Consider the following 57,671-nt stretch of genomic DNA (forward strand, 5'->3'; position numbering starts at 1 on the left):
CTGTACGACCGTCACGGCGGCCGGCGCGCGCGGGCTGCTCTACGGCTTGTTCCACGTCGTACGGCTCGGGGAGGCCGCGTTCCTCGAAGAGGCCGAACCCGAGCACCACGGGCCCGAGTTGGCGCTGCGGATGCTCGACCACTGGGACAATGTGGCCGTGCACCCGGTCATGGGGCAGGTGGAGCGCGGGTACGCCGGAGGGTCGCTGTTCTGGGCGGACGGACGGGCTCGCGGGGACCTGGAGCGGGTGCGGCGGTACGGCAGACTGCTGGCGGCCTGCGGGATCAACGCGGTGGCGGTGAACAACGTCAACGTGCACGCGGCGGAGGCCCGGCTGCTGACCGACCGGATCGGTGAAGTGGCGGACTTCGCGGACGCGTTGCGGCCGTACGGCATCCGCACGCATCTGTCGGTGACCTTCGCCGCGCCGGTCGTGCTCGGCGGGCTGGGGACGGCCGATCCACTCGACGCCGGGGTGCGCGCGTGGTGGGCCTCAGCGGCCGCGCGGGTCCACGGGCTCATCCCCGACTTCGGCGGGTTCGTCGTGAAGGCGGACTCGGAGGGGCAGCCGGGGCCGTTCGCGTACGGGCGCAGTCACGCGGACGGCGCGAACATGCTCGCCGCCGCCCTCGCCCCGCACGGCGGCACGGTCCACTGGCGGGCCTTCGTGTACGACCACCGCCAGGACTGGCGGGACCGCACGACGGACCGGGCGCGGGCGGCGTACGACCATTTCGTGCCGCTGGACGGGGAGTTCGCGGACAACGCCGTCCTCCAGGTCAAGCACGGGCCGATGGACTTCCAGGTGCGGGAGCCGGTCTCACCGCTGATCGGGGCGATGCCGGGGACACGGCTCGCGGTGGAGTTCCAGGCCACGCAGGAGTACACCGGGCAGCAGCGGCATGTGTGCTGGCTCGGGCCCATGTGGAGCGAGGTGCTGCGGTTCCGGATCGCCGAGGGGTCCTCGGTGGGGGCCTTGGCGCGGGGTGGGCTCGTCGCCGTGTCCAACGTCGGGGACGACCCGTTCTGGACGGGTCATCCGCTGGCCCAGGCGAACCTGTACACCTTCGGCCGGCTGGCCTGGGAGCCGGGTGCCGATCCGCATCGCGTCCTCGACGAATGGATCCGGCTCAGCTTCGGGCCGGGCCCCGCGGCGGGCCTGCGCGCGATCCTGGACGGTTCGTGGCGGACGTACGAGAAGTACACCGCTCCCCTCGGGGTGGGCTTCATGGTGCAGCCGGGGCACCACTACGGGCCGAGCGTCGACGGCTATGAGTACAGCCCGTGGGGGACCTACCACTTCGCCGACCGTGACGGCGTCGGCGTGGACCGGAGCGTGGCGAGCGGGACCGGGTACGCCGGGCAGTACGCCAAGCCGTGGGCCGAGGTGTACGAGTCGCCGGAGACCTGCCCGGACGAGCTGCTGCTGTTCTTCCACCACGTGTCCTACGACCACATGCTGAAGAGTGGGAGGACGGTGATCCAGCACATCTACGACACGCACTTCGAGGGCGTGGCGGAGGTGGAGACGGCCCGGGAGGTGTGGGCCTCGCTGGCGGAGCTGGTGGACCCGGCGCGCCACGCGCGGGTGAGGGAGCGGTTCGAGGAGCAGCTCCGCAGTGCCCGTGAGTGGCGCGATCAGGTCAACAGCTACTTCTTCCGGAAGTCGGGGGTGCCGGACGGGCGGGGGCGGAGGATCTACTGAAGCCGCAGGACCGCCACGCCGAGCGGGTCGAGGATCAAGGGCTCAGCTGCTCCGACCCGCTTGCCGGTGAGCAGGTCGGTGGCGTCGGCGTGGGCCGTCAACTGGACTGGTTCGGCAGTGTGGTTGAGGAGGAAGAGGAGCCGGGTGCCGTCGGGAGCGACCCGGTTCGCCGTCTCCACGCCCTGGTGCCCGGCGTAGGGGCCGATGAGGTCGTGCCGGGCCAGGACGCGGCGGACGACCTGGTCCACGCCGGGCTGGTCGAGGGCGGTGGCGACGTACCAGCCCTCGCCGTCGCCGTGGGCGTTGCGGGTCACGGCGGGGGTTCCCGCGTAGAAGTCGGAGCCGTACGTGGCGACCGCTTCGGCTCCCCTGAGCTGCACGATCTCGAAGACCAGCCGTCCCGCCGACCCGATCTCGGGGATCGGCTGGGTGAACTCCGCCCGACGGGCGTCCCATTCGTCGATCCGGATGCCCATGAGGGGGGCGAGCGGGCCGGGGACGTCGGTGAGGAAGGCGCGGTCGTGTGCGTCGACGCGGCCGGAGAGGAAGGTGGCCAGGACCGTGCCGCCGCGGTCCGCCACCGCCTCCAGACGGGCGGCGAGGTCGCCCTTGACCATGTGCAGGGCGGGGGCGAGGACCACGTCGTAGGGGGTGAGGTCGGCGGTGTGCGGGACGACGTCCAGGTCGGCGCCCGCCTCCCGGGCGGCCCGGTAGTAGGCGTGCACCACGTCCTGGTACTTGACCAGGCGGGAGGGGCCGTCGGAGATCTCCAGGGCCCACCAGCTGTCCCAGTCGAAGACGAGCGCGGTGCGGGCGGGGGTGCGGGCGCCGAGGGACGCGTCGCCGAGCAGTGCCAACTCCTCGCCCAGCGCGGCCACTTCCCGGAAGACCCGGGTGTCGTCACGGCCCGCGTGGCCGATGACCGCCCCGTGGTACTTCTCGCAGGCTCCTCGGGACGCGCGCAGCTGGAAGTAGAGCGCCGCGTCGGCTCCGTGGGCGATGGCCTGGTAGGTCGCCAGGCGCAACTCCCCCGGTCTGCGCAGGGGGTTGACGTCCCGGCAGGCCGTCGTGGAGGGGGTCTGCTCCATCAGCCAGAAGGGGGCGCCGTCCTTGAGGCCCCGCATCAGGTCGTGGGCCAGGGCGGGCCAGGTGGGCGGGGCGTCGAGGGGCGGGTAGCTGTCCCAGGACGCGAAGTCGAGGTGGGGCGCCCAGCGGTGGTAGTCGAGGGGGCGAAACATGCCCATGAAGTTGGTCGTGACGGGGGTGACCGGGTCGTGGGCGCGGATCACCTCCTTCTCGGCCAGGAAGCAGCCGAGCAGCGCGTCGGTGGTGAAGCGGAAGTAGTCGAGCGTGCTGCCCTGGAAGGCGGTGTGGTCGGGGCCCCGCCAGTGCTCGGTGAGGGCGCTGGGCGGTTCGATCTCGGCGAAGTCGGTGTAGCGGTGCGACCAGAACGTCGTCCACCAGGCGTCGTTGAGGGCGGCCGGTGTCACGTACTTGTCGCGCAGCCAGTCCCGGAACGCGTCGGCGCACAGCTCGCAGTAACAGACCCCGCCGTACTCGTTGTTGATGTGCCAGGCGAGCAACGCCGGGTGGTCCGCGTAGCGTTCGGCGAGCCGTCGCGCCATCGCCGTGGCGAGTCTGCGGTACACCGGTGAGCTGGGGCAGAAGTTGTGGCGCTGGCCGTAGCGGTGGCGGCGGCCCTCGAAGTCGGTGCGGTTCACCTCGGGGTACTTCTTCGCGAGCCAGGGCGGCAGGGCGGCGGTGCCGGTGGCCAGGCACACCTGTCGGCCCTCGGCCGCCGCCCGGTCCAGGACGCGGTCCAGGACCGTGAAGTCGTAGGTGTCCTCCGCCGGTTGGGTGAGGGACCAGGAGAAGACGCCGACGGTGAGGGTGTCGATGCCGGCCTTGCCGAACAGCCAGTGGTCGGCGTCCCAGACCTCCCGCGGCCACTGCTCGGGGTTGTAGTCGCCGCCGTAGGGGATCCTGGAGCTCGACGGGCTCATGCAGTGAAGTCCTCCTGGGTCTGGGCGATCACCGGGCGGCTGCTGTGCAGCAGGGACAGCAGCAGCGGAGCGGCGAGCAGCGCGGGCAGGGCCTCGGTCAGTACGGCGGTCCCGGCGGCGGTCAGGACGAGCAGCGAGCCGGCGCCGAGGGTGGCCCGGCCGTGCCGGACCAGGAAGTAGGCGGCGAGGCGGGCGGTGTCCCGGGCCCGGAAGGCGAACAGTGCGGTGAGGACGAGCGCGTGCGCGCCCCACAGGAGGGAGCCGACACCGACCGCCGCGAGCAGCACCGCCCACCAGCCGGGCAGGCCGGTGGCCGGGAAGTGGGTGAGCGTGAACGCGATGACCGTGAGCCAGGCCAGCAGCGGGGCCCACAGCTTCAGGGCGGGCACGGCGTTGAGCCGCCAGCCGCGCCAGTAGGCCCGCGCCGGATGCAGGTCGGTGAGGTCGCGGTCGCGGTGGTGGAGGGCGTACAGCGCGGCGGCCGTGGCGGGGCCGAGGGGCAGCAGGCATACGGCGGCGAGGGGCAGGTTCGCGGGATCGGGTGCGACGAGCACCAGCGCGGCCAGGCCCGGCGAGGCGGCGACGAGCAGCAGGACCTCGACGGTGACGAGGGTGTGGACGAGAGCGGCAGCCCGGGAGAGGGAACCCTGCCCGAAGACGGCGGGGGTGCTCAACGGGGTCCCCTTCCCGGCAGGCGGTGCTCGTCGGGGCGTCGGCCGGGCGGCTCGGTGAAGACGCCGGGGGTCACGCGTTCTCCTTCTCGAAGCGTTCGTGCGCCTTGTTGTGCAGGTCGACGAGTTGCTGCATGTTCTTCGCCTTCAGCTCGGCGAGGTGCGCGTCCCAGTCGGACATCGGGCGTTTGCCGAGCACGAACTGGAGGGTGTTCTGGATGGCGGTGTCCTTGAGCGGGGTGTCCCAGAGGGTGGCCTGCTCCTGCTCGAAGGACTGGAGCGGGTGGGCCGGGTCGACGGGGAGTTCCCTGCGCCGGGACATGACGTCCTGGAACTTCTTCTCGTCCGGGCTGAAGTTGGAGGACACCAGCTCCCAGCTGCCGCCGTAGGTGAACACGCCGTTGAAGAAGCCGAAGTCCTTCTGGAGGTCCTTCGGGGCGTCCGGGTCGGAGCCCATGAGGGAGATGCCGGGCTTCAGGGTGTACCTGCCGCCGGACTCGGTGTAAGTGATGCCCTCGACACCCCACTTGGAGAACTTCTGGCCCTCGTCGGAGTACCAGAGCCAGTCCACGAACTGCATCATCGCGACGAAGGTGTCGCTCTTGAGGGCCTTGCTGGAGATCATGATGCCGTTCTCCAGCCGGATCCCGCTCAGCAGGATCGGTCCCGCCGGGCCGAGCGGCACCGGGACCATCTCGATGGTCGAGCCCTTGACCTGTTTGCCCAGGTTGTAGCGGTAGTTCTGCACCAGCTCCTGCGGATTGGCGCTGATCGCATAGGACTTCTCGGCCAGCAGCTTCTGGACGGCCTGGTCGTCCTGCTGGGTGAAGCTCTCCGGGTCGAGGAGCTTCTCGGCGACGAGCTTTCTGAGGTACTCGACCATCTGCCGGTAGGCGTCCTGGGCCGCGGTGAAGACGAACTTCCGGGCCTTGGTGTCGAAGCTGATGTTGTCGTAGTTCCAGCCCGCCTTGACGCCGTACGCCTGGCCGAGATAGCCGAACAACGCCCCGCAGGGGAAGGGGGTGTTGGTGCTCCAGCGGTCGGTCCACGGGTACTTATCCGGGTACTCCGCCTTGAGCGCCTTCAGGACCTCGTACACCTCGTCCCAGGTCGTGGGCAGGGCGAGGCCGTGCCGGTCGAGGACGTCCGTGCGCAGGGAGAGCGAGTAGCCGGACTTGGGCCTCTCGTGCAGGCCGGGCAGCAGGTAGTACTTGCCGTCGGACTGGCGGATGGAGTCGAGTTCGGGTTCAAGCTTCCACTTCCTCACCTTGTCCCGGAAGTTGGGCATCAGGTGGACGTACTCGCTGACCGGCAGGATCGCGCCCGAGGACACGAAGGCGACCTCACCGGGGTGGTACGTCTTCGGGATGATGAAGGGGGCGTCGCCCGCGCCGATCAGGACGCTGCGCTTCTTCTCGTAGTCGGCGAGCGGCACGTCGAGGGGCTTGATGGTGACCCCGGTGCGCCGGGTGACCTCCTTCCAGAACAGCCAGCTGTTCTTGAGGGGGTAGACCGGGTTGTCGTTGTGCAGCATCGAGAAGGACAGCGCCCTGGCCGCCCTGAACTGCTGTCCGGCGCGGTAGTCCTTCATCGCGCCGTTCTGCTTCTTCGACAGGTCCTTGGAGTCGCCTCCGTCGTCACCGCCGCCGCAGCCGGTGAGAGTGGCGAGGCCGGCGAAGCCGGCCGCGGCCAGGATCTGACGCCGTGACAGCTCTCCTGCGTTTTGCACGGGAACTCCCTTGTTCCGTAGGTGAGTTGCTGGGATCAGCCCTTGACCGCGCCGAGCATCACGCCCGAGACGAAGTAGCGCTGGACGAAGGGGTACACACAGATGATCGGCAGTGCGGTGAGCACGATCGTGACGGCCTGGATGCTCGCGCCGACCTGGCTGAGCTCGGCCGTGCCGGCACCCGCGTTGCCGCCTCCGGTGGCGCCCGCGATGAGGTTGCGCAGATAGACGGTGACCGGCATCAGGTCGGAGCGGTCCATGTAGAGGAACGCGCCGAACCAGGAGTTCCAGAAGGACACCGTGTAGAAGAGCACCATGGTCGCGACGACCGCCTTGGACAGCGGCAGCACGATCCTGAGCAGGATGCCGTAGGTGCTCAGGCCGTCGATCTGCGCGGCCTCCTCCAGCTCGGTCGGCAGGCTCTCGAAGAAGGCCTTCATCACCAGCAGGTTGAAGACGCTGATCGCGTTGGGCAGCGCGATGGCCCAGACGCTGTTCTTCAGTCCGAGCTCGGTGACCAGGATGTAGTTCGGGATGAGACCGCCGGTGAAGAACATCGTGAACACCGCGATGCCGACGAGCACCCCGCGTCCCCTCAGGTTCTTCTTGGACAGCACGTAGGCGTAACAGGTCGTCAGGACCATGGCCACGGCGGTCGACACGAGCGTGTAGAAGACGGTGTTGCCGTAGTTCCGCCAGAACATCGAGTCCTGGAACACAATCTTGTACGTGGTGAGGTTGAACCCCTTGGGCCACAGGGTGACTTCACCGGCCCGGATCTGGCGTTCCCCGCTGAAGGACCGGGCGACGATGTTGACGAAGGGGTACAGGGTGACGATCACGACGAGGGTGAGGATCACCCCGTTGACGCCCTGGAAGACCCGGTAGGAGCGGCTCGGCTTCACCACAGGCTGGTCCCCACTGTGCGGCGCGAGAGCGTGTTGGCGGACGTGATCAGGACCAGGCCGATGACCGCCTCGAACAGCCCGATGGCGGCCGCGTAGCTGAAGCTGTTGGACTCGACTCCCGTGCGGTACACGTACGTCGGGATCACGTCGGCGGTTGGATAGGTCAGCGGGTTGTACAGCAGCAGGACCTTCTCGAAGCCGACCGCCATGAAGGTGCCGACGTTGAGGATCAGCAGCGTGATCATGGTGGGGCGGATGCCGGGCAGGGTGACGTGCCAGATCTGCTGCCAGCGGTTGGCCCCGTCGATGCGGGCGGCCTCGTACAGGTCCTCGTCGATGGTGGTGAGCGCGGCGAGGTAGAGGATCGTGCCCCAGCCGGCGGTCTGCCAGATCTCGGAGCCGACGTAGATCGTGCGGAACCACCCGGGTTCCTGGATGAAGCGGATCTCGTCGTGGCCGAGCCAGGCCAGCGCGTGGTTGACCGGGCCGTCGGTGGCGAGCATCTGGAGGGTGAGTCCCGCGACGATCACGATCGACAGGAAGTGCGGGAGGTACGACACCGACTGGACGAACCGCTTCAGCGAGCGCCGGCGGACCTCGTTCAGCAGCAGGGCGAGGACGATCGGGATCGGGAAGCAGAAGACGAGGGTGAGTCCGCCGAGCCACAGGGTGTTGCGGAACACCTGCCAAAACGTCGGGTCGCCGAGGAACATGCGCACATAGCGCAGGCCCACCCAGTCCTCGCCGAACATCGAGCCGCCGGGCTCGAAGCGCCGGAAGGCGATCACATTGCCGATCATCGGCAGATAGCGGAAGACCAGGAAGAACAGCAGCGGCAGCACGGCCAGCGAGTACAGCTGCCAGTCCCGGCGCAGGGCCCGACGCAAGCGGCCGCGCGGTGCCGGTGGGGGGATCGCGGCCGGCGGGTCCTCGACACCGGTGGGTGGAGAGGCCGACTTCATGGAGGTGCTCACGCTCGGTCCTCTCAGGCGGGGGACGGAACCGAAACTTTCGAGCTCTTACCGGTAACTTCGCGGCAACTTAGAGCCACCTAGAAAGCGCTGTCAATGGGTCAGACAGGAGATACCTGGGACAGGAGTGGGGTAGGAACGGGAGGCCGCATCCCGGCCCCCTCCGCAAGTTTCACTGTTTTGACCGACTCATGCGAGGTGTCCTGTGCCTGCGTTCGACCTGCCGACGAACGAGCTGGAGCACTACCGCCCCGATGTCCAGGAACCCCCGGATTTCGACGAGTTCTGGCGTGACACCCTGAAGGAGGCCGCGGACACGGACGTGTTGGGGTCGGTGCGCCCGGTCGAGAGCGGGCTGCGGCTCACGGACACCTGGGACGTGACGTTCCGCGGCTTCGCCGGCGATCCGGTCCGCGCCTGGTACAGCAGGCCGGCGGGAGTGCGCGCGGCACTGCCCGCGGTCGTCGAGTACGCCGGGTACGGCCGCGGTCGCGGCCTCCCGCACGAGCGGCTGACCTGGGTGAACGCCGGGTACGCGCACCTGCTGATGGACAACCGCGGCCAGGGCGACCAGTACGGCAACGGCGGCGCGACCCCCGACCCGCACGCCTCGGCACCGGGCGGACCGGGCCCGGCCGCACGGGGTCTGCTCGACCCGCGCGCCTACCACTACCGACGGCTGATCACGGACGCGGTGCGCGCGGTGACGGCGGTACGGGCACTCCCGGGCGTGGACGGGGGACGGGTCGCGGCCGTCGGCAACAGCCAGGGCGGCGGGCTGGCGCTGGCCGTCGCGGGACTGCTGCCGGACCTGGCGGCGGTCCTGGTCACCGCGCCTTTCCTGTGCGGCATCCGGCGCGCCCTGGACCTCACCGACGCGAGTCCGTACGGCGAGATCAGCGCCTATCTGTCCGTGCACCGGGGCGCGGAGGAGGCCGCGTACCGCACCCTCTCGTACGTGGAGGGCGTCTCCTTCGCCCGCCGCGCCACCGCCCCGGCCCACTTCGGGGTGGGCCTGCGCGACACGGTGTGCCCGCCGAGCGGGGCGTACGCGGCCTTCAACCACTACGGCGAACGAACCGGCGCGGACCCCCGCAAGGAGATCCACGCCTATCCGTACAACGGTCACGAGGGCGGCGACGCGGTACAGGTGCGCCGCCAACTCGACTGGCTGGCCGGGGTGTTGGACGTCAGCCGGTAGCCAGGGTGAACACGTGCAGGTCCGTGTTCCTCGGCAGTTTCACGCTCGCGATCCGCTTGCCGTCCGGTGCGCTGAACGGTTTGGTGGCGAAGACGTACGTCGCCACCGGGTCCCGGTCCGCGCCCGCCACGTTGCGGTAGGCGGCGCGGGCGACGACCTCGTTGCCGTACTGGACGGTGCCGCCGCCTCCCCCGACGGTCCAGTCGGTGAAGGCGAGTTCGACCGTGCCGGTGCTGCCGTCGGTGTAGGTGACGGTGGCCTCGGTCCGCTGGTTGCCGTTCACGGCACTGCCGACGAAGGACAACTGGTCCGCGGGGTCCGGTAGTTGGACGGTCTGGCCGGACCCCGTGGCGTTGTCGGGCCGTCCGGCCGGTGAGTTCGGCCAGGTGAAGGTCAGGCCGGCGACCGTGCCCTGTCCGCCCGGGGTGAGGCCGGCCGCCTCCAGGGCCTGGCGGGAGTAGCTCCAGCCGCCGCCGTCGTAGTCGGCCTCGTCGTGGTCGCCGGAGTCGTCCGAGATCCCGGTGTTGTCGTAGGCGGCGAGGAGGGTGCCGGGTGCGGCGACCGTGAGGGACACCGGCTGTTCGTACGCGGTGCCGTCCGAGGTGACGGCGACCGTGACGTCGTAGAAGCCGGGCGCGGTGCTCTCGCCGGCGCTGAGGGTGATCTCCTGGGAGCCGCCCGCGACCGTGCCCTGTGCGGGAGTCGCCGCGACGCCCTCGGGTGCCGTGACGCGGAAGCGGACCTCGGGGCCCGTGCCGTCGCCGCTCAGGGAGAGCGCGCGGACACCGACCTTCGTGCTGCCGCCCGGCGCGATCGTCGCCGCGGTCGGACCGACGCCGATCTGGTACGGCTGCTCGCCCTCCCGGAAGGACGGCGGGGCCGAGGAGGCGCCCCAGGCCGGGTCCGGTGTGCCGGAGAGCGTGTAGTCGAGTCGGCCGCCGTCCCGGACGAAGGAGGCCGGGAGCCAAGAGGCCTGGCTGGTACGGCCGTTGACCTTGAGGGAGTGGATGTACGGGGCGTCGGCGGCGGCTCCCTCCGCGCGGACGGAGATGTCGTTGCCGGTGGGCCGGGTGATCTCGATGCGCGGGAACAGCGGTGACGCGAGGACCAGTTCGGACCTCGACGGCACCTGCGGGTACATGCCCAGCGCGGAGAAGACGTACCAGGCGGACATCGCGCCGAGGTCGTCGTTGCCGGGGATGCCGCCCGGCTGGGTCGACCAGAGCTGCCGCATGGCGGCCCGGACGGTCTCCTGGGTCTTGGAGGGGGCGCCCGCGTAGGCGTACAGGTAGGGGACGTTGATCGACGGTTCGTTGTCCAGCTCGGACTTCTCACCGCCGTTGCCGGTGAAGGCCCAGTCGCCCTGGTCGTCGTGGAAGAAGGCGTCCAGCCGGGCCAGGGCCTTGTCGCGGCCGCCCATCGCGGCGAACAGACCCGCCGGGTCGTGCTGGACCATCCAGGTGTACTGGGCCGCCGTGCCCTCGACGAAGCCGTTGCCGGTGCCCGGGGTGAAGCCGGTGACCCAGCTGCCGTCCGCCTTGCGGTTCGCGATGTAGCCGCCGCTCGGATCGGCGGCGATGTTGAAGGTGTTCTGCCAGTACTGGGACCTCTTCGAGAAGGCCGCCGCCGTGTCCTTCTCCCCCGCCGCGCGGGCCAGCCGGGAGAGCGCGAAGTCGGCGCCGGACATCTCCAGGGTCTCGGCGGCGCCGCCCCAGGCGTTGGAGACGGAGGGCATGTAGTGCAGCTTCAAGTACTTGTCCAGGGAGGGGCGTTGACCGACGGAGAGCACGGGCTTGCCCGCGGCCGACAAGTCCTGCTCGGTGGGGACCGTCGCGGCCCTCACCAGGGAGTCCAGTGCGCCGCGCAGGTCGAAGTCGGTGCCGCCGAAGGCGTGGATGCCGGCCAGGGCGATGGGTGAGGGGTCGCCGTTCATGACGTGGGTGCCGCTCGCGCCGTGCAGCCAGCGGTCCCAGACACCGCCGTTCTGCCGGGCCAGTTCGTACAGGGACTGCGCCACGTCCGAGCCGGTGCGCGCGTCGAGCAGCGTCAGCAGCTGCACCTGGCCCCGGTAGACGTCCCAGCCGGAGAAGGTGCCGTACTGGGCCCGGTGGCCGCGGGCGACGCGGTGCACCTCGTCGTCGCTCCCCCGGTATCTGCCGTCCGCGTCGCTGATGACGTTGGGGTGGAGGAGGGCGTGGTAGAGCGCGGTGTAGAAGGTGGTGCGTTCGTCGTCGGTGCCGCCGCCGACCCGGATCGCCCGCAACCGGTCGCGCCAGGCGCGGGCGGCCGCGTCGCGCACCGAGTCGAAGGAGCGCCGGGGCGGGTTCTCGGCGGCGAGGTTGGCCTCGGCGCCCGCGCGGCTGACGTACGAGATCCCGATCCTGACGCCGACCTGCTCGGTGCCGGGCGCGAACTGCACGTATCCGCCCGCCCCCTTGCCCGCGACGGGCCGCCCGCCCTGGGAGAAGCCGCCGGTGCCGCCGGAGGCCTTGCGGGACCCGGGGGTGAGCTTGTCGTCCTGCCAGGTGCCGGTGGCCGCGAAGGGGCGGTCGAAGTGGGCCGTGAAGTGCAGGGTGTAGTAGGCGCGTTGCCCTTCCGGGTCGAGGTAGCCGCAGAAGTTGCCGGAGGTGACCGAGCCGGAGACCGTACGGGTGTCCGGGTCGATCTCGACCGTCGAATCCGTCGAGCCCACCTCGGAGTTGGCGGTGCGGAACAGCAGCGAGGCGGGCTTGTCGGCCGGGTAGGTGAAGCGGGCCGAGCCGGTGCGGGCGGTGGCGGTCAGGTCGGCGGAGACGCCGGACGCGAGGCCGACCTTGTAGTGGCCGGGCTCGGCCGTCTCGTCGGCGTGGCTGAAGTCGGCCGCGTACACCGCGTCCTTGGTGTCGCTCGCCGGGGACGAGGTGACCTCCCCGGCGAACGGGAGGAGCGGGATGTCGCCGCTGCCGCCCGCGCAGCCCGTGCCGGACATATGGGTGAGGCTGAAGCCGCGGACGCGGGTGGCGTCGTAGAGGTAACCCCCGGGCGCGGCGGTTCTGGTGGCGTCGCCGCGGGTGTTCTCGGGGCTGAAGGAGAACATGCCGAACGGGGTGACGGCGCCCGGGAAGACATTGCCGCCGTTCTTCGTGCCGATGAGCGGGTCGACGTAGGCGGTCGGGTCGTCGACGAGATCCGGGGGTGCGGCGGACGAGGCCGCGAGGGCGGGGGTGGCTCCGGTGACCGCGAGCACGGCCGCCAGCAGCAGGGACGTAGGACGGAAACGCATGACGCGGCCCCTCCTCCTTCGGACGGGTCGCGCACCACAGGTCGCACAAGCCGCAGGGACAGTAGCGTGCGCCACGCGTATCACGGAAGGGTGCGTGCGCCGGTGGGGACGCGCGACGGGCTCACCCGGGCGGTCCAGCCATTTCCCCCAACTGATTTGACATCGTTGTCCGTTGAGGCGGTAGAGTCATGTACAGACCACTCGACAACGTTGTCGCGCGCCACGTCGTCACAAGCCATGCACCATCCGCGTCGGCCACCCACCCCCCTCGTGCCGACCCGGCTCGCGGACCCGGTGGCGCACAGCCCCACCGGGTCCGCCCTGAGCACGGTTTCTGATGGAAACTCAACCGACGCGGCAGGGAAGGGTCGTGGCCGTATCACCACCGGAGCCCGTCACGACGTAGCCGAACGTCGTGCTCTGCCCCGGGCTCAACGAGCCGTTCCAGTTGGCGTTGTGGACCATCACGCCCTGGCCGCTGTAGGTGGCGTTGCCGTTCCAGAGGCTGTCGACCTTCTGGCCGCTCGGCAGGGTCCAGTCGACCATCCAGCCCAGCATCGGTACGTCACCGGAGTTGGTGACGGTGACCTCGGACTGGTAGCCGCCGCTCCAGCTGCCCGTGGTCCTGCGGGTGGCGGTGCAGGTGCCGGGCACGGGTTCGGAAGGATTGCCCGGCTCGTGGATGCCGGTGACCTCGCCGTTGCCGCCGTCGAAGACGACGTCGGAGCAGGAGTAGAAGGTCTCCGCGCTGTCCGAGCGCTGCCAGACCATGTAGATGATGTGGCGGCCGGACTTGTTCGCCGGAAGCTGCCCCGTCCAGGAGTAGTTGGCCTCGACCGTGCCCGGACTGCCGTGCAGCTGCGGGTGGTCGACGCTGAGGAAGGGCTGGGCCTCCATGTCGTCCCAGGTGAGGGTCTTCTTGGGGTCGAAGCCGTCCTTGGTGACGTAGACGTAGAACCAACCCGGGTGCGCCGCCCAGGCGTTGTAGGAGAAGTCGACGGTCCTGCCGGAGGTGAGGTGGGTGAGCGGCCAGTCGTCGCGGGGGGCGTTGAAGCCGGTGAAGTTGGTGTTGCCGCCGCTGCACAGCTGGCCGTCCGGGACGAAGCCGCGGGTGCGGCCGGCGCCGTCGGAGCGGAGCACGGAGAACCAGTTGTAGAACGGCGTGGTGCCGCTGACCTGTTGGGCGTTCTTGCAGGCCGGGTTGACCGGTTTGATCTCACCGGTGTCGGTCAAGGCGTCCTGCCAGCACAGGAAGGTGCGGCTGGCGGGTTTCATGGGGGTGCCGTGGGCCTCGGCGGGGCCGCCCGCGGTGAGGACCAGGGTCAGGGCGGGGAGGGTGGCGAGCAGGGAGACGAGGACCAGGAAGAGAGCTCTGGGGCGGGTCACCCTCGGTAACGGCACCCTTGAGGTTATTGTCAGGATCATGACATTCCAGTCCGTTCCTTGGGGGTACGGGCCGTGCGGGTGGGGGGTTTCGGGTGTGGGGGGTTGCGGTGGGGTGGGGGCGCGTATGCGGGCGGGTTCCGGTCCGTCCGCATGGGAGCGCTCCCACCCCACCTTCTGGGGAAGGTAGCGGGATGGGGCGCAGTTGTAAACGCCTGCCGCTTGGGTCGGTGGGGTGGCGTGGTGTCGCCGGTTCGGGTGGCGGGGGCCTGATCTGTGCGAGGCGGGTGGGGGCGGTGTCCAGACTGGCGAAAGCGTGAGTGGCGGGCGCAGGACAAGGTGTGGCCCAACTACGTGCGCGGCAGGGTGCGAGACGCACTGGAGGCCGCGGTGATCGAGCCGTACGAAGTCGTGTGCGGGCAATGTGTCGTGGTCGACGAGCGCAACAGACCGAAGCCCGACCTGATCGTCTTCGACCACCGGGGCTTGGACTTCTTCGGGACCGAGTGCGTGCCCGTCGGACAGGTCGCGCTCGTCGTGGAGGTCGTCTCTCCCTGTTCCCGCCAGGACGACCGCGTGCGCAAACCGGCGCTCTTCGCCGCGTGCAAGGTGCCGTACTACTGGCGCGTGGAACTGGAGCGGGACCAGAAGCTCGCGGTGCATGAGTACTGGCTGGACAACGACAAGGTGGTCACGGAGCTGCCGTTCCCTGTCGGAATCGATCTGGACGTACTCCTCGGACGGTCACACCGGGTAGGACGCCTGGAAGGCCAGTCGCTCCTCCGCGCCCTCCCCCACGGCCGTCAGCGTGTCGTCGAGTTCCAGGAACTCCTCCCAGACCGTGCGTCCGCTCTCCTCGGCCAGCCTCCTGACCACCAGGTCCTCCAGCTCCGGGACCCGCTTGTTCTTCCAGATCTTGTCGGCGAGGCTGACCAGCAAGTCTTCGAGGCGGATGTCCGGCTGGGTCCAGGTCGCGTGGGTGGCGGCGAAGCGGGCGAGCTCGGGGGCGACGCCCTGCGCCAGGAGGAGCTGACGGCCCGCCTCCTCGTGTGCGGAGCCGGGGCCGCGGAGTTCGGCGATGTGCGCTGTCTTGCCGAGATCGTGGGTCGCGGCACCGAACAGCACGGCCTCGCGGTCGACTTGGAGCAAGGGGTGGTGCCGCGCGAGCCAGTCGAGGAGCTCGTGGGCCACGTCGTGCACGAGGCGCAGATGGGCGGCGAGGCGGGGCGGGGCGTCGAGGGAACGGAGGAGGCGGACCACCTCGTCGGGGAGAGGGCGGGGGCCGGGGTCGTGGAGGGCTCGGTGCAGGGGGGTGGGGGCGGGGGTGGTCACGGGGCAAGGGTAGGGCGGGGTACGGGAGTTGGGGGGCGTTACGGGGGCTGGGCTGCGTTACGGGGGCTGGGCTGCGTTACGGGGGGCTGCTTCGCCACCTGACGCCGGGTTCCCTGGAGAAGGGCCCCGGCGCGGACACTCGCGTCGCCGTCCTCGCACCGGGCGTCACACCGCGGTCCGTTCGCCCGCGACCGTCTGCTGCTTCACCCCGGGCTCCGTCGTCGCCGGGAGTTCGATCCTGAACTCCGTTCGGCCGGGGGCGCTTTCCACGCTGATGCGACCTCCGTGCGCTGCCGTGATCGCCGCCGCTATCGCCAGCCCCAGCCCGGAGCCACCCGACCTCGCGTCGGGCCGGGAGCGGGAGGTGTCCGCCCGGGTGAAGCGTTCGAAGACGGTGGGGAGGAGGGTCGGGGGGATGCCGGGGCCGTCGTCGCGGACCCGGATCACGCAGTGGTCGTTTGCCGGCTCCACCGAGGCCACCACCCTCGTCCCGGCCGGTGTGTGCATCCTCGCGTTGGACAGGAGGCCCGCCACCACCTGGTGCAGTCGGACCGCGTCGCCGATCACCAACGCCGGTGTTTCCAGGCTCAGTTCGAGCTGCCAGTCGTGGCCGCTGTCCGCCGCCCGCGCCTCCCACACCGCCTCCGCGACCAGTGCCGCGAGATCCACCTCCGAGGTGTGGAGCGGGCGGCCCTCGTCGAGGCGGGCGAGCAGGAGCAGGTCCTCCACCAGGCCCGTCATACGGGCCGACTCCGCCGAGACCCGGCGCCAGGCCAGCACCGGCTCGACGAACCCGGTGCCGCGGTTCATGAGTTCGGCGTATCCGGCGATCGAGGCGAGCGGCGTACGGAGTTCATGGCTGGCGTCGGCCAGGAAGCGCCGCATGCGTTCCTCGCTGCGCCGCGCCTGCTCCTCACTGCGCCGCACGCGTTCCTCACTGCGCATCGCGCGCTCCTCGCTGTGCCGCACCCGCTCCTCGTCGCGCCGCCGTTCGGCGAGGGTGGACTCCATCTGGTCGAGGAGATGGTTGAGCGCGGCGCCGACCTGGCCGGTCTCGCTGTCGGGGTCGGTGTCGCGTGCGGGCACCCGGGTGAGGGCGTCGCCGTGTGCGAGCCGGGTGCGGGACACCTCGGCCGCGGTGGCGGCCACCCGGCCCAGGGGCCGCAGTTGCCGTCGTACGACCACCGCGCAGACACAGCCCGCGACGGCGAGCCCGGCGGCCCCGACCGCCGTCTCGACCAGCACCAGTTCGCTGATCATGCGCTGCGCGTCGCCCAACGGCAGCCCGGCCAGGACCCGTACGCCGTCGCTGTGCAGGACGGTGACCCGGTAGGCACCGAGCCCCGGGACGGTCCGGGTGTGCTGCGAACCGTCGGCGCGCAGGCCCGTCAGGGCGGCACGCTGGGCGCCGCTGAGATCCCGTGGCGGCGCGTCCTGGATCACGACCGCCGCGGAGAGGAGGTCACCGTCGCCGTCCAGTCGGGCGGCGAGCATCCCGGCCGGGTGTCCGTTGCCCCGGAGGAAGCCCAGATAGGCGCTCGACTCCGGGTGGAGCGCGGCGCCCCCGAGGCTGGCTTCGGCGGCGTCCACGACCCTGTCGTCGAGTTCGCCCATGACGTAGGCACGCTGGAAGAGGGCGGTGGCCAGGGCCGTCGCCGCACACACGACGACCAGGGTGGCGCCGACGAGAAGTAGCAGCCGGGTGCGGATCGCGCGCGTGCGCAACAGTGGCCGAGTGGTGCCATTCATGTACCGATCGTGTCCCCGTCCGCTGAGGGAACCCTGTGTTCCACCTGAGGGTGGGTGATGTCCTGGGGCGTTTCCGCCCAGGAACGACGAGAGGGCCGTACCCCCGCCAACCGGGAGTACGGCCCTCTCGCTCAGGACTACATGCGAAGGACTACTTGCGGATCAGCGACCGCAGCACGTACTGCATGATGCCGCCGTTGCGGTAGTAGTCGGCCTCACCGGGGGTGTCGATGCGGACGACCGCGTCGAACTCGACGCCCGTGTCGGTGGTGACCTTGACCGTGCGCGGCGTGGTGCCGTTGTTCAGCTCCTCGACACCGGTGAAGGAGAAGGTCTCCTCGCCGGTCAGACCGAGCGTCGCGGCGGACTGGCCCTCGGGGAACTGGAGCGGCAGGACGCCCATGCCGATGAGGTTCGAGCGGTGGATGCGCTCGTACGACTCGGCGATGACGGCCTTGACGCCGAGCAGCGCGGTGCCCTTGGCGGCCCAGTCGCGGGACGAGCCGGAGCCGTACTCCTTGCCCGCGAGGACGACCAGCGGGATGCCCTGTTCGATGTAGTTGCGGGAGGCGTCGTAGATGAAGGAGACCGGGCCGCCGTCCTGGGTGAAGTCGCGGGTGTAGCCGCCCTCGGTGCCCGGCGCGATCTGGTTGCGCAGGCGGATGTTGGCGAACGTGCCGCGGATCATGACCTCGTGGTTGCCTCGGCGGGAGCCGTAGGAGTTGAAGTCACGACGCTCCACACCGTGCTCGGTGAGGTACTTGCCGGCCGGGGTGTCGGCCTTGATGGCACCGGCGGGCGAGATGTGGTCGGTGGTCACCGAGTCGCCGAGCTTGGCGAGGACCCGGGCGCCGGTGATGTCGCTGACCGGCGTGGTCTCCATCGTCATGCCCTCGAAGTACGGGGGCTTGCGGACGTACGTCGACTCCGCGTCCCACTCGAAGGTGTTGCCGGTCGGGATCGGCAGCGCCTGCCACTGGGCGTCGCCCGCGAAGACGTCGGAGTAGGACTTGTTGAACATGTCCTCGCCGATGGCGTTGGCCACGACGTCGTTGACCTCGGCCTCGGACGGCCAGATGTCCTTCAGGTAGACGGCGTTGCCGTCCTGGTCGACACCCAGCGCGTCCTTGGTGATGTCCACCTTCATGGAGCCAGCGAGGGCGTACGCGACGACCAGCGGCGGGGAGGCCAGGTAGTTCATCTTGACGTCGGGGTTGATACGGCCCTCGAAGTTCCGGTTGCCGGAGAGGACCGAGGTCACCGCGAGGTCGTGGTCGTTGACGGCCTTGGAGACCTCCTCCGGCAGCGGGCCGGAGTTGCCGATGCAGGTGGTGCAGCCGTAGCCGACGAGGTTGAAGCCGACCTTGTCGAGGTACGGGGTCAGGCCCGCCTTGTCGAAGTAGTCGGTGACGACCTTCGAACCCGGGGCGAGGGTGGTCTTGACCCACGGCTTGCGGGTCAGGCCCTTCTCGACCGCCTTCTTGGCCACCAGCGCGGCGGCGACCATGACGTACGGGTTCGAGGTGTTGGTGCAGGAGGTGATCGCGGCGACCGTGACGGCACCGTGGTCGATCTCGTACGTCGAACCGTCGGGGGCGGTCACCGTGACCGGGTTGGACGGGGCGCCGTTCGGGGCGACGGCCGGGGCGTCGGAGGCGGGGAAGGACTCCTTGCCGGCCTCGTCGACGTCGTCGACGTAGTTGCGGACGTCCGTCTTGAACTGCTCGGCGGCGTTCGCGAGGACGATGCGGTCCTGCGGGCGCTTCGGGCCGGCGATCGAGGGGACGACCGTGGAGAGGTCCAGCTCCAGCTTCTCGGAGAAGTCGGGCTCGGCCTTCGGGTCCAGCCAGAGGCCCTGCTCCTTGGCGTACGCCTCGACGAGCGCGAGCTGCTGCTCGGAACGGCCGGTGAGCTTGAGGTACTTGATCGTCTCGTCGTCGATCGGGAAGATCGCGGCGGTCGAGCCGAACTCCGGCGACATGTTGCCGATGGTGGCGCGGTTCGCGAGCGAGGTGGCGGCCACGCCCTCGCCGTAGAACTCGACGAACTTGCCGACCACGCCGTGCTTGCGGAGCATCTCGGTGATGGTCAGCACGAGGTCGGTGGCGGTGGTGCCGGGCTTGAGCTCACCGGTCAGCTTGAAGCCGACGACACGCGGGATGAGCATGGAGACCGGCTGGCCGAGCATCGCGGCCTCGGCCTCGATGCCGCCGACGCCCCAGCCCAGCACACCGAGGCCGTTGACCATGGTGGTGTGCGAGTCGGTGCCGACGAGGGTGTCGGGGTAGGCCTGGCCGTTACGGACCATGACCGTGCGCGCCAGGTGCTCGATGTTGACCTGGTGGACGATGCCGGTGCCCGGCGGGACGACCTTGAAGTCGTCGAAGGCGGTCTGGCCCCAGCGCAGGAACTGGTAGCGCTCGCGGTTGCGGCCGTACTCCAGCTCGACGTTCTGCGCGAACGCGTCGTGGGTGCCGAACTTGTCCGCGATGACGGAGTGGTCGATGACCAGCTCGGCCGGGGAGAGCGGGTTGACCTTCGCGGGGTCGCCGCCGAGCTCCTTCACGGCCTCACGCATGGTGGCGAGGTCGACGACACAGGGCACGCCGGTGAAGTCCTGCATGATCACGCGGGCCGGCGTGAACTGGATCTCCTGCGACGGCTGGGCCTGGGAGTCCCAGCTGCCGAGGGCGCGGATGTGGTCGGCGGTGATGTTCGCGCCGTCCTCGGTACGGAGCAGGTTCTCCAGCAGAACCTTGAGGCTGTACGGCAGGCGGGCCGAGCCCTCCACCTTGTCCAGCCGGAAGATCTCGTACGACTCGTCGCCCACGCTCAGCGTGGCGCGGGCGTCGAAGCTGTTCGCCGACACGACAGTCTCCTTCATTTCTGTGCGCTTACCACCGCATCCTGCCGCCACGCCGTCTTGGCCGATCCGCTAAGGTAAGGCTAAGTTAGGTATGCCTTACCGCCGGGCTCGGGCGGACGCGTGCTGCTGCGGTACGCCTCGGCAGATATCTCGATGTCGAGATAACTCTAGTACATGAGGCCGGGATGGTCATGCCCGGCCCCGCTGTGATGTCCTGAGCGGCATGCCTGACGGATGGGAATGGGACCCGACCCTCTTCCGGGGCAGCGCGGCGCACTACGAGCGCGGCCGACTGCCGTACGCCCCGGGGTTCGCCGAAACCCTGGTGGAGGTCCTCGGACTGGACGGCCGGGGGCGGCTCCTCGACGTGGGGTGCGGGCCGGGCATCGTGCTGCTTCCGCTGGCCCGGTACTTCACCGAGGCGGTCGGCCTGGACCCCGACGAGGACATGCTGGCCGAGGCGGCGCGGCAGGCGGAGCGCCGCGGGGTGACGAACGCGCGCTGGGTGCCGGGGCGCGCGGAGGACCTGCCGGCCGGGCTCGGCACGTTCCGCGTCGTGGTGTTCGCCCAGTCCTTCCACTGGACGGACCGGGACCGGGTCGCCGCGACCGTGTTGAAGATGCTGGAGCCGGACGGCGTCTTCGTGCACATCGGCGACGACAAGGACGCGCCGGCCGCCACCACACCCCTGCCGCTGCCCGCTCCCCCGTACGCGGAGATCGGCGAACTGGTCCGCCGCTACCTGGGCCCGGTGCGGCGCGCGGGGCAGGGCGTGCTCGTCAACGGCACGCCCGGCCGGGAGGACCTCGTCCTGGAGCGGGCCGGGTTCCAGGACGTCGAGCAGCACGTCGTACCGGCCGGCCAGGTGGTCGAGCGCACCGCGGACGATCTCGTGGCCTGGACGTTCTCCCGCTCCGACGCCGCACCCCACCTCTTCGGCGACCGGCTCGCCGACTTCGAACGGGACCTGCGCTCGGTGCTCCGGCAGGCCTCGCCCGATGCCCGGTTCGCGGAGCACCTCCCGCCCACCCGGATCATGATCTGGCGCAGGCCGCGCCCCACAGGCTGACGAGCCGTCAAGCCGGCACCCATCACTTGGCCGAGCCGGGGTATGCGAACGGGGTCGACAGCACACGACCGACCATGACGGGAGGCCCCCATGCCGCTCACGTTCCGCAAGAGTTTCCGGATCCTTCCCGGGGTGCGGCTGAACATCAACCGGCGCTCGTGGTCCATCACGACCGGCGGCGGCAGCCACGGACCGAAGCACACCCACAGCAGCACGGGACGTCGTACGACATCGGTTGATTTGCCCGGACCTTTCGGGTGGCGTCGGACCCGTACCGCCAAGCGCCACTGACGTTCCCTCAGGTCTACGCGGGTCTCTCACCCGAACGGACCCCTCGGAATGCGCCATCTCATATCTGAGATAGCCTCAACCTCATGGCAGACGACTACCTCGTACGCATCGGCAAGCTCATCCGTGACGCCCGGCAGCACCGGGGCTGGACACAGTCGCAGCTCGCGGAGGCGCTCGGCACCAGTCAGAGCGCCGTCAATCGCATCGAGCGCGGCAACCAGAACATCAGCCTTGAGATGATCGCCCGTATCGGTGAAGCACTGGACAGCGAAATCGTCTCGCTGGGCTACGCGGGCCCGATGCATCTGCGGGTGGTCGGCGGGCGCCGGCTGTCCGGCGCCATCGACGTCAAGACGAGCAAGAACGCGTGCGTGGCCCTGCTCTGCGCCTCGCTCCTCAACAAGGGGCGCACGGTGCTGCGCAGGGTCGCCCGCATCGAGGAGGTCTACCGGCTGCTGGAGGTGCTCGGCTCCATCGGGGTGCGGACGCGGTGGATCAACGACGGCGTCGACCTGGAGCTGGTCCCGCCCGCCGAGTTGAACATGGCGGCGATCGACGCCGAGGCGGCCGTCCGCACCCGCTCGATCATCATGTTCCTCGGTCCGCTGCTGCACCGCATGGACCGCTTCAAGCTGCCGTACGCCGGCGGCTGCGACCTCGGCACCCGGACCATCGAGCCGCACATGATCGCGCTGCGCCGGTTCGGTCTGGAGGTCGCGGCGACCGAGGGGCAGTACCACGCCCGGGTGGACCGGGCGGTCCGCCCCGACCGCCCGATCGTGCTGACCGAGCGCGGTGACACCGTGACGGAGAACGCGCTGCTCGCGGCCGCCCGCCACGACGGCGTCACCGTCATCCGCAACGCCTCCTCCAACTACATGGTCCAGGACCTGTGCTTCTTCCTGGAGGCGCTGGGCGTCAGGGTCGAGGGCATCGGCACCACCACGCTCACCGTGCACGGCGTGCCGCGCATCGACGTGGACGTCGACTACTCCCCCTCCGAGGACCCGGTCGAGGCGATGAGCCTGCTGGCCGCGGCGGTGGTGACGGAGTCGGAGCTGACGGTGCGCCGGGTGCCGATCGAGTTCCTGGAGATCGAGCTCGCGGTCCTGGAGGAGATGGGGCTCGACCACGACCGTACGCCGGAGTACTTCGCCGACAACGGCCGCACCCGCCTCGTCGACCTCACGGTCCGCCCCTCCAAACTGGAGGCGCCGATCGACAAGATCCACCCGATGCCGTTCCCCGGCCTGAACATCGACAACGTCCCGTTCTTCGCGGCGATCGCGGCGGTCGCGCAGGGCCAGACGCTCATCCACGACTGGGTCTACGACAACCGCGCGATCTATCTGACGGACCTGAACCGGCTCGGCGGCCGCCTCCAGTTGCTGGACCCGCACCGGGTCCTGGTCGAGGGCCCGACCCGCTGGCGCGCCGCCGAGATGATGTGCCCGCCGGCCCTGCGCCCCGCCGTGGTCGTCCTGCTGGCGATGATGGCGGCGGACGGCACGTCGGTGCTGCGCAACGTCTATGTCATCAACCGGGGTTACGAGGATCTGGCGGAGCGGTTGAACTCGGTGGGGGCGCAGATCGAGATCTTCCGGGACATCTGACGCACAGTTGCCGCCGCACCCCGTCCGACCTGCCATTTAATGGGTCAGGGAGGGGGCGGCGGCATTCCTGGGACTTCGGACCTGCGGTGTGCTGTGGGCCATGCTCCACGGACTCGGGCAGCCGGCCGCGGCCACGCGCAGACCGCGTCGACGGCAGCGCTGCCCGGTATGCCGGCGCGAGGCAGGAGGTGGGAGTACTTTCCGCAGCGTGAAATCGGGGTCGGAGTGCCCCAGGCAGCGCGCCAGGAAGACGACCGATTCGCCGGCCTCCAGTTCCGTGCTCCTGGGACCGCAGTTCGGGTGGATGGCTTTCCGTTCGCGTCCAGTCGCCAGGATCTGTGGGTCCTCGGCCGCCGGTGTTCGGTCTCTGCCGGCGTCTCGGCCGAAGGGGGTGGTCCCGGGGCAGCGTGACCGGCACCGGCGCGAACTGCTCCCTGCGCTGCCGGACGACCTGAGCCACCCTGGCCGACAGCGACACGTCCGGGACCTTGCGCGCCTTGGGGAGCGCGAAGCACAGCTTCGCCCGCACCATCTTGGCCTGCCGCCGGACATGCACGAGTTCCTTCTCGAAGTCGACGTCGTCTGCAGGCCAACCCGACAGGTCCCGGCCTGCCCAACACTTCGCCTGGCCTCCATCAGAACGAGCGGCACCGGCAAGCTTTCAGCGGGATTTGCATCCGCACGACCTCCTCCAGCGCGGAAGCCGACACCTACGTCACAACGCCCTGCCTCAGTGCCACCAACACGGATCCCTGCGCAGCGACAAACCAACCCTGCGCGGGCAGCCAGGTCAGATCTGCCAAGTCGCAGTTGAGTCGGGCCGTCACCGGTGCCTCGCCCGCAGGTCCGAGGAACATCACGGACCCGCCGGTGAAAGCACAGGCCACCACGCCATCACCCCCTTGAACGAGGTGGTGCAGCCGACCACCGGGGCCGTCGCATGTCCTCACCAGACGTGGCATGTCGAGGTTGGACAGATCCCACAGCCGTACTGGGCCGACGACTGCCGCGGTGACCAACAGCAGCATGCCACCATCGACCATCCACGCCACGCGAGTCCCAGGCACCCCGAGTGGCATGGTCAACACTTGACTCTCGTCGAACGGCATGTCGGCGTCCCGGACATCGACGCTGCCGTCGTGGGTGACACTGGCGATCAAACGCCTTCCCGTAGGGTCGGGGGACACGGCGACATCTTGAACCGACACGCCGTGGTCAAACATCTGCATGCCGAGTGCGCCGTCGGGCGCGACGGACACGAGGTGGACCTGGCCGTCGTCCGTGCCAACCGCCAGGAGCATCCCGGCGTCCGGACTTTGGGACCAGGTCATGGAGTTCACCGGGGTGTCCGGCAGATCGAGGAGTTCGCCCGGCTCGGCTTGCGGAGTCACGTCCCACAGGTGGACGGACTCCGGTCCACCGGCGCAGACGAATTGCCTTTCTCCTGTTGAGAAGACGGCCAGGTGCTCGACGAGATTGGCGTCGGTCGGCCAAGTCAGCGGCTGGCCGACTGGTCCTTCCCCTTCCCAGCGCCACAGCGTGAAGTGGCCGTCCCCGGCGGCGCACAGCAGTGCGGATCCATCCGCTGCGCCTGCCGCCGCGAGCTGCTCGATCGGCTCACCGTGCGAGAGGACGATCGGCGACCTCGCGCCTGAAGCCTCGCTTGCCGGCGTCCACGCCCAGACGTCGGCCCCGCCCAGTACCGACGCCGCGACCAGGCTACGGCCCTCACTCAGACTCGCACCGACAACGTGGGTGACAGCCGAGGCGCCCAGCCCGTCTGTCTCGACGGGTGACTCAACCTGCCAGAACCTGGTCATTCCGCCGATGCTGCGGGTGGCCAGCATCGGGCCCTCCTCGCTTGCGCCGAGCGGCAGTACGTTACTGACGGGTTCCCCGACGGGAAGCCGGGTCACCAGATCTGCTCCCGGGCGCCGGTCGACGGCATACACATGGATGATGCCGGTCCAGTCGGCGACAGCAAGCAACGATCCGACCTCGTCCAGGAAGACAAGTGAGCTGATCGGTCCACCGGTGTCGATGCGCGCGATCTCCACCGGTGGGACCGGCGGGCACAGACGGTGCACCGAGACCTGCCCGTAGCTGGTCCCGATGGCCGCGAGAGCGCCGGACCCTGTCGTCGTCAGTGCCAAACGTGACAGCGGCCCCCCTTCTCCCAGGTCTTGTCCACTGTCAACGAGGGGACCCGTGGCTCCGACCCACAGGACGCGAAGGATCCCGTGGAGGTCCACGACGACGCAGCCACTCTGCGCGGTACCTGCCGCCGCTACGCTTCGCAGTTCGGCGCCAAGGTGCAGGGGGTACCCCTGCGGCGGAGTGTTTGGCCAGAACCTCCAGAGATTGACCGTGCCCGCCCGGGTCGCACTGATCACGGCACCCGCCGTTGGAGTACCGGCGAGCGAAGCCAGATGGTCGACGCGGCCGCCCTGGGCGTCGAGTCGCTCCGACGAGGCGCGCAGCGGCCACACGGTCAGGCCGGCCGCCGAGTCGTCGCGAACACACATCAACTTCACACCATGAGGCCCGCCGATCACCATGAGCTGCCTCGGCGGATGATCCACTGGCAATGCATACGACCGACGGCCTGAGGCACCCCTGCCGGCGGCCTTCCAGACAACGATCGAGCCGTCCGACCCGCCGACCGCGATCCGCACGTCCTTCGAGGCATCGCTCCAGGCCGTAAGGATATCCGGCAACTCGCTTCCAGCAGAAGCCAGTTCGAAGGTGGGGCCTAAACGTGCCTGGGTCGCGGCGTCCACTACGACACATCGACCATCCGGCCGCACGAGCAGTGCGGCCGGACCGCCGTGGGGTCCGTGCACGGTGAAGACGAACGAGGTTCTTTCGACAGCTCCCAGCGCGATGGCACTCGGGGCCCCGCCCACCCGCCAGGGAACCGTCCACGGCTGCTGAGCCTCCATCCGGCCCAGAGCACGAACCATGACGTCGGCTCCGATTAAACGGGCATGGAACTGGAACACGGCGATACGCTCCGCGAAGTCAGCGTCCCGCACGTATCCAGCACGTCGGTAGACATGGGCGGCCAACCGGGCACTGGGCCTGGTGAGCCCTGCCATCGGAAGCACGGCACTGTCGGGGTCCGCCGCTGCCAAGCAGGCCGGATCCTCGATCAGCAGGTCCTCAACACGGTTCGCGGCTCGTGCATGCATCAGCAGGTTGACGCGCACGTAGTCGCAAGCCTGCTGCCATTGGCGACCGTTCGGACCGCTGGGCACCTCGGCGAGCAGGGTCTCGTAGAACAGCGTGGCACGTCGCCCCCATCGCCGCCCTTCGAAGTAGCGGGCGAAGGACGCATGGCGCATTGAATACCGCGGTACCAGGTCGCCTGTCTCGTCGAGAAAGAAGCGGAACACCTGTCTCGCCCGCTCGAGGTCGTAGTCCGTTATTTCCCGAGAGCCATGGAAGGCCCGTGCGACCGACAACCAGAGATCGATCGGCAAGCCACCCTGACCGGCCATCGCAATCGGCACCATCAATTCCTTGAGCCACCGTTCGGAGTCCGTGACCCGGCGTTGGACGTCGTACTCGACCCAGCCCTCCAGACGGTCCGGCCATCGCATGCGCGCGCTCCAGCCGTCCTCGAAATCCCTTACCGGCGGAATGCGCAGGAGTTCCTCCGCGATGAACTGGGCAATCAGGAAGTTCCCGTTGGCGCGCTGGACGCCGTCGTCACCGATGACCCCCAGCAGTGCTTGGTCCGTCCACCCTCCACTGTGCCCGTAACCGTGCGGCCTGTCGTCGGCGCGCAGCAAGCTCGCGATGTACCGGGCGACATCGAGATCTGTGAGGTACTTGTCTCTGTCGTCCAGGTCGATGACTTCCGTCGTCGTGCTGCGCAGTTCCTTCGGAAGCCCGTCCAGGGGATCGTCGGAGCGGACCTCCTCCCTGCGTACGCCGATGATCACTCTGGCCCGCCAGCTCACTGCGTTGAGAAGTTCCATCAACTCGTACCACTGGGACGAGTGCTCGTCCGCACGATCTCGCCCGGGCTTCGGCAGCAATGCCTCGTCGACGGCGTCGATGACGATCGTGTAGCTGCGTGACCGCTCCCCGTCCAGCCAGGCAAGCAGCGAGGCCGTAGGGTTCTCGGGATCTGTGCCGGTGACGCCGAATGCCCTGATCAGCTCCGTGGCCAGCTCGTACGGGCCCTTCCTGCTGGCGACAAGAGCCACGTCGATCCCGCAGTCAGGGATCGCGGCCCGCAGATCTCGCGTCAGGTCCCCTTCGCGCAGGCTGCGCAGCACCAGCGCGGACAGCAGCGCCGATTTCCCGGCGCCCGGCATACCCGTAACCGCGCGCAGCCCGTTCGCGGATGTTCGGGTGAACTCGGCGATTTCACCCATCGCCCGTTCACGACCTGTGAAGAACCACTTCTTCGTGCTGATCCGGGAGCCTCGTACTGCGGGCCACCAGTGGCCCGACAGATCCTCCGGTGAGGGGGTTGCGGGGCTTGCCACAACGGCGGTTCCGGACGCTCCGCCGCCGATGGCGACAAGGAGTTCCCGGAGTCCGTCCAGTGTGAAGTTCGGTATGAGGTAGTGCGTCGCCGCCCGGGGAAGAAGAAAACCGGGTATGTCCTCGACCGTGCCGCCCGGGAGCACCACCGGCAGGATGCGAGGTAGCCATTTGTCCCGGTCTTCGGTGAGTTTGTCCTGAAGGATTCCGATCTCGTAGCGGACCCCACGGTGATGTGGCGTGGGCGTCTCGTCAGCCGCAGCCGCTCTCCTGTAGGCAGGGGAGGCCACGACGAGGGTGAAGTGCGTTGTCAGGACCCTTGCTTCCACCCAGCGAGACCACTCGATCCGATCCTTGACCATGTAATCGGCGAAGACCTCGATGCCCGCGTCCCGTTCGAGGATCCTGCACAACTCGCGCACGGCCACTTTGTGTGACTCTGTGTCGTGCGCGTACGACACAAACACTCGGCAACGCCGGGCCGCTCCGATTCCCTCATCCACAACGCTGCATCTCCTCGCTTTGGCCCGGATGTCGGCACGCCCGTTGCGTGCTTTTGAGTGACCGCCTCTGTCCCCCTCAGAGCCGCTGTCGTGTCTGCCGGGTGAGGATGAGGGCAGCGAGCGCGACGAAGACCATCGCGAGCAGGCCGAGGGCGGCGCAGGCCTCGGCGACGTGTGACGCGTCGTGGTTCCACATCGCGTCGGGCGGTCGGCTGCGGAACTGGTTGAGGTCGACGTCCGCACCGAGCGCGGCGACGCCCCAGCGCGTGGGCGCGCCGAGGGACACGGCGGACAACACACCCGTTCCCGGCTCCGAGGCGTCCCCCAGTGGAATCAGCAGACCGGTCAGCACCACCAGACCGGCCACGATTCCCATGAGCACGAACGTCACGCGTTCCAACTGCCGTGAAGTGGCCGAGATCAACAGCCCGAGGCCCGCCGACGCCAGCGCCAGCAAGGGGAGGGCCAGAGCGGGGCCGCTCCAGGCGTGGGGCCAAACGGAAGCGCCCAGTGCCGGAGCCACGGGCGCGGCCTTCCACCACGCGTACCCCACCACGGTCAGCCCGGCCTGCAGAACAACGAGAACGGCAGCAACCAGTGCCTTCGAGACGACGGCCGCACGCGCGGGTACGCCCCACCGGGTCTCGCGTTCGATGATTTCCCGGTCGCCGACCACGGACGAGAACGACACGGCCATGGCAAAGAACGCCGTGCAGATCGTGAGCACCGAGACGACCGTCGGCATGCTGCGATTGGTCTCGGCGGTGCCGCCGAGACCATGGACAGCCGCCCAGCCGCTCAGCAGGACACTCAGGAAGGGGTACAGGATCAGGGGCTGCAGCAGCCGCTGTGGGCGCGCCTGCAGCCGCTTGATCTCCCTCAGGGCCAGCAGGGCCGTCGTGCGGCCGACTCCGGAATGCCGTGCGCCCCTGACCGGACGGGCACGGGATCCGTCCGAGCCGCCACGGTCCGATCCTGTGGTGGGTGTCCGTGCGAGACCTGTGTCCGTCGGAGAGCGCCGCAGCGTCACGTGCCCTTCCCTGAGCCGCTCCATGACGTCCGCATGACGTGTGACGCCGAAGGCGGCGCACAGGTCGTCCGGTGGACCGAAGTACCCCACCCGGCCTCCGTCCGGAGAACCGGTGATGGCCAGGACCGTGTCCGCCAGCTCCAGGTTGGCGGTCGAATGGGTGACCACGACGACCGCGCAGCCGCGCGACGACGCAAACCTGCGCAGCAGGGTCATGATGTCCCGGTCCAGGCCCTCGTCGAGCCCGGAGGTCGGCTCGTCCAGAATCAGCAGGGCCGGCTCGCTCAGCAGTTCCAGCCCGATGGACACCCGTCTGCGCTGGCCGCCCGACAGACGGCGGATGGGCCTGTGCGCGATGCCGTCCTGCTCAAGACGCAGGTCTCGCAGCATGCGGTCGACCTGCTCGGCGCGCCGGACCGGGGTCAGATCCCGGGCCAACCGCAGTCTGGCAGCCATGAGCAGGGTCTCTCGGGCCGTGAGGTCCAGGTGGAGACTGTCCGTCTGGGGGACAAAGCTCACCAGATGGCTCGGTCGCCCTCCGTGGGCCGCCAGCCGACTGCCCGCGAGCCGTAGGTCCCCGTCGGCGTCGGCCATCTCGCCGAGGAGCGCACGGCACAACGTGGACTTGCCCGCGCCCGAAGGACCGATGACCGCCATCACCTGTCCCAGTGGCAGAGAGAAGTCCACGTCGATCAGGCCACGTGGTTCGGGACCGCGGTACAGCGCGCTCAGCCCTTGGCAGGTGAGAGCGTCCGGCGCGGTGGGCAGACGCGTCGACAGCTCGCCCTCGGGACCGACTTCGATGATGTGCGACCCGATGGTGAAGACAGTTCCCGGGCTGAGCGTTGCCACCAGCATCCTGCGCCCGTTCACATACGTGCCGAGATGGCCGCTGAAGTCGCGCAGGACGACGTTGCCACGGGCCGTGCGGCGGACGACGGCATGACGCCCGGCCACGTTGGGGCCGGAGAGCTCGATGTCGGCGCCCGCTCCCGTTCGTCCGATCGTCGTGTCACGGTCGACACTCAGAGGCCACCGGGTCGCAGAGGCGTTGCCACGAGGCCCGGGGACGGCTCGCGGCGCGGTGTTGCGCGGGCCGAGGACGACGTCCACCGACTGTCGTTGCCCATCGGGCGCGGTGCCGGAGCCGTTTCCCAGGAAGAGGTCGACACATGTCCCCTCGCGCCGCAGGAAGACGCGGGAGGGCGCCGACCCGTCCTGTGGCAGGGGCACCGTCAGCCGCCCTGACATTGGTGTGTCGCCCAGCCAGACCTCTGTCTGTTCGTCGTGCAGGCGGAGGGCCCACACTGCCGTGAACATCAGGGTGAACCAGAGCTCCGGAGCACTCGGCGGCACCGGCAGCGTGCTGGTCGCAGCGCTGCCGAAACGCCAGGGCTGGCCGGCTGCGGACAGCAAGCGTTCCCGCCCGTCGATCCGTACCAGCAGTTCGGGGGGTGCGTTCTCATCCGACAGGAAGGCCAAGGCGGCTCCTCACGGCTCGGCGTGGTCGGTCAGTCATCGCGTTCGGGGGACCAGCGGAACAAGTCGAGAAGCCGCCGCAGCCACCTCTTGCGGGGGCCGGCAAAGTCATCCGGCTGATCCCACAGGACTGCGTCGTCCATCTGTCCAAGGGAAATGTCGTCGGCTTGCGGAGGTTCGGCCGAGTTCCGTCCGGCCGTGTCGGAGCCGCGCGGTGGCAACGGCCACCGCACCATGGCGTAGGTGTCGTTGCGTACGTACAGGGTTCCGTCCTCCTTGACCAGGGACTGCCACCCTCTGGCCGTCGGCCGGAGCTGGGCGGCACGCACCGCGGAACGGAGTGCCGGATCGGGCCGGGTAAGCCGGCAGAGCAAACGCACGTCCGCCGAGGGAAGCACGTCCGAGAACATGCGCGGGGTGAGGCCGCGCAACGCCATGCTCTCGTCGAGGCAACGGGCCACCATCAGCGCGGCCTTGTACAGATCGGTGTGTTCGGAGAACCCGTCCGCCCCGGGCACCTGCCAGGGCACCGGTTCACGTGCTGAACGGAAGGGGCTGTTGCCGCTGACGACGTAGGCATCACAGTCCAGGAAGTACACCCGCGGTACGTCACCTAGGCCCGTGGTGAGGATGTTCCGGGGCTGCAGGTCTCCGACCACCACGCCGAGGTCGTGGAAGAACGCCAGGCTCTCCAGGAGATGGCCCAGAGCCGCCAGCTTTCGCGGCGGCGGATAATAGGGGCTGTCGAAGCGGGCGCTGTAATCGGCGTCTTGGACGAGCACGGAAAGATCGCGGGCCTTCCCTGAGTCAGCTTCCTCGAAGAACGCTCGCGGGGCCTCGTTCATCAGGACCCCGATCACGGCACGCTCCCTGCGCACGGCGGTGATCGGCCAGGCGGCGAGGCTGTCCAGGCTTCGCCTCTTCGACGGGGGCAGCCGCTGGCGCCACCACACATGTCTTCGCAGGGCGTCCGGGTCCACCTCCGCGCATATCTCTGGTCGGTACTCCTTGAAAAGCACCGACGCACCGTCCGGCGTCTCGCACCGGAACACCCCGGCCGTGGTCGCTCCGCCCCCCAGCGAGCCGGACCGGTCCACGCGCAGTCGCCTGACGTCGATCTCCCCGTTCTGATGCACGTCAGACTCCGCGTGATGGGCGTGACCAGACGACTGCGACGGTCCGGTCGTCGTTGTTGCCGCGCATCTTCCAATCGACCATGCGCAGGAAGTCGGAGGGCTTGGGCGGCTGGAAGACCACCGAGGCGATCTCCTTGCCCAGGATCTGGGGTTGCACGTCGAGTCCCTTGCCGAAGCCGTCGCTGGCCAGTGCGATCACTTCGTCGTCGGCGAGGGTGGCGTAGCCCGTACGCAGGGTGTCCACGTCGCGGGGCATGGCGTTCGTGCGGTTGTCGTATGCCGGGGAGGAACCCTCTGCGGGAGGGGGATAGAGATGACGCCAGGACTGGCGGGTCACGTTCAGCACCTCGACCCGGGCGTCCCCGACTCCCCCGAAGTACACGTCGAAGCCTCGCGGCGAGCGGTGGCAGACGGCGAACACCAGCGTGGTGGCCGGCGGCCTCGGACCCTGCGGAGAGGTGTCGGCCGGCAGTTCGTAGGCAGCGGCCGCCGCCTGACGCTTGAGGCGGGACGGTTCCAGCAACCGCGCCACGCGCTTCACCGCCTGCTGCGCCCGTTTGTCCCAGTTCGCGGGCTCCGGCGGTCCGTAGCGTGAAATGTGCCGGCTCAGGTCCCTCACGATCTGGGAGGCACCTGTACTGGCCGCCGCGTGCGCGGCCCAGGAACTGGAGACCCCGTCCGCCACCGCGACCACGATCACGGACGAATCGGCACAGCCGGAGAAGGAGTAGGCGTCCTCCCGGTACCGGCCGCGTACCTCGTGGTCGGCGCCCGCCTGCGAGGCGGCGTAGAAGGTGAAGGGACCCCAATTGCCCCGGTCGGCGGTCACGCTCGCGCTGGCCGAACCGATACGCAGCGGCAGCTTCACCGGGTGTCCCTCGAAGGAGGCCGCCCCCAGCGGCGGCCCTGTGTAGGGGTCGGGTTCGATGGAGCCGCCGCCTTGTGCCGGATGTTGTCCGCCCTCGGCCGTCGTTCTTTCCGGGGTCTCGTTCCCTCCGTCCGCCGGGGTGTCCTCGGGCTGTGGTACCGCCGTACCTTCGCGTCCGCCGGACCTCTCGGGCAGTCGGCCCGCTTTCGGCTCGGTCGCGAGCACCGCACGGAGCATCCTCACGAGACCCCGGATCACCGGCGGAGCGCCCCTCGGACCGCGGCCGTGACGCGGCTGGCCTTCTCCGGGCGGATCAAGCGACACGGCGCATTCCCTTGGGGGTGTCGAAGACGAAGGAGCCGCTGGCCGAGGAGTGGGTGACGGAGAAGACGATGATGTCGATGATCGAGCGCAGCAGATCGGCGGGCGTGGCGCCCGGATCGGCGATACAGGCGGCGCCCGCGGGGTCGTCGGTGGCGATCTTGCGCAGCGTGTCCTCGTCCACCGTCCCCAGACCGAGCGCGATGATTCTCGGCCGGTACGGGAAGTCGGGATTCGTCAGCTTGTCTCGTTCGAGCAGCCAGACCTCGTCGGCTTGTCTCTTGCCGGCGACCTCCGGCCGACCGTCGGTGATGAAGAAGACCGCGGGCCCTTTCACATGCTGCCTCTGCTCGGTCAGGCGGGCCGTGTCCTGCCGAATGACGGTGTCCAGCTTCCGGAACGCGTCGGCGTAGTTGGTCTGCGACCCCTTGGGCAGCGCGTAGATGGGCCTCTCCGGTGCACCGTCGGCGATCTTGCAGAGGGGCGTGACCACCGTGGCTGTGTCGTGGAAGGCGATGACGGACAGATGCGCGATGTGGCGCGCAGAGACGTCCTTGTCCATGGCCTCCATCATCCCCGCGAAGGAGGAGTTCATGATGTAGTGCGGGCTCAGTAACTCGTCGGGATGCCAGTCCTGGTGCCACATGGACTGCGAGACGTCGCACACCACATAGAACGGCCAGGCCTCGTAGCTCGTACCCAGATCGAACGACTCTTGCAAAGACACGCTTCCCCCCGCCCAACGCACCCAGAAGACAACAGGAGCGACATTTCCCCGACTTGCCCCTACAAGCCTACAACTCCCTTATTGCCCATCTTTCACTTTTTATATACCAGCGGGGGCTTATTACGGAACTCATCCCGTCGGTGCTGTGCCTGCAGAAGAATCGTCCTCGTTCGTGCTCGGCAGCCCCAATCCCTCCAGTGCGGTGCGAACTTGCTCAGCCAGCGGAGACCGCACGGATTCGTACACCGCCAGCGCGCGCCTCCAGTGGTCCGCCGCCAGGCGGGGGTTCGCGGGCGCGAGGAGTGCGGCGAGTCCGCTTCGGGCACGGGCCTCTTCGAAGACGTTCTCGCAGTCACGGCTCCGACTCAGTGCCTGCCGGTGATAGTGGCAGGCGGTTTCGGTGTCACCGGCTCTGGCGTGGGCTTCGCCGAGACCGTTCAGAGCCATCACAGCGTCCAGTTCGAGGCCCAGCGCCAGGAACGCGTCGAGAGCCTGCGTCAGGTTGGCCGTCGCGTCCTCGTAACGACCGAGTTCGATCTCCGCGAGGGCCATGCCTCGCTGCACGATCGCCGTGTTGCGGTCGGCGCCGAGGTTCCGGTACTCGTCGAGCGCCCTTCGGTGGTCCGCGAGAGCTGCGAGGTGCTCTCCTCCGTACTGGTGCACCCAGGCCCGGTTCTCCACCGCGGTGGCCACCCCGTGCCGGTCGCCCACGGCCTCGAACCTGGCCTCGGCTTCCGCGTAGTGGCGTGCCGCGTCCCGCGACCGGCCCAGTTCGACGAGCGCGACGCCCATTCCGTTGTGCATGATGCCCTGTACCTGGAGCTCCCCCGCGTCCGTCGCCACGTCCAACGCCACCTGCAGTGTCTCCAGCCAGCTGTCCCAGAATTTCGCATGGAAGAAGAAGCCGCGCATCGCGTCGGCCAGGAGCCAGCATCGCGAAGGGTCCGAAGTCGTGGCCGCTGCCCTCATCAGGGCCGTCAGCTGGGGCAGTTCGTCGACGAACCAGGCGAGTGCGGCCGATCGGTCATCAACGTCCGGTGTGCTGTGAGGGGGATGGGCGATGGTGTGGGGCAGACGGTAGCGTCCCGGCGCCACGGCCAGGTCCGCGCGGTCCGCAGTGCAGAGGTAGAAGTCGATCAGCCGGTCCATGGCCGCCCGGACACGGTTCTCGGCCACGTCCTCGTGGACCCGGGTCCGGGCGTAGGCGTGCAGCAGGTCGTGCAGTTTGTACTGATGGGCACCGTCAGGTTCCACGAGGTGGGCGTTGTGCAGCACCTGCATCCGGCGGCGCGCCTCACGCAGCGGCAGATCGGCGAGGGCGGCGAGGGCATGGATGTCCAGGCGCGGCCCCGGGTGCAGACCGCACAGCGCGAACAACTCCCGGTGGTCGTCGTCGAGACCGTCGTAGGAGGGCCGGAACACCGCGGTGACGGTGCGCTCACCGTCGTCGAGTTCCATCAGCCTGTTCCGTTCGTCGTCCAACCACTCGGCCAGCTCGGCCAGTTGCGCACTGGACTCGCCTCTCACGCGGGCTGCCGCGACCCGCAGGGCGAGCGGGAACCCTCCGCAGCCGACCGCGATCCGGCGAGCGTGCGCCTGGGTGACGGCCCGGTCGGAGTTCGCCCCGGTGTGCGGTCCCGCAGCTGTGAGGAACAGTTCGGACCCGGTTTCCGGGGGCAGCACACCCAGGGTGAGCCGGCCGACATCCTCCAGCGCGGGCAAGCGATGCCGACTGGACACGAGGGCGGCGCCGCCCTCGGGCGGCAGCAAGGGGCGGACCTGCGCGCTGTCCCGGGCGTTGTCGAGGAACACCAGCACGGAACGACCCTCAAGGCTCTCCCGGTAGACCGCGGCACGGTCGTGGGGATGTTCGGGAATCTCCTTCAGCGACAGGCCGAGCAGGCGCAACAGCCGCCCCAGCGCGTCACCGGGCGGGAGCGGAGCCAGGTCCTCCGAGTAACCCTGGAGGTCGATGGAGAGAATGCCGCCGGGGAACCAGCCACGGCCCACGGCACGATGCGCCGTCTGCAACAGCAGTTCGCTCTTCCCGACACCCCCCGGCCCGGTCACCACCGCGACTCGCCGCATCGACGGAGTCTCGGCATCTCCCAGGCCCTCGCGATCGGGGCGGAGCACGTCAAGCAGAGTCTGCAACTCCTGGTCACGGCCGACGAAGACGGAGGAAGGCGCGGCAAGTAGCGCCAGTGGAGCAGCGGGTGCGCTCGGCGGGACAGTCATAGTGACGCTTCCGGCCTGAATGACAGTGCCCAGGAAGGTCCCTCCACTGATGGTGTTGTCGGTGCGGCGCGCCTGTTCGCCCGTCATGGGCAGGTCACCCTCAATCTCTTGCTCCCCTGCTCCGGTCAAGCCTTGTTCCGGAACGCATGCGGAGGGTTCCTCCCCTGCCGCAGCCTGCACCACACGTGCGGTGCACCCGTAAGCTCGCGTCATGGGCGAGCCGAAGCGTGTCTACGATCTTGCCGTCTCCTTCGCGGGTGAGCAGCGGGAGTACGTCGAACAAGTGGTGACGGCCTGTCAGGCACTAGGCCTGACTGTGCTTTATGACCGTGACCTCTCCACCCAGCTGTGGGGGCGCAATCTCATCCTGTGGTTCCGGGAGGCGTACGGCGGGACACAGGCACGCTACGTGGCGCCGTTCCTGTCGGCGGACTATCTGGCGAAACCCTGGCCGATGGACGAGTTCCGGGCCATGCTGGTGCCCTCGCTGAGCAATCCGGACGACTTTATCCTTCCGGTGTTGGTCGGCGACGTCGTGGTCCCGCCCGAACTGCTCAATCCAGCGGTCGGAATACTGCGCATGGAGGAACACACTCCTCAGGAGCTGGCCCGCGCGTTCGAGCAGCGGATCAAGGGCTCCGCCGGACCGGTCCCGGCAGGACGGCAGACGCTGAGAACTCCCCTGACGACCCCGGCGGGTTTCAGCAAGTACGCGGAACTGGACTCCTCGTTCCGCTATCTCACCCAGCGGTTCAAGACGGCCGCTCCGACCATGTCCCAAGCCGGCTTCGTCTGCACTGTGCACAACTCCGAGGCGGAACTGCGGGTACGCGTCGAGCGCGACGGCATGACCCTGTACGGGATCGACGTTCACCTCGGCGGTATGGGACGCGACGACGTACTGAACTTCGTCGTCGGACAACGCACGGCGCAGGGCCGCAACAGCAGCAACGGCACTGCCACACCTGTGTTCGACCGCTCTGCCGGAGCGCCCAAGCTCGAAATGCGTGACCTCTCCGTCCTCGGATTCACCCCGAGTGTGCGGTCCTTGACGAAGGAGGAGCTGTTCGAGGCGTTGTGGAACCGCCTCGTGGACGAGGTGCAGCAACGCGCGGACGGCCACTGAGTTCAGCGGTTCGGCACGGTCCGGCATCCGCTCCCGTCGGAGTCGCCGCCCTGCGCAGGCGCCTGCGTGAACGTGAGGTTGGTGAAGCTGCCGCCTTGCAGGACCGGGCCGTGCTGGGTGCCGCCGCTGATGGTGTTGTGCACTGTGTGGTCCTCGATGCGTACCTGCCGAGCCTGGCCGTGCCAGGCCGTGAGGGCGGTGCGGAAGTCCGGATCCAGTGCGGCTCGAACCGACAGTGTGGTGCTCAGGGTCTGTGCGGCGCTCTCGTCAGAGGGATCCTGAGCGAGTCGGGTCAGTTCCGACTCGCCGGTGCCGATTGCCGGTGGGTCCACGTCGCCGCGGCGGAAGGGACGTCGCACCAGGGCGGAGAGCCCCGCCCATACCTCCCTGCCGAGTTCCCCGCCGGCCCCACCGGCCAGCGCGACCAGCAACCCCACAGACACCGGATCCATCCGTCACCACCTATGTCATCGCTCGGCTTCAAAAGCTGCCTGCCCACAGCGGTGGGTTTCCCGATCGTCAGGAGTCCTACCCCCACCATGCGCCCCCTATGGCGAACTGCCCAGGCCTTCTCCACGGCCTGTCCCGCGGATCAGTCCCGCCATGGTGGGCCGTCCGGACCCGGAACAAGATCCCGTTGATCACTCTGTGGTGGTCGTTCCCCTCCCCCACGCAGCCCCCGGCGCCGACAAGTGCGGCTCCCGTAATCCGCCGGACTGACCCCAGGGCCCGTTCACGGGTCGTCCTGCGGCCGGGGCCGGTCATTGGTCTTCTTGTCGACGTACCGCCAGATACTGCTGGGCAGAGGTCCCAGTGCGGTCGCCACTACGCTCTGCGCGTAAAGGTCGTTGTTGCGTCCCACACTCGACGGCGCCATGGTGCGCACGGCCGACAGCATGCGCCGGCCCTTGGACCGGGACCCCAGGAGCACCAGCGCGACGCCGAGCCCGTACTGGGCCTGGAGCGTGTCGGGGTGCCGGGGGCCGAGCGTCGCCAGCAGCCCCTCGAAGGCAAGCTCGTGGTGCTCCCTGGCCTTCTCGTGCTCCCGTAGCTGGGCGTGTGAGCGGCCCAGCAGGAGTTGCGCGCGCAGGATCATCGGGTGTCTCGGTCCGAAACGCCGGCCGAGGCGGGAGATCGTCTCCTCAAGGTGCTTCCGCGCCTTCTTGGGGCGTCCCAGGCACAACAGGGCATAGCCGTACTCCACGTCGATACTCAGGGTCCGTGCGTTCATCGGGCCGTGGCTCCCGCGCAACCGCTCCCGGAGCTGCCCCAGTCTCTCGGCCGCCTCCCGCCAGTCCGCCGGGTTCGGGTCGAGTTCCAGCAGATACAGCGTCAGCCAAGCCTGTGCCAGCACGGACTGGGCCGACACCGCGTTCATGTGGTCGGCCAGGCCCTGGTCCTCGTACCAGCTCTGGACGGATCGGGCGGTCAGACGGGCCTCGCGCTGGGCGTTCGTGGAGAGCTGGATGGTGGCCAGTTCGATCCGCGCGGCCTGGAGCTGGTTCCCGGCGCGTTCCGACGGCAGCTGACTGAGGACGTCCACGAGCTGGTCGGCGTGGCGCAGTGCCACGCGCAGATCGCCACGGAGCCGACGGCCCTTCAGATAACCCAACTGCAGCTCGATAGCGTCGCCCGTGTCGTTCCAGCTGTTCGCGGGCGTCGGCGGGAGGGCGGCGCGCACGACCTCCCAGTGCGGATCGGCCTCGTCGAGCCGGCCCAGCGCGTCCAGAGCCTGCGCCAGCACGCCGATGGCGACGATCTCCTTCTGGCCACCGGAGGGTACGCTCCCCCGCGCGCGGGAGGCATACTCCGCGGCCTGCTCGTAGCTTCCGGCGTCCAGGTGGGCATGGGCGGCCCGCAGTAGTTCCGACGTCGTCGGGCTGCCGGACGTGAGCGCCAGATCCCAGTGCCGCGCGGCCGTGAGCGGCTCACCCCGTGTCTGGTGGAAGTCAGTCAGCATACGGTGCAGTGCACGCGCCGTGCCGGGCGCGAGAGCGGGGTGGGCGGCGAGGACGGCGGCGTGCGGCATCAGTCGGTCGGCCACGGCCCCGGGCTCACTGGACCTGGCCAGCACCAAGTCAGCCGCCACCCGCACCAGTTCGGCCTCGGGCACCTCGAGGGGCAGATGACGGCGCGCCGCCTCCCGGACGATGGCGTGGACCTCCCAGTTGTCCTCGATCCGGGTCGCCAGCGTGAGATCGCGCAGGCCGGCCAGCGCGTCCCCCGGGTCGCCGGCGTCGGGGTGCAGCACGGTCTCCACGTCGGCGATGAACCGTGCGGGCAGCGACGCGCCCGCGCACACCGTGGCGAGCTGAAGGACGAGTCGCTGCTGTGAATCGAGGGAGCCGAGGCTGTCGCGGACCAGGTCGGTGGCGGCGTCGAGCGTCGTCGGGTCGGCCGTGAGCCGGTCGACGTCGTCGATGAGGGGCCGCAGTCCCTGCCGGTCGCGCAGTCGGAGTCCGGCCAGTTGCAGCGACAGGGCGTGACCGCCCAGCCGGTCCGCGAGGACGTCGAGGGCCGCCACGTCCTCCTCCGTGTCCACCGGACGGTGTCGGCGAAGCAGCAGCTGAGCGTCCTCGGGGAACATCGGGCCGAGCTCGACGACGGGCATCAACTCGGCATAGGGACCGCGTCTGCTGGTCAGTACGGTGTGCAGCAGCGGACCCGCAGGCAGCAGGAACTGTTCGATCTCCGCCGGGTCCAGGTCGGGCGGCAGATCGTCGACGACCCACAGGGCGGGCTGTCCGGCCGTGCAGAGGCGGTCGGACACCGCAGCGGCCAGTTCCGCCGCGCCGACCCGCTGGAGCCCGGGGTCGAGACGCAGGTCGCGGGCGACCCGGCGCAGTTCCTCGTTGTAGCGGACCATCATGTCGGCCGCGGAGGCGTCCTTGAGGTCCAGCAGGTGGACGCCGCCCGGGTAGGCCGCCCCGAACTGCCAGGCGTAGGCGGCGGCGAGAGCGGACTTGCCGACACCGGCGACACCGAGCAGGGCCACCACGGGACCGGCCATCACCTGCCGGACCAAGGGGTAGTCGCCCTGACGCAGTTCGGAGTGCAACCGCCACTGTTCGCGGTATCGGCCGACGAAGGAGTACGCGCCCGCCACCCGGTCGGTGATCCAGCGCGGTCGGCCGGTCCGGGGATCGCCGATGGTGCCCCGCATCGAGCGAACGCGTTCCCGGAGCACTGCTGCCAGCTCCTCGAACGCCGCTTTGTCTCCGTACCTCGGCGCCCGGCTGAAGGTGGCGTCGGCCAGCTCCACGGGGAACAGGTGGTCCTCTCCCGGCTCCGGGTTGATGACGACGATCCGTCCGACCGGGTCGCCCTCCCGCTGCCCGGCCAGCAACGCGGCCGTCAGCTCGAACTGGCAGGCGTAGCGGCTCGGGTAGCCCGCCGAGTAGTAGAGGAGCAGCAGCCGGGATGCTGCCAGCGCCCGCTGGAGGGCCACGCTCACCCCATGGCCCACCTGGATGTCCTCGTCCACGAAGACGGACAGCCCCCGGTTGCGCAGCTCTTGTGCGATCCGTTCGGCGATCGCCCGGTCGTGGCCGCCGAACGAGAGGAAGACGTCGTGTTCGCTCACCGGTCACCGCCCGCTTCGGTCGTGTCTCGTTCCGCACCCAGCGTGGTTATCCACATGCGGATGTCGTCGGCGGCCCTGGTGGTGGCGTCGGCCGTGCCGAGGGTCAGTTCCAGACCTGTGGTGGCGTCGTCGATGAGCACCCATGCCTCCTCGTACTGTTCGTCGAACTGGTCGAGCGCGGCGTGCGCATGTGCCAGGTAGCAGACGGCGGTCATCGTCTCGACAGCGTCCGGGCCGAACGCGGCGAGTCGCGTGTCGTACAGCCGGATCGCCTCCTCCAGCAGGGCGATCCGCTCGTCCATGCGTTCGTGGTCGAGCCGGATCCGCTCCTGGGTCACCCCGGCGGGGAGCGCCTGGGCCGGCTCGGTCGTCACCGACGCCACGGGGAGTGCCGGGCCGGACCGGGCCGGGGCGCCGCTCTCGCAGGTCTGGGCGATCAGCATGGCCAGCAGCCGGTGCAGTGCTTTCGTGGCCGCGGGATGGGCCGGGCCCTGCGCCCGCAAGCGGCTGCGATAGGCGTCGGTGAGCAGGCCCACCGCCTCACGTGGGTCGTCCGCCACTACGGCCAGGTTCTCCGCCGCGTCCGCGATGCGCGTCCGCGATGCGCGCAGTCGCCGCCGGGTCCGGTGGACGGTGTCGAGCATCTGCCGGGCGCCGGCCGTGTCCGCCAGTTGAAGTGTTGTGGCGGCCAGGTTGGTCAGGGCGTCCAGGGTGCGGTCGTGCTCCTCTCCGTAGATCGACCGGAAGGTGCGGTACAGGTCGTTCTTGATGTCCAGTGCTGTGGCATGGTCACCGCAACCACCCACGTGGACGGCGTAGTTGGTGAGGGAGTCCAGGGTGTCCGGGTGGTGTGGGCCGAGCGTCTTCTCCCGGATCTCGTGGAGCGACCGGAAGATGTTCCTCGCGCGGTCGTGGTCGCCGGCGGAGCCGTGTGCCACGGCAAGGTTGTTCCAGGCAGTGAGGGTGTCGGGGTGGTGGACGCCCAGTTGCCGTGCCAGCGCCTCGTGGGTGGCTTCGAGCAGCCGGCGGGCGGTGGTGTGCTCACCGTGCTGTCCATGGGCGACACCGAGGCCGAGCTGAACCACGAGTGTGGTGAAGTGGTTCTCTCCCAGCCGGGCCAGACACATCTCGTGCAACTCGCGGAAGAGCCGGAGAGCGGCGTGGCTGTCCCCGAGTTCGGTGTGCAGCCGTCCGGCCTCGTTGAGCAGATGCCATTCGTCGACGTCCTGCATTCCTTCGGCGAGCCGCTCCACATGGGGGAGGATGCCGGCCGGCAGCAGCTGTTGACGGCCTTCGCGCGTGGCGTCCAGCTCCCGGGCGAACACCGTGACGGCGGCGAGACGCAGCCTCTGACGCCGGTGGGGGTGGAGACCGGATCGGCGGGCGGCTTCGTGGACCAGGGGGTGGAAGGTCCACGTGGGAGCTGTGCGGATGGGCGCGCCCTCGGGAGCGTCGCCGTCGTCGGCGGGGCCGAGGTCGTCAGTGCCCCCGTGGCGCTGGCTGAGCTGCTCCGCCGTGGTCTGGTCGAGGCCGTCCATCGCCCTGCGGGTGGCTTCCGCGTCGGGTAACCCGTCGGCCTCTGCCAGAACCAGGGCGATCAGTGCGGCGGGCAGGGGTGCGCGGCCGAGGAAGCTGGACATGAGCAACACGTCTCGGCCTTCCTCCGGCAGGGTGCTCAGACCGCGCGCCAGGATCGCGGCGATCCCGGCGAGGTGATGCGTGGGCAGCTTTGGGCGGAGTTGCTCGGCCAGCGCCAACGCGTCCCGGTCCGGATCCGCCACCAGCTTTTCCATCGCCGTGAAGTCGGCGATGCCGGTGATGTCCGGCGCACCGCACAGGCCGGCCGCGAGGGAAAGGGCCAACGGATGCGCTCCCAACGCCGCCACGGTCCGGCGAGCAGCCGCGTACTGGTGCCGGTCGCGACGCAACCGCTCCAGACGGCGTTCCGCCCGTTCCGGTCTGCGGTGTGGCCACCGGCTGGTCAGCAGAGCCAGCGACGCGCTGCGCTCCAAGGGCGGGAGGACGAGTTCACGATCGGGATGGACCCAGCCACGCAGCTCGTGGCGGGCCGTCATGAGAGTGCGGCCGTTGGTGGTCGGAGCCAGCAACGCCCTGAACGTCGCATGGCTGATTCCCTCCGGCACATCGTCGACGATCCACAGGTAGGGCCCCAACGCGGCCAGTCGATGATGCAACCATCGGATCGCGTCCTCAGGAGCACGGTACGGCGGCACCTCGCGGTCCGTTGAGCTCCCGCCCGATTCCGACGGAGCCTGCGGAGACGTCGGCGACGTAAGGGAGCCGCTGATACGCAGTAACTGAGCCTGTAAGACCCGTTGCGCCGCCGCGTCACCGCCGCCGCACGTGGCTCTCGGGCCGCCGAACCCGTCCAGGTAGAACACCCCTGCCGGGAAGTCGGCGGAGAACAAGCGCGCGTAGTGGCGGGCGAGCAGTGTCTTGCCCTGACCACCGAACCCGGTGAGCGCCACGACCTGTCCGCCGTCGTTCGGGTTGTCGTCGGGGAAAAGGCCGTCGTGGATCCACCACAGGTCGAGCTCCCGACCATGCAGTTCCAGAATGTCCGGACGCGGTGGCGGAAACCACCTCGGTGCTGAAGGATGCGGCACATCGCCGAGCCGCCGCGGATCCTGCTGACCGAGTTCGCGTACATGTGCCGCGATGGATTGGACGGTGTGGTCGAGTGGCTGGTCGCGGTCGGGAAGCCGCCAATACTTCAGCCGCGCCGGCCGGATCTCGTCGATGTCCAGATGCTGCGCTACGGCCAGCACCCGCGCGCGGCCGCTCTGCAGGTGATGGGAACTCAGAAGCGCGAAGTGCAACTCCTGTCGGCAGTACTCGCTGGCTGAGAACGCGGGCGAATGCAGCGTCAGTAGTACCCGGCTCCCCCGTAGCGCGGCGTCGATGCGGTCGGGGATGCAGTCGTAGTCCCGCATGCCGTCATGGTCCTGAAAAACCTGCATGCCTGCAGCCCTCAACGCCAGGCGCAGGGCGTCCGCTTGAGCCTTGTCCTCCCACGCGTAACAGAGGAAGACATCGTGGCCGTCGGATCTCTCCGCCATCCGCATCACCATCCGGACATGTTTCCCAAGGCCCCGAGGAATCCGGCCCGTTGCACCACGGCGCCACGAACCTGTCGACCACAGGGCTCACGAGCCGAAAGGATTTGGCCTCAGAGCTTAGGGGATCTTTACCATTCAGGAGATGGCCGGATGCGAGTCCGGAGCTGCGCACATCAGTACGCATCCGGGTACGACCGGTGGTTCTCCAGGACTTTCCCGGGATGCCCGACCGCATGGCGCGGTCGCGAAATCTGCGCCCCGGGAGGCACCGGCCTCTTCCACAGCCAGTCATCCGTTGACAGTGTCAACACAAAGGTGTGATCCTTGTCAACAGGTGAAGGTATACGCTCCTTACGGGATGTACCCACCTTGTGTACGACGGGTGAGACGGGGAGGGCCAGTGAGCTTGGGGACGGTCGGCGGACGCTTTCGGATCACGGGGATCCTCGGTCGCGGCAACATGGGCGAAGTGCACCGGGCCGAGGATCTCCAGGCTGCCCCGGACTCCCCGCACCGGGAGGTCGCGGTCAAGACCGTCCTGCGGGCCCGGACCGGGATCGCCGTCGACGCCTCGGGGTCCGGCAAGGAGATCGACCGCTTCCGCCGTGAAGTGCGGATCATGCGCATGCTCTCCCAGGGGCACCCGAACCTCACCCTGCTGATCGACGGCGGTGTGGACGAGGCACCGGGCGGCAGCGGACTGCCCTATCTGGCCATGGAGTTGCTGGACGGCCATCCGCTCGCCGACCTCATCGACGAAGAACCCCAGCTGCCGGTCTCCTGGGTCGCCGCCCTCGGGGCACAGCTCGCCGCCGGTCTTGCCGCTGCGCACACCGCGGGGGTGGTCCACCGCGATCTGAAGCCGGCCAATGCGATGCTGACCCGCGACGGCACCGTCAAGGTCCTCGACTTCGGTATGGGTTCGGTCGTCGACGACCCTGACCAGACGCGGCTGACCAGTACGGGAGTCAGCGTCGGCACGGCTCGCTACATGGCGCCCGAGCAGTTCCGTGCCGAGCGGGTCTCCGCGTCGGCCGATCTCTACGCGCTCGGCTGCATCCTGTACGAACTGCTGATAGGACGGCCGCCGTTCTCCGCGAGAACCCCCTACGAGCTCTCCGAACAGCATCAGCACGAGCGGCCGCCGCGGCTGACCCTGGTGCGCCCGGATCTGCCCGCCGAGCTGGTCCGGCTGGTGGAGCGCCTCTTGGAGAAGGACGCCGAACTCCGGCCCGACAACGCCGCCTCGGTCCGTGAGGCGCTGGTCCCGCTCGCCTTCGCACCGGACGACACGGCCGCCCTGCTGGCTCCGCACTGGCAGGTCATGGACCCAGTGGCGCGACTGCGCGCCCTCCTCCCCCGGCCCACCCCGACCGCGCCCACACCCGTGCCGCGCAGAGAGCCTCGTCTGCCCGAGGCGATGGACGTCTTCGGCATCCACTCCGATCTGATCAGCGAGTACGAGAGCTTCACCAGGAGCGCGACGGTGATCCGGGACGCGCGTATCGCCGGCTTCGTCGAGGACGATCTGGCGGCGAAGTCCCAGTGGCCCGACCCCTGGTTGTCGCTGAACCCGTTCTTCGCGGACGGCGGTCAGGTCACCGATCTCGTGCGGGACGGCGTGCTCCACCCGAGATGCGCGGAGATCTTCCAGGCCGACAAGAAGGAGAGCTCGCTGCGCCCCGACGGGCGTCCGCTGACCTTCCACCTCCATCAGCGGCAGGCGATCGAGGCCGCGCAGGCGGGCGACTCCTACGTGCTCACCACGGGCACCGGTTCCGGCAAGTCGCTGTCGTACATCGTCCCGATCGTGGACCGGGTGCTGAAGGAACGTCAGGCGGCCGGCCCCGATGCGGCTCGCCGGGTGCGTGCGATCGTCGTCTACCCGATGAACGCGCTCGCCAACTCGCAGTTGGGCGAGTTGGAGAAGTACCTGCGCCACGGCTTCGGAAAGGGCCGGGAGCCGGTCACCTTCGCCCGCTACACCGGTCAGGAGTCCAAGGAGGACCGTCGGGAACTGCGCAAGAACCCTCCGGACATCCTGCTGACCAACTACGTGATGCTGGAGCTGATGCTGACCCGGCCGGACGACAGGTCCAGCCTGATCCGCATGGCCGAGGGGCTGCAGTTCCTCGTCTTCGACGAGCTGCACACCTACCGCGGCCGGCAGGGCGCGGACGTGGCGTTCCTGATCCGCCGGGTGCGTGAGGCCTGCCGTGCGTCCGCGACCCTGCAGTGCATCGGCACCTCGGCGACCATGTCCACCGAGGGCTCCTGGGAGGACCAGCAGCGTGAGGTGGCGAGGGTCGCCGGCCGGTTGTTCGGTACGACGGTGCTGCCGAAGCGGGTCATCGGCGAAACTCTGGTCCGGGCGACCGAGGAGGCCCCCGAAAGCCTGCCCGCCGAGCGGCTTCGGGTGCCGGCTGCGCCCCGCTCGTACGACGCGCTGACGAAGGACCCGCTGGCCCGCTGGGTGGAGTCCCGGTTCGGTCTGGAGCGCGAGGAAGGGACGGAACGGCTGCGGCGCTGTGCCCCGGGCACCGTCGAGGAGGCTGCGACCGAGCTGGCCGCGGCCTCCGGGGTGCCTGAGGAGACCGTGCGGGAGGCGATCCGGACGACCCTGGAGGCGGGCGCGCAGGCCAAGCATCCGGTGACCGAGCGGCCCCTGTTCGCCTTCCGGCTTCACCAGTTCCTCTCCAAGGGCGACACCGTCTTCACGACACTGGAAGATCCGCTGACCCGGCCGCTGACCCGCACCTACCAGCTGGAGCAGCCGGACAGCGACGGCAAGCCGCTGTTCCCGCTGGCGTTCTGCCGTGAGTGCGGCCAGGAGTACCTGACGGTCTGGCGGACGGAGGAGGACGGCGCGTTCCGGTACGAGCCGCGCCGCGACACCTCCGCCTCGGGGGGCCGCGCGGGCGAGGGCTACCTGTACCTGGGCATGCCGGGCGAGGACTACGAGTGGCCGGCCGATCCGCAGAAGGCCGTGGACGACAGGCGGTTGCCGGAGTCCTGGCTGGAGTCGGACGCGCAGGGTGTGACGGTCGTCAAGAAGTCCTACCGGCCCCGGGTGCCCAAGCGGGTCGTCGTGGACGCCCACGGCCACGAGTCCGGCGAGGGGCTGGTGGCGGCGTTCGTCCCGGCACCGTTCCTGTTCTGTGTGCACTGCCAGGTCTCCTACGAGCAGACCCGCGGCCGGGACTTCGCCAAGCTGGCCACCCTGGACCAGGAGGGGCGTTCCTCGGCGACCTCCCTGATCTCCGCGTCGATCGTGAAGTCCCTGCGGGCGGTCCCGGAGGAGAGCCTGGGCAAGGAGGCGCGCAAGCTCCTCGCCTTCGTCGACAACCGGCAGGACGCCTCGCTGCAGGCCGGGCACTTCAACGACTTCGCCCAGGTGACCCAGTTGCGGGGCGCCCTGTACCAGGCCGCGGTGCGGGCCGGTGAGGAGGGACTCAGTCACGACGACCTCGCCGAGGCCGTCACCGAGGTGATGGGTCTGACGCCCGCCGAGTTCACGGACGTCGCGAACCTGACCCCGGCCATGGAGCGCCGGGCCGTGAAGGCCTTCCGGGACGTCGTCGGGTACCGCCTCTACCGCGACCTGGAGCGCGGCTGGCGTATCACGATGCCGAACCTGGAGCAGACGGGGCTGCTCAGGATCGACTACGAGGACCTGGGCTGGCTCGCCGCCAACGACGAGCGCTGGCAGTCCGCGCACGCCGTGCTGCGGGACGCCGATCCGGCGCTGCGCGAGGAGATCGCCCGTACTCTGCTCGACTTCATGCGGCGGGCGCTGGCCATCGACGTCCAGTACTTCCGCGACGACTTCGACACCCTGCAGCGGGCGAGCGAGGAGCGGCTGACCGGAGCATGGGTGCTGAGCGAGAGCGACCGCCCGGCTGTCGGAACCGCCTATCCGTACGGCTCGCGGCCGGGTATGGAGCGCTCCGCGCTGTTCCTGTCGGCCCGCGGCAAGTTCGGCAAGTACCTGCGGCGGAACATGCCCGAGCTGCGCGAGGCTTCCGTCACCCTGGACGACGTCCAGGGCGTCATCGAGGACCTGTTGAAGGTACTGGTCGACGCCGACCTGGTGCGCGAGGTGGACGCGACCCCCGAGCTCTCCGGCCCGGCCTACCGGCGCCGCGCGGCGCAGAAGCGCACCGGTTACCGGGTGTCGGCCGCGGCACTGATCTGGCGGGCCGGGAACGGCGAACGCGGCGCGGTCGACCCGCTCGCGCGCACCTACAGCAGTGGCGAGGGCCCGCGGGTCAACCCGTTCTTCCGCGACCTGTACCGCACCGCGGCCGCCGAACTGGCCGGTCTGTACGCACGCGAGCACACCGCCCAGGTCCTCCCGGAGGACCGGCTGGAGCGCGAGGAGCAGTTCCGCAAGGCCGAACTGCCTCTCCTGTACTGCTCGCCGACGATGGAGCTGGGCGTGGACATCTCCTCGCTCAACGCCGTGCTGATGCGCAATGTGCCGCCGACCCCGGCGAACTACGCGCAGCGCTCGGGCCGCGCGGGCCGTTCCGGTCAGCCCGCGCTGGTGACCACGTACTGCGCGACGGGCAACAGCCACGACCAGTACTACTTCCGCGACTCCCAGAAGATGGTGGCGGGCCAGGTGGCCCCGCCCCGCCTCGACCTGGCCAACGAGGATCTGGTCCGCTCGCATCTGCAGGGCATCTGGCTGGCCGAGACGGAGATGCAGCTCGGCATCGCGATTCCGGAGGTCGTCGACGTCGCCTACGACCCGGACGGGGACGACCGCCCCGATCCACAGATGCCGCTCCCGCTCCGCTCCGAGATCCTCATCCGATCCCTGGACGAGGACGCCCGCAGACGCGCGGCGGCCACCGCCCGTACCGTCCTCGCGCCGCTGATCGCGGACTTCGAGTCGACCACCTGGTGGTACGACGAGTGGATCGAGGACCGGATCGAGCGGGCCCCGCAGGAGTTCGACGCGGCCTTCGACCGGTGGCGCCAGCTGTTCCGGGCCGCCGTCATCGACCAGTACGAGCAGAACAAGCGGGTCGTCGACCACACCCTCACGCAGGGCGAGCAGAGCCGGGCGCGCAGCCGCCGCCGGGAGGCGGAGACCCAGACGAACCTGCTGCTGAACCGCTCCACCGACAGCAAGTCGGTGATGAGCGACTTCAACCCGTACCGCTATCTGGCGTCCGAGGGCTTCCTGCCGGGCTACAGCTTTCCGCGGCTGCCGCTGGCCGCGTACATCCCGCGCTCCGGCAACCGCCGCAACGCCGACGGCGACTATCTGCAGCGCCCCCGGTTCCTCGCGATCCGCGAGTTCGGCCCCGGTGCGCTCATCTACCACGAGGGCGCCCGCTACCAGGTCACGCGGGTGCAGCTGCCGCCGGACGCCTCGGGCGAGCTGGCGACGGCGGAGGCCCGGCGCTGCGACGGCTGCGGCTACCACTACGTCGTCAAGCCCGGCCTCGACCAGTGCGACATGTGCAAGGAGGAGCTGCGCGGCAAGCGCACCGGCCTGCTCCACCTGCACACCGTGTACACCACGCCGCGCGAGCGGATCTCCTCCGACGAGGAGGAGCGCCGCCGGGCCGGTTTCCGGCTGGAGACCTCGTACGCCTTCCAGGACCACGGCGCCCGCAAGGGACGCCTCACCTCGCATGTCGCCGACGGCGACGGGGCGCCCGTCCTCGCCCTGGACTACGGCGACTCCGCGACCGTGCGCATCACCAACCTCGGCCGCGTCCGCGATAAGGAGGGCGAGCCGGACGGCTACTGGCTGGACCTCGGCGACGGCCGCTGGCTCAACGACCGGGCCGCCGCCGACGCCATCGAGGGCACCGGCATGCCGGTGGTCGACGAGGACGGCAACGAGAAGCGCCGCAAGAAGCGGGTCCTGCCCTTCGTGGAGGACCGCCGCAACATTCTCGTGGTCACCCTGGAGGAGCCGCTGCCCGAGCCGGTGGCGTGGTCGTTCCTGTACGCGCTGGAGCGGGGCATCGAGGCGGCGTTCGAGCTGGAGGACTCCGAGCTGACCGCGGAGCTGCTCCCGCCGGACGAGGGACCGCGCCGCCGCATGCTGTTCACGGAGGCCGCCGAGGGCGGCGCCGGTGTACTGCGCCGGATCCAGCACGAGAAGGACGCCCTCGCCAAGGCCGCGAAGACCGCCCTGGAGATCTGCCACTTCGACCCGGACACCGGTGAGGACGAGGGCGGGCCGACGGACGGCGAGAGGTGCGCCCGCGGCTGCTACGCCTGTCTGCTGACCTACGGCAACCAGACGCACCACCGCCAGCTGAGCCGGCACGCGGCCCAGCCGCTGCTGCTGCGCCTGTCCGAGGCGCGCACCGAGCGGGAGGACCGCGGCGAGTCCCGCAGTGAACGGTTCCGCAGGCTGGCCCCCGCGAGCACCTCGCCGACCCCGGTGGAGGCGGATCTGGCGGCGCTGGTCGCGCAGGGCGATCTGCTCGGCTGGCTGAGGGCGAAGGGCTACCGGCTGCCGGACGAGGTGAGCGTCCTCGTCCCGGAGGCCGGGGCCTGCCCGGACCTCGTCTTCCGGCTGGACGGCGCCAACCTCGCCGTGTTCGTCGACCTCCCGGACCGCGCCCCCGACTCCACCCGCGACATCGAGGCCGGGTACCGCCTGGAGGACGCCGGCTGGGACGTCGTGCGCTTCCCGACGGACGCCGACTGGGACACCATCGCGGACACCAACGCCCTCTACTTCCACCTCCGTTGACCGCACCACCTCCGTTGTCCGCCTCAGCGGCTCCCGGCCTTGACGACCTTCACGACCTTTAGAAACCGAGACATCTCATGAGCCTCACGTACACAGCCGGCTCCCTGGTCGCCGCCCGGGGCAGGGAATGGGTGGTGCTGCCCGAGAGCGCCTCCGACATGCTCGTGTTGCGCCCTCTGGGCGGGAGCGAGGACGACATCGCGGCCGTCTTCCCCGCCTTCGAGGACGTACGGCCGGCCGAGTTCGCGGCGCCAAGCCCGACCGACCTGGGCGATCAGCGGGCCGCCGGTCTGCTGCGCACGGCGCTGCGCATCGGGTTCCGGTCGGGTGCGGGCCCCTTCCGCTCGCTGGCGTCGATCGCGGTGGAGCCCAGGGCCTACCAGCTGGTTCCGCTGCTGATGGCGCTGCGGCAGCGCACGGTGCGGCTGCTGATCTCGGACGACGTCGGCATCGGCAAGACGGTCGAGGCCGGCCTGATCGCCAAGGAGCTGCTCGCGCAGGGCGAGGCGACCCGGCTGGCGGTGCTGTGCTCCCCCGCGCTGGCCGAGCAGTGGCAGGGTGAGCTGCGGGAGAAGTTCGGCATCGACGCCGAGCTGGTCCTGGCCTCCACGGTGACGCGGCTCGAACGCGGCCTGGAGCTGGGCCAGTCCCTGTTCGACAAGCATCCGTACACGATCATCTCGACGGATTTCATCAAGTCGACCCGGCACCGCGAGGACTTCGTACGGAACTGCCCCGACCTGGTGATCGTCGACGAGGCCCACAGCTGCGTGGCCGCCGACGACGCCGGGCAGGGCACCGCCTCGTCCTCCTCCAACCAGCTCCGCTACGAGCTGCTGCGCCGGGTCTCCGCCGACGCCGACCGCCACCTGCTTCTGCTGACCGCGACCCCGCACTCCGGCAAGGAGTCCGCGTTCCGCAACCTGCTCGGCCTGGTGCGGCCCGAGCTCGCGACGCTGAACCTGGAGACCCCGGCGGGGCGCGCAAAGCTCGCCGAGTACTTCGTGGCCCGCAAGCGCGCCGACGTCCGCACCTACCTCACCAAGGAGGACGGCCTCAGCGACGACTCTCTGGCCGAGCGCACCGCGTTCCCGTCCGACCGGTGGACGAAGGACGAGCCGTACAAGCTCAGCCCCGCCTACCGGGCCCTGCTCGACGATGCCATCGCCTACGCCAGGGACCGCGTGCAGGCCGCCGGTGAGCAGGGCAAGCGGGAGGCCCGGGTCGCCTGGTGGTCGGTGATCGCGCTGCTGCGCTCCATGGTCTCCTCCCCGGCCGCCGCCGCGCAGACTCTGAAGACCCGCTCGGAGTCCGCAGCCGCCCGCACCGCACTGGAGGCGGACGTGCTGGGCGCACCGGTCGCCGCCGACTCCGCCGAGAACGACCGTCTGGAGGGTATGGACGTCGCGCCGGGTGCCGCCGAGTCGGAGGAGGCGGGAGCCCGGCTGCTCGAACTCTCGCAGCGAGCCTCAGAGTTGGTAGGCCCGGCGGAGGACGCGAAGCTGAAGGCGCTCACCAAGCACCTGAAGAGCCTGATCGCCGAGGGCTACCACCCGATCGTCTTCTGCCGTTACATCCCGACCGCCGAGTACCTGGCCACCCAACTCGACGGCAAGCTCGGCAAGAAGACGAAGATCGCCGCGGTGACCGGTACCCTCTCCCCGCAGCAGCGACTGGAGCGCATCGAGCAGCTCGCCGCCGAATCCGCCGAGGAAGCGGGCGATCCCGCCGTCCGCCGCGTGCTGATCGCCACCGACTGCCTCTCCGAGGGCGTCAACCTCCAGCACCACTTCGACGCCGTCGTCCACTACGACCTGGCCTGGAACCCGACCCGCCACGACCAGCGCGAGGGCCGCGTCGACCGGTACGGCCAAAAGCGCGACCAGGTCAGGGTCATCACCATGTTCGGCGAGGACAACGGCATCGACGGCAAGGTCCTTGAGGTGCTGTTCGCCAAGCACCGGCAGATCAAGAAGGACCTCGGCATCTCGGTCTCCGTCCCCGACGAGACGGCTTCCGGGGTGACGGACGCCGTCGTCGAGTGGCTGCTGCTGCACGGCCGTCAGGGCAGCCAGGAGAGCCTGTTCGAGCTCGAAAGCCACCAGGAGTCCTTCGACCGCATCGAGCGCGAGTGGTCCTCGGCCGCCGAGCGGGAGAAGACCTCCCAGTCCAAGTACGCCCAGCGCAGCATCCACCCGGAGGAGGTGGCCCGCGAGGTCGCCGCCGTACGGGCCGCGCTCGGCGGCGCCGACGAGGTGCGCGACTTCGCCCTGGAGGCGCTGCGCGACCTGGACGCCGTGGTCCGCGAACCGCGTGACGGGAGCGGAGACTTCACCGCCCAGGCCGGTGGCGCTCCCGCCGGCCTGCGTGACGCGCTCGCCGCCACCCTGGGCGGGCGGCTGATCGAGGAGGACCGGGAGATCCCGTTCCGTACGACACCGGCGGTCGGCCGGGGCGAGGCCGCGCTGGTCCGCACCGACCCGGCGATCGGCGCGATCGCCTCGTACGTCCTGGACTCGGCGCTCGACGCGAACACCCCGGGCCCACGCCCGGCGCGCCGCTGCGGTGTGGTGACGACGGACGCGGTGACGATCCGCACGACACTCCTGCTCGTCCGCTACCGCTTCCACCTCACGCTGCCGTCCCGCACCGGCGAGCGGCAACTGGTCGCGGAGGACGCCCGGTTGCTCGCGTACGAGGGGATGCCGTCGCGTGCCCGCTGGCTGGACGACGAGGCGGCCGCCGCGCTGCTGGCCGCGCGCGCCAGTGCCAACACCCACGAGCAGCTCACCCGCAACCAGATCGGCCGCGCACTGGACGGCCTGCCGGATCTGGCCGGGCATCTCACGGAGTACGGCACGAGCCTGGCCGCCGAACTCGACGCCTCGCACCGCCGCGTGCGCAAGGCCAACGAGGAGATCGTCCGCGGCCTGAAGGTCGTCCCGCAGGAGCCCGCCGACGTCCTCGGAGTGTACGTCTACCTGCCGCAGCAGCCCGCTTCTACTGTGTCCGGAGCCGAAGCCTGATGCCCGTCACCGCCACCCGCACCGCCCTGGCCTTCACCGCCGTCACCACGGTCGGCGGGCTGCTCCCCGCCGACATGCTGCTGCGCATCGCCGAGGCGCGGAACCTGCCGGGCACCAAGTCCGCCGACTACGGCCTGCCTGCCTCGGTTCCCGTACGCGATGAGGCCGAGCGCGCCTGGGAGTACCTCAAGCCGCTCTGGCGTGCCCTGCGCAAGGCCCTTCCCTCGGACCCGAACACCGGGGCGCCCGCCGCCGACCCGACGGGCCGGGCCGGTACCGACTGGCTCGCGCAGCTCTTCCGCAAGCTGGACTTCGGTGCGCTGACGGAGGTCGACGCGGCGGGTATCCCGGCCGACTCGGAGCCGGAGAAGCGGTTCCCGGTGTCACACCGGCACGGCCCGGCCCTGGTCCACCTGATCCCGTGGAACCAGGAGTTGGACAAGCGCCCGGCGGCGGGACAGGTCCCGGCACAGTCGATGCTCCAGGACTGCCTGAACCGCACGGAGGCCCACCTGTGGGCGGTCCTCACCAATGGCCGACGTCTGCGTCTGCTGCGCGACTCGTCGTCTTTTTCTACGGCCGCCTACGTCGAGTTCGACCTGGAGGCGCTGTTCGACGGTGAGCTGTTCAGCGAGTTCGTGCTGCTGTACAGCCTGCTGCACGCGTCGCGGTTCGCGGTGCCGGAGGGGGCGGCGGCTTCGGGGTGCTGGCTGGAGAAGTGGCGTACGGAGGCCGTGACTTCGGGGGCGCGTGCTCTGGATCAGCTGCGGCTGGGGGTGCAGAACGCGCTGACGGTGCTGGGTACCGGGTTCCTTCGGCACCCGGAGAATGTCCGGCTGCGGGAGGATGTCGATCCCAAAGCGCTTCGGGATGCGTTGCTGCGGCTGGTGTACCGACTGCTGTTCGTGTTCGTCGCGGAGGACCGTGGGGCGCTGCTCGACCCGGAAGCCGGCGAGCGGCAGCGGGAGGCGTACGAGCGGTACTTCTCGTCGGCGCGGTTGCGGGAGCGGGCGCGGCGGCGTCAGGGGACGGCTCATGGTGATCAGTACGAGGCGCTGCGGATCGTTCTTGACGCGCTGGGGACGGAGGGGGGTCGGCCGGAGCTGGGGTTGCCTGGGCTTGGTGGGTTGTTCTCCCAGAGGGAGGCCGATGCGCCGCTCGATGGGCTGAAGTTGTCCAACGAGTCGTTGCTCTCGGCCGTTCGGCACCTGGCGCAGGTGCGCGATGTGGGGGCGCGGCGGTGGCGGGCCGTTGACTATCGGCATCTGGATGCCGAGGAGTTGGGCTCGGTGTACGAGTCCCTGCTGGAGCTGGAGCCGAAGCACTCCGCCACGGATCGGTCGTTCGAGTTGATCGAGGTGGCGGGGAACAGCCGTAAGACGACGGGGAGTTACTACACGCCGTCGTCGCTGATCGAGTGCCTGCTGGATACGACGCTGGACCCGGTGATAGACGATGCGGTCAAGCGGGGCGGGAAGCGGGCTGCTGAGGCTGGGCGTCCTGATCCGGCGGATGACATCGTGGCTGAGCTGCTTTCGCTGACGGTGTGTGACCCTGCCTGTGGGTCCGGGCACTTCCTTGTCGCTTCGGCTCGGCGTATCGCCAAGCGGGTGGCGTCGGTGCGGGAGCGGAACCCTGAGCCGACCGTTGATGCGATGCGGCATGCGTTGCATGAGGTTGTGGCGAGGTGCATCTATGGCGTTGACCTCAACCCGATGGCTGTGGAGTTGGCGAAGGTCTCGCTGTGGATCGAGGCGATGGAACCGGGCAAGCCGCTCGGGTTCCTGGACGCCCATGTGAAGCAGGGGAACGGCTTGATCGGAGCGACGCCGAAACTGTTGGCGGACGGTGTTCCGGATGAGGCGTTCAAGCCGATCGAGGGGGACGATCGGAAGTACGCGGCGGGGCTCGTTAAGCGGAACAAGGCTCAGCGGGGTGGGCAGGACGAGCTGCTGTTCGACACGGATGCGTTGCCGGGCAACGAGCGGTACGCCGCTGAGCTCGCGCGTATTGTTGCGGCGCCCGCCGATCTTCTGGAGCAGGTTCGGGCACAGGAGTCTGCCTACAAGGCTTACACCGAGTCGGCCGCGTACGTGCAGGACCTGCATGCCGCCGACGCGTGGTGCGCTGCGTTTGTGTGGCCCAAGCAGGAGGGTGCGCCAGAGGCGCCTACCGATCAGGTGTTTCGGGCGTTGCGGGGGCGGGATCAGTCTGCGGTTCCGGATGACACGCACGAGTGCATTCTGCGGCTGCGGGATCAGTACAGCTTCTTTCACTGGCATCTGGAGTTCCCCGAGGTCTTCTTCGTCCCGGAGTCCGGCGCAGGAATCCAGCCGGAAACAGGGTGGGCTGGAGGGTTTGACGTAGTAGTAGGAAACCCTCCGTGGGAAAGCGTGAACTTTCCAGAGACGGAATTCTTTGCGGTGCGCGCTCCGGAAATTGCGGCAACCAACAACACAGCTGCCCGTAAGAAGAAAATTCGAGAACTCAAGGAAAACCCGGAGACCACTCACCTGTACAGCAGCTACGAGCACGCTAAGCGTAAGGTCTACGGTGAAAGCCACTTCTGGCGCGCTTCAGGTCGCTACCCGCTAACCGGGCAGGGCAATCTTAACCTCTACGCACTCTTTACTGAGGGCGACCGCATCCTCACGTCTAGCCGCGGTCGAACTGGCGTCATCATTCCAACCGGCATCGCGACAGACGCACGTACTCAGTACTTCTTCAAGGACGTCGTCACGAAGGGCCACCTCGTGACTCTATACGGTTTCGAAAATGAGGAAAAGGTCTTCCCCAGCGTCCACCACAGCATGAACTTCGCCCTATTCTGCATGGCAGGATCCGGCTCCCCGGAAACCTCCATCTCATTCGCCTTCCGCGTCCGCCAAGTAGCCCAGATCCCTGAACGTGTCTACACCCTGACCGGCCACGATATCCAGCTCCTCAATCCGAACACCGGCACCTGCCCGGTCTTTCGCAGACGCCGCGACGCCGAGATCACCATTGGCATCTACCGCCGAGTTCCCGTCCTAATCAACGATGCAAAGGGGGCGGACGGGAACCCATGGGATCTCTCATTCATGACCATGTTCCATATGTCACATGAGTCGCACCTTTTCCGTCCCAATGTCCAGAATGGCGAGACCTTCGACGATCTCCTCAACAGCGGTTGGCGTCTCAACGGAAACGTACTGGTCCGCGGCACCGAACGACTCCTCCCTCTGTACGAAGCTAAGATGCTCCACCACTATGACCACCGCTTCTCTACGTATGAGAACGCCACAGAGAAACAACTAGCCGTGGGCACTCTTCCCCGCTTCACGCTGGATCGGCATCAGGACGCATCCGCTGTCCCCCTTCCCCGATACTGGGTTTCAGAAAAGGACATTCCTACCGGCGAGTTCGATGAAAAGACTGGCGAGGAAATCAAGGAAGCGGGCATCGCCACTCGCCTGGCTAGGAGAGGGTGGGATCGGGATTGGCTGCTTGGATGGCGGGATATCACAAACACGAGTAACGAACGGACTACTATCTCGTTCGTCTTCTCCCGGTCCGGAGTCGGCAACAAGGTCCCCATCATGACTTCGAGCCTTCCCGCAGCTACTCTCGGATCACTTATCGCCTGCCAGTCTTCCTTCGCACACGACTTTGCGAGTCGACAAAAGGTCGGCGGAATCACAATGAATTTCTTCATCGTGCGGCAGTTGCCCACCCCCACCCCCGCTCAACTGACCCCCCATTTGGGTTCGATCACCCCCCGCCTTCTCGAACTCACCTACACCGCCACCGACATGACCGCGTTCGCCCGCGACCTTGGTGACACCGGCGCCCCGTTCCGCTGGGACGAGGACCGCCGTGTAGTCATCCGTGCCGAGCTGGACGCCCTCTTTTTCCACCTCTACGGGATCGACCGCGACGACACCGCCTATATCCTGGACACCTTCAATGTCACCCGCGACAACGACGTGAAGGCGCATGGCGAGTACCGCACCAAGAACCTGATCCTCGCCGAATACGACCGCATGGCCGCCGCTGGCCTCACCATCGAGAACCCTCTGGCCGAGGGCGAGTCCGGCACCTACCGCTCCACCCTCATGCCACCCCCCGGCCAGGGCCCCAGGCACCCCGCCTGACAGCACGTCACCCCGTCGAGCAGATGGTCCTGGACCGGGCTCGCTCCAGGACCTAACCGCTGCCTGAACCCGTACAACACACCGCAGGCTTCACGCTGCGGCTTCACTCACGCGCCGACGGCCAGCCCATCGTGGGCCCAGCCATCACAGTCGAACCGGAGAATCACGATGAGCACGGACGCCGACCACCTCCTCGACGGCATACCCGCGATGAGCAAGTACGACGAGCAGGTATGGGCCACGCTCAACGACCACTGGCAGCGCCGCAACAACCGCCGCGGCCTGCCGAACTGGGCAAGCACAGCGCTGAGTCGCACTAGCGAGGCAGCCGGGAAGGCGACCAGAAAGGTCGCGGACGCCGTCCCGGACGCTGTCGCGGAACCCATGCGGCGCGCGGGCGACGCGGTCGCCGACAAGGCCCTGCGACCGGCGCTCGCGGGCGCT

30 protein-coding genes and 2 pseudogenes (1 of these 32 running past the window's edge) are annotated in these 57,671 nt (G+C 69.2%); 12 read left to right on the top strand and 20 right to left on the bottom strand.

Annotated features, from left to right (window positions below; genetic code table 11):
• The coding region (locus ACFULQ_RS05405) for an alpha-glucuronidase (RefSeq protein WP_383538479.1) at positions 1–1,705 on the top strand (1,705 nt) is incomplete at its 5' end.
• On the opposite strand, the gene ACFULQ_RS05410 is transcribed toward ACFULQ_RS05405, so the two are convergent.
• The 5 genes from ACFULQ_RS05410 to ACFULQ_RS05430 all read right to left on the bottom strand — a co-directional run bounded on the left by ACFULQ_RS05410 (position 1,699) and on the right by ACFULQ_RS05430 (position 7,990).
• Positions 1,699–3,708, bottom strand: a complete 2,010-nt coding sequence (locus ACFULQ_RS05410) for a beta-galactosidase (protein ID WP_383538482.1) — start codon at positions 3,706–3,708, stop codon at positions 1,699–1,701. The two genes, ACFULQ_RS05405 and ACFULQ_RS05410, sit on opposite strands and share 7 nt — an antisense overlap.
• Entirely contained in the window at positions 3,705–4,382 is a 678-nt protein-coding gene (locus ACFULQ_RS05415; RefSeq protein WP_383538485.1) for a hypothetical protein, read from the bottom strand. The genes ACFULQ_RS05410 and ACFULQ_RS05415 overlap by 4 nt, the downstream gene beginning before the upstream one ends.
• A gap of 70 nt (positions 4,383–4,452) precedes the next feature.
• Positions 4,453–6,108 (bottom strand): extracellular solute-binding protein, encoded by a 1,656-nt coding sequence (locus ACFULQ_RS05420; protein ID WP_383538487.1) that lies wholly within the window; start codon positions 6,106–6,108, stop codon positions 4,453–4,455.
• Between the two features lie 35 nt (positions 6,109–6,143).
• Positions 6,144–7,016 (bottom strand): carbohydrate ABC transporter permease, encoded by an 873-nt coding sequence (locus ACFULQ_RS05425; protein ID WP_383538490.1) that lies wholly within the window; start codon positions 7,014–7,016, stop codon positions 6,144–6,146.
• Positions 7,010–7,990, bottom strand: a complete 981-nt coding sequence (locus tag ACFULQ_RS05430; protein ID WP_383538492.1) for an ABC transporter permease — start codon at positions 7,988–7,990, stop codon at positions 7,010–7,012. The genes ACFULQ_RS05425 and ACFULQ_RS05430 overlap by 7 nt, the downstream gene beginning before the upstream one ends.
• A 202-nt stretch (positions 7,991–8,192) precedes the next feature.
• Here ACFULQ_RS05430 and ACFULQ_RS05435 point away from each other — a divergent pair, with 202 nt between their 5' ends.
• The gene (locus tag ACFULQ_RS05435) at positions 8,193–9,188 is read left to right on the top strand and encodes an acetylxylan esterase (protein ID WP_383538494.1); all 996 of its coding nucleotides are present in this window, start codon (positions 8,193–8,195) and stop codon (positions 9,186–9,188) included.
• Here the strand turns inward: ACFULQ_RS05435 and ACFULQ_RS05440 are convergent.
• Together ACFULQ_RS05440 and ACFULQ_RS05445 are read right to left on the bottom strand one after the other, a co-directional pair.
• Positions 9,178–12,450 carry a GH92 family glycosyl hydrolase gene (locus tag ACFULQ_RS05440; RefSeq protein WP_383538496.1) on the bottom strand — a complete coding sequence of 1,091 codons (3,273 nt, stop codon included), beginning with the start codon at positions 12,448–12,450 and terminating at the stop codon, positions 9,178–9,180. The two genes, ACFULQ_RS05435 and ACFULQ_RS05440, sit on opposite strands and share 11 nt — an antisense overlap.
• A 345-nt stretch (positions 12,451–12,795) precedes the next feature.
• A complete protein-coding gene (locus ACFULQ_RS05445) occupies positions 12,796–13,875 on the bottom strand; it encodes a lytic polysaccharide monooxygenase (RefSeq protein WP_383538499.1) in 1,080 nt (359 codons plus the stop codon).
• Positions 13,876–14,244: 369 nt separating this feature from the next.
• Between ACFULQ_RS05445 and ACFULQ_RS05450 the strand changes: the two are divergent.
• Positions 14,245–14,469: pseudogene (locus tag ACFULQ_RS05450) on the top strand (Uma2 family endonuclease); the annotation flags it as partial.
• Positions 14,470–14,577: 108 nt separating this feature from the next.
• Here ACFULQ_RS05450 and ACFULQ_RS05455 read toward each other — a convergent pair.
• The 3 genes from ACFULQ_RS05455 to acnA form a co-directional block, all read right to left on the bottom strand.
• Positions 14,578–15,165, bottom strand: coding sequence for an HD domain-containing protein (locus ACFULQ_RS05455; RefSeq protein ID WP_383538502.1), 588 nt, complete (start codon positions 15,163–15,165; stop codon positions 14,578–14,580).
• 165 nt (positions 15,166–15,330) lie between these two features.
• On the bottom strand, positions 15,331–16,914 hold the full coding sequence (locus ACFULQ_RS05460; protein WP_383538505.1) for a sensor histidine kinase: 1,584 nt from the start codon (positions 16,912–16,914) through the stop codon (positions 15,331–15,333).
• Positions 16,915–17,065: 151 nt separating this feature from the next.
• Complete coding sequence (gene acnA, locus ACFULQ_RS05465; RefSeq protein ID WP_383538510.1) at positions 17,066–19,783, bottom strand: aconitate hydratase AcnA; 2,718 nt, start codon at positions 19,781–19,783, stop codon at positions 17,066–17,068.
• 220 nt (positions 19,784–20,003) lie between these two features.
• On the opposite strand from acnA, the gene ACFULQ_RS05470 reads away from it, so the two are divergent.
• The 3 genes from ACFULQ_RS05470 (at position 20,004) to ACFULQ_RS05480 (ending at position 22,753) form a co-directional block, all read left to right on the top strand.
• Entirely contained in the window at positions 20,004–20,849 is an 846-nt protein-coding gene (locus ACFULQ_RS05470; RefSeq protein ID WP_383538513.1) for a class I SAM-dependent methyltransferase, read from the top strand.
• Positions 20,850–20,939: 90 nt separating this feature from the next.
• On the top strand, positions 20,940–21,140 hold the full coding sequence (locus tag ACFULQ_RS05475; protein ID WP_123763654.1) for a DUF4236 domain-containing protein: 201 nt from the start codon (positions 20,940–20,942) through the stop codon (positions 21,138–21,140).
• 83 nt (positions 21,141–21,223) lie between these two features.
• Positions 21,224–22,753, top strand: a complete 1,530-nt coding sequence (locus ACFULQ_RS05480; RefSeq protein WP_383538516.1) for a helix-turn-helix domain-containing protein — start codon at positions 21,224–21,226, stop codon at positions 22,751–22,753.
• Between the two features lie 710 nt (positions 22,754–23,463).
• Here ACFULQ_RS05480 and ACFULQ_RS05485 read toward each other — a convergent pair.
• The 6 genes from ACFULQ_RS05485 to ACFULQ_RS05510 form a co-directional block, all read right to left on the bottom strand.
• Positions 23,464–27,753, bottom strand: coding sequence for a TIR domain-containing protein (locus tag ACFULQ_RS05485; RefSeq protein ID WP_383538519.1), 4,290 nt, complete (start codon positions 27,751–27,753; stop codon positions 23,464–23,466).
• Between the two features lie 76 nt (positions 27,754–27,829).
• Entirely contained in the window at positions 27,830–30,265 is a 2,436-nt protein-coding gene (locus tag ACFULQ_RS05490; RefSeq protein WP_383538522.1) for an ATP-binding cassette domain-containing protein, read from the bottom strand.
• Between the two features lie 29 nt (positions 30,266–30,294).
• Positions 30,295–31,359, bottom strand: a complete 1,065-nt coding sequence (locus tag ACFULQ_RS05495) for a hypothetical protein (RefSeq protein WP_383538524.1) — start codon at positions 31,357–31,359, stop codon at positions 30,295–30,297.
• 40 nt (positions 31,360–31,399) lie between these two features.
• A complete protein-coding gene (locus tag ACFULQ_RS05500) occupies positions 31,400–32,266 on the bottom strand; it encodes a protein phosphatase 2C domain-containing protein (RefSeq protein WP_383538527.1) in 867 nt (288 codons plus the stop codon).
• Positions 32,267–32,579: 313 nt separating this feature from the next.
• The gene (locus ACFULQ_RS05505; RefSeq protein ID WP_383538530.1) at positions 32,580–33,314 is read right to left on the bottom strand and encodes a hypothetical protein; all 735 of its coding nucleotides are present in this window, start codon (positions 33,312–33,314) and stop codon (positions 32,580–32,582) included.
• A gap of 129 nt (positions 33,315–33,443) precedes the next feature.
• Complete coding sequence (locus tag ACFULQ_RS05510) at positions 33,444–35,402, bottom strand: tetratricopeptide repeat protein (protein ID WP_383538533.1); 1,959 nt, start codon at positions 35,400–35,402, stop codon at positions 33,444–33,446.
• 361 nt (positions 35,403–35,763) lie between these two features.
• Between ACFULQ_RS05510 and ACFULQ_RS05515 the strand changes: the two genes are divergently transcribed.
• Complete coding sequence (locus ACFULQ_RS05515) at positions 35,764–36,678, top strand: TIR domain-containing protein (RefSeq protein ID WP_383538534.1); 915 nt, start codon at positions 35,764–35,766, stop codon at positions 36,676–36,678.
• Positions 36,679–36,680: 2 nt separating this feature from the next.
• Here ACFULQ_RS05515 and ACFULQ_RS05520 read toward each other — a convergent pair whose 3' ends face one another.
• From ACFULQ_RS05520 to ACFULQ_RS05530, 3 genes are all read right to left on the bottom strand, one after another.
• On the bottom strand, positions 36,681–37,130 hold the full coding sequence (locus tag ACFULQ_RS05520; RefSeq protein ID WP_383538537.1) for a hypothetical protein: 450 nt from the start codon (positions 37,128–37,130) through the stop codon (positions 36,681–36,683).
• A gap of 281 nt (positions 37,131–37,411) precedes the next feature.
• The gene (locus tag ACFULQ_RS05525) at positions 37,412–40,261 is read right to left on the bottom strand and encodes a tetratricopeptide repeat protein (RefSeq protein WP_383538540.1); all 2,850 of its coding nucleotides are present in this window, start codon (positions 40,259–40,261) and stop codon (positions 37,412–37,414) included.
• Complete coding sequence (locus ACFULQ_RS05530; RefSeq protein WP_383538752.1) at positions 40,258–42,456, bottom strand: tetratricopeptide repeat protein; 2,199 nt, start codon at positions 42,454–42,456, stop codon at positions 40,258–40,260. The genes ACFULQ_RS05525 and ACFULQ_RS05530 overlap by 4 nt, the downstream gene beginning before the upstream one ends.
• A gap of 423 nt (positions 42,457–42,879) precedes the next feature.
• On the opposite strand from ACFULQ_RS05530, the gene ACFULQ_RS05535 reads away from it, so the two are divergent.
• Positions 42,880–43,128: a hypothetical protein gene (locus ACFULQ_RS05535; protein WP_383538760.1), complete on the top strand. Its 249-nt coding sequence runs from the start codon at positions 42,880–42,882 to the stop codon at positions 43,126–43,128.
• Here ACFULQ_RS05535 and ACFULQ_RS05540 read toward each other — a convergent pair.
• A pseudogene (locus tag ACFULQ_RS05540) lies at positions 43,039–43,353 on the bottom strand (toll/interleukin-1 receptor domain-containing protein); the annotation flags it as partial. The gene ACFULQ_RS05535 and the pseudogene ACFULQ_RS05540 overlap by 90 nt on opposite strands.
• A gap of 388 nt (positions 43,354–43,741) precedes the next feature.
• On the opposite strand from ACFULQ_RS05540, the gene ACFULQ_RS05545 reads away from it, so the two are divergent.
• From ACFULQ_RS05545 to ACFULQ_RS05560, 4 genes are all read left to right on the top strand, one after another.
• Positions 43,742–50,068 carry a protein kinase gene (locus ACFULQ_RS05545; RefSeq protein WP_383538542.1) on the top strand — a complete coding sequence of 2,109 codons (6,327 nt, stop codon included), beginning with the start codon at positions 43,742–43,744 and terminating at the stop codon, positions 50,066–50,068.
• A 77-nt stretch (positions 50,069–50,145) separates the two neighbouring features.
• Positions 50,146–53,094 carry a DEAD/DEAH box helicase gene (locus ACFULQ_RS05550; protein WP_383538544.1) on the top strand — a complete coding sequence of 983 codons (2,949 nt, stop codon included), beginning with the start codon at positions 50,146–50,148 and terminating at the stop codon, positions 53,092–53,094.
• On the top strand, positions 53,094–57,227 hold the full coding sequence (locus tag ACFULQ_RS05555) for an Eco57I restriction-modification methylase domain-containing protein (RefSeq protein ID WP_383538547.1): 4,134 nt from the start codon (positions 53,094–53,096) through the stop codon (positions 57,225–57,227). The genes ACFULQ_RS05550 and ACFULQ_RS05555 overlap by 1 nt, the downstream gene beginning before the upstream one ends.
• Positions 57,228–57,395: 168 nt before the next feature.
• Positions 57,396–57,671, top strand: the start of a protein-coding gene (locus tag ACFULQ_RS05560; protein WP_383538549.1) for an EcsC family protein. Its footprint extends 741 nt past the window's final position; 276 of the gene's 1,017 nt are visible here — the first part of the coding sequence; its start codon is at positions 57,396–57,398; its stop codon lies beyond the right edge, outside the window.

Origin of the sequence: Streptomyces sp. NPDC057253 (assembly GCF_042669125.1) — a bacterium.
Lineage (GTDB): Bacteria > Actinomycetota > Actinomycetes > Streptomycetales > Streptomycetaceae > Streptomyces.

What these genes read in the sequence shown, in the direction of transcription:
- ACFULQ_RS05555 (WP_383538547.1), top strand. Translation starts at nt 53,094, where the DNA reads ATGCCCGTCACCGCCACCCGCACCGCCCTGGCCTTCACCGCCGTCACC.
- ACFULQ_RS05440 (WP_383538496.1), bottom strand. Translation starts at nt 12,450, where the DNA reads ATGCGTTTCCGTCCTACGTCCCTGCTGCTGGCGGCCGTGCTCGCGGTC.
- ACFULQ_RS05460 (WP_383538505.1), bottom strand. Translation starts at nt 16,914, where the DNA reads ATGAATGGCACCACTCGGCCACTGTTGCGCACGCGCGCGATCCGCACC.
- ACFULQ_RS05515 (WP_383538534.1), top strand. Translation starts at nt 35,764, where the DNA reads ATGGGCGAGCCGAAGCGTGTCTACGATCTTGCCGTCTCCTTCGCGGGT.
- ACFULQ_RS05445 (WP_383538499.1), bottom strand. Translation starts at nt 13,875, where the DNA reads ATGATCCTGACAATAACCTCAAGGGTGCCGTTACCGAGGGTGACCCGC.
- ACFULQ_RS05550 (WP_383538544.1), top strand. Translation starts at nt 50,146, where the DNA reads ATGAGCCTCACGTACACAGCCGGCTCCCTGGTCGCCGCCCGGGGCAGG.
- ACFULQ_RS05480 (WP_383538516.1), top strand. Translation starts at nt 21,224, where the DNA reads ATGGCAGACGACTACCTCGTACGCATCGGCAAGCTCATCCGTGACGCC.
- ACFULQ_RS05410 (WP_383538482.1), bottom strand. Translation starts at nt 3,708, where the DNA reads ATGAGCCCGTCGAGCTCCAGGATCCCCTACGGCGGCGACTACAACCCC.
- ACFULQ_RS05520 (WP_383538537.1), bottom strand. Translation starts at nt 37,130, where the DNA reads ATGGATCCGGTGTCTGTGGGGTTGCTGGTCGCGCTGGCCGGTGGGGCC.
- ACFULQ_RS05535 (WP_383538760.1), top strand. Translation starts at nt 42,880, where the DNA reads ATGCGGCACATCGCCGAGCCGCCGCGGATCCTGCTGACCGAGTTCGCG.
- ACFULQ_RS05470 (WP_383538513.1), top strand. Translation starts at nt 20,004, where the DNA reads ATGCCTGACGGATGGGAATGGGACCCGACCCTCTTCCGGGGCAGCGCG.
- ACFULQ_RS05475 (WP_123763654.1), top strand. Translation starts at nt 20,940, where the DNA reads ATGCCGCTCACGTTCCGCAAGAGTTTCCGGATCCTTCCCGGGGTGCGG.
- ACFULQ_RS05510 (WP_383538533.1), bottom strand. Translation starts at nt 35,402, where the DNA reads ATGCGGCGAGTCGCGGTGGTGACCGGGCCGGGGGGTGTCGGGAAGAGC.